This window comes from Microbacterium sp. CJ77 (assembly GCF_002911615.1).
Taxonomy (GTDB): Bacteria; Actinomycetota; Actinomycetes; order Actinomycetales; family Microbacteriaceae; genus Microbacterium.
On record NZ_PQBR01000007.1, the window covers coordinates 283,119 to 340,117 of the forward strand.

At 68.6% G+C, this 56,999-nt stretch carries 55 protein-coding genes and 4 tRNA genes (2 of these 59 cut by a window edge); 8 read left to right on the top strand and 51 right to left on the bottom strand.

Annotated elements, in window-relative coordinates:
- The 21 genes from carB to C2868_RS07360 all read right to left on the bottom strand — a co-directional run.
- Positions 1 to 3,190, bottom strand: the 5' portion of a protein-coding gene (gene carB / locus C2868_RS07260; protein WP_103663096.1) for a carbamoyl-phosphate synthase large subunit. It extends 98 nt beyond the left edge of the window; only the first 3,190 of its 3,288 coding nucleotides appear in the window; it begins with the start codon at positions 3,188 to 3,190; its stop codon lies off the left edge, out of view.
- Entirely contained in the window at positions 3,190 to 4,344 is a 1,155-nt protein-coding gene (carA, locus tag C2868_RS07265) for a glutamine-hydrolyzing carbamoyl-phosphate synthase small subunit (RefSeq protein WP_100810734.1), read from the bottom strand. Before carA ends, carB begins: the two co-directional genes overlap by 1 nt.
- Positions 4,341 to 4,886 (bottom strand): hypothetical protein, encoded by a 546-nt coding sequence (locus tag C2868_RS07270; RefSeq protein ID WP_100810733.1) that lies wholly within the window; start codon positions 4,884 to 4,886, stop codon positions 4,341 to 4,343. The genes carA and C2868_RS07270 overlap by 4 nt, the downstream gene beginning before the upstream one ends.
- Positions 4,883 to 6,199, bottom strand: coding sequence for a dihydroorotase (locus C2868_RS07275; RefSeq protein WP_100810732.1), 1,317 nt, complete (start codon positions 6,197 to 6,199; stop codon positions 4,883 to 4,885). Before C2868_RS07275 ends, C2868_RS07270 begins: the two co-directional genes overlap by 4 nt.
- Positions 6,196 to 7,188, bottom strand: a complete 993-nt coding sequence (locus tag C2868_RS07280) for an aspartate carbamoyltransferase catalytic subunit (RefSeq protein WP_100810731.1) — start codon at positions 7,186 to 7,188, stop codon at positions 6,196 to 6,198. The genes C2868_RS07275 and C2868_RS07280 overlap by 4 nt, the downstream gene beginning before the upstream one ends.
- The gene (gene pyrR / locus C2868_RS07285) at positions 7,185 to 7,715 is read right to left on the bottom strand and encodes a bifunctional pyr operon transcriptional regulator/uracil phosphoribosyltransferase PyrR (RefSeq protein WP_100810730.1); all 531 of its coding nucleotides are present in this window, start codon (positions 7,713 to 7,715) and stop codon (positions 7,185 to 7,187) included. Before pyrR ends, C2868_RS07280 begins: the two co-directional genes overlap by 4 nt.
- A gap of 187 nt (positions 7,716 to 7,902) precedes the next feature.
- Positions 7,903 to 9,507 (bottom strand): Rieske 2Fe-2S domain-containing protein, encoded by a 1,605-nt coding sequence (locus C2868_RS07290; protein WP_100810729.1) that lies wholly within the window; start codon positions 9,505 to 9,507, stop codon positions 7,903 to 7,905.
- Between the two features lie 134 nt (positions 9,508 to 9,641).
- Entirely contained in the window at positions 9,642 to 12,620 is a 2,979-nt protein-coding gene (locus C2868_RS07295) for a DEAD/DEAH box helicase (RefSeq protein ID WP_100810728.1), read from the bottom strand.
- Between the two features lie 18 nt (positions 12,621 to 12,638).
- Complete coding sequence (gene nusB, locus C2868_RS07300) at positions 12,639 to 13,049, bottom strand: transcription antitermination factor NusB (protein ID WP_100810727.1); 411 nt, start codon at positions 13,047 to 13,049, stop codon at positions 12,639 to 12,641.
- A 4-nt stretch (positions 13,050 to 13,053) separates the two neighbouring features.
- Complete coding sequence (gene efp / locus C2868_RS07305) at positions 13,054 to 13,614, bottom strand: elongation factor P (protein ID WP_100810726.1); 561 nt, start codon at positions 13,612 to 13,614, stop codon at positions 13,054 to 13,056.
- Positions 13,615 to 13,707: 93 nt separating this feature from the next.
- Complete coding sequence (gene aroQ, locus C2868_RS07310) at positions 13,708 to 14,166, bottom strand: type II 3-dehydroquinate dehydratase (RefSeq protein ID WP_100810725.1); 459 nt, start codon at positions 14,164 to 14,166, stop codon at positions 13,708 to 13,710.
- 51 nt (positions 14,167 to 14,217) lie between these two features.
- On the bottom strand, positions 14,218 to 15,303 hold the full coding sequence (gene aroB, locus C2868_RS07315) for a 3-dehydroquinate synthase (RefSeq protein WP_100810724.1): 1,086 nt from the start codon (positions 15,301 to 15,303) through the stop codon (positions 14,218 to 14,220).
- A complete protein-coding gene (locus C2868_RS07320; protein WP_100810723.1) occupies positions 15,300 to 15,818 on the bottom strand; it encodes a shikimate kinase in 519 nt (172 codons plus the stop codon). Before C2868_RS07320 ends, aroB begins: the two co-directional genes overlap by 4 nt.
- Positions 15,802 to 17,031 (bottom strand): chorismate synthase, encoded by a 1,230-nt coding sequence (gene aroC / locus C2868_RS07325; protein ID WP_100810722.1) that lies wholly within the window; start codon positions 17,029 to 17,031, stop codon positions 15,802 to 15,804. The genes C2868_RS07320 and aroC overlap by 17 nt, the downstream gene beginning before the upstream one ends.
- A 4-nt stretch (positions 17,032 to 17,035) precedes the next feature.
- Positions 17,036 to 17,884 carry a shikimate dehydrogenase gene (locus C2868_RS07330; protein ID WP_232711172.1) on the bottom strand — a complete coding sequence of 283 codons (849 nt, stop codon included), beginning with the start codon at positions 17,882 to 17,884 and terminating at the stop codon, positions 17,036 to 17,038.
- Between the two features lies 1 nt (position 17,885).
- Positions 17,886 to 19,556, bottom strand: coding sequence for an endolytic transglycosylase MltG (gene mltG / locus C2868_RS07335; RefSeq protein WP_100810720.1), 1,671 nt, complete (start codon positions 19,554 to 19,556; stop codon positions 17,886 to 17,888).
- Between the two features lie 3 nt (positions 19,557 to 19,559).
- The gene (gene ruvX / locus C2868_RS07340) at positions 19,560 to 20,027 is read right to left on the bottom strand and encodes a Holliday junction resolvase RuvX (protein ID WP_100810719.1); all 468 of its coding nucleotides are present in this window, start codon (positions 20,025 to 20,027) and stop codon (positions 19,560 to 19,562) included.
- A complete protein-coding gene (alaS, locus tag C2868_RS07345; RefSeq protein WP_100810718.1) occupies positions 20,024 to 22,690 on the bottom strand; it encodes an alanine--tRNA ligase in 2,667 nt (888 codons plus the stop codon). The genes ruvX and alaS overlap by 4 nt, the downstream gene beginning before the upstream one ends.
- A 76-nt stretch (positions 22,691 to 22,766) precedes the next feature.
- Complete coding sequence (locus C2868_RS17695) at positions 22,767 to 23,096, bottom strand: ATPase (protein WP_232711171.1); 330 nt, start codon at positions 23,094 to 23,096, stop codon at positions 22,767 to 22,769.
- Positions 23,097 to 23,231: 135 nt separating this feature from the next.
- Positions 23,232 to 23,861 (bottom strand): 30S ribosomal protein S4, encoded by a 630-nt coding sequence (gene rpsD, locus C2868_RS07355; RefSeq protein WP_100810717.1) that lies wholly within the window; start codon positions 23,859 to 23,861, stop codon positions 23,232 to 23,234.
- 170 nt (positions 23,862 to 24,031) lie between these two features.
- On the bottom strand, positions 24,032 to 25,399 hold the full coding sequence (locus C2868_RS07360) for a replication-associated recombination protein A (protein ID WP_100810716.1): 1,368 nt from the start codon (positions 25,397 to 25,399) through the stop codon (positions 24,032 to 24,034).
- A 242-nt stretch (positions 25,400 to 25,641) separates the two neighbouring features.
- Here C2868_RS07360 and C2868_RS07365 point away from each other — a divergent pair, with 242 nt between their 5' ends.
- The 3 genes from C2868_RS07365 (at position 25,642) to C2868_RS07375 (ending at position 27,884) form a co-directional block, all read left to right on the top strand.
- Positions 25,642 to 25,920, top strand: a complete 279-nt coding sequence (locus C2868_RS07365) for a dioxygenase (protein WP_100810715.1) — start codon at positions 25,642 to 25,644, stop codon at positions 25,918 to 25,920.
- A 61-nt stretch (positions 25,921 to 25,981) separates the two neighbouring features.
- Positions 25,982 to 27,250 carry a DUF349 domain-containing protein gene (locus C2868_RS07370; protein ID WP_100810714.1) on the top strand — a complete coding sequence of 423 codons (1,269 nt, stop codon included), beginning with the start codon at positions 25,982 to 25,984 and terminating at the stop codon, positions 27,248 to 27,250.
- 64 nt (positions 27,251 to 27,314) lie between these two features.
- Entirely contained in the window at positions 27,315 to 27,884 is a 570-nt protein-coding gene (locus tag C2868_RS07375) for a type IV toxin-antitoxin system AbiEi family antitoxin (RefSeq protein WP_100810713.1), read from the top strand.
- Positions 27,885 to 27,922: 38 nt separating this feature from the next.
- Here the strand turns inward: C2868_RS07375 and C2868_RS07380 are convergent, their stop codons facing one another.
- The 11 genes from C2868_RS07380 to pdxS form a co-directional block, all read right to left on the bottom strand.
- The gene (locus C2868_RS07380) at positions 27,923 to 30,178 is read right to left on the bottom strand and encodes a bifunctional (p)ppGpp synthetase/guanosine-3',5'-bis(diphosphate) 3'-pyrophosphohydrolase (RefSeq protein WP_100810712.1); all 2,256 of its coding nucleotides are present in this window, start codon (positions 30,176 to 30,178) and stop codon (positions 27,923 to 27,925) included.
- 103 nt (positions 30,179 to 30,281) lie between these two features.
- Entirely contained in the window at positions 30,282 to 31,271 is a 990-nt protein-coding gene (secF, locus tag C2868_RS07385; RefSeq protein ID WP_100810711.1) for a protein translocase subunit SecF, read from the bottom strand.
- Positions 31,271 to 32,992 carry a protein translocase subunit SecD gene (gene secD / locus C2868_RS07390; protein ID WP_100810710.1) on the bottom strand — a complete coding sequence of 574 codons (1,722 nt, stop codon included), beginning with the start codon at positions 32,990 to 32,992 and terminating at the stop codon, positions 31,271 to 31,273. The genes secF and secD overlap by 1 nt, the downstream gene beginning before the upstream one ends.
- A 47-nt stretch (positions 32,993 to 33,039) precedes the next feature.
- Positions 33,040 to 33,486, bottom strand: a complete 447-nt coding sequence (gene yajC / locus C2868_RS07395; protein ID WP_100810709.1) for a preprotein translocase subunit YajC — start codon at positions 33,484 to 33,486, stop codon at positions 33,040 to 33,042.
- A 76-nt stretch (positions 33,487 to 33,562) separates the two neighbouring features.
- Entirely contained in the window at positions 33,563 to 34,606 is a 1,044-nt protein-coding gene (ruvB, locus tag C2868_RS07400) for a Holliday junction branch migration DNA helicase RuvB (protein WP_100811317.1), read from the bottom strand.
- Positions 34,599 to 35,219 (bottom strand): Holliday junction branch migration protein RuvA, encoded by a 621-nt coding sequence (gene ruvA / locus C2868_RS07405; protein ID WP_100810708.1) that lies wholly within the window; start codon positions 35,217 to 35,219, stop codon positions 34,599 to 34,601. The genes ruvB and ruvA overlap by 8 nt, the downstream gene beginning before the upstream one ends.
- A gap of 65 nt (positions 35,220 to 35,284) precedes the next feature.
- Positions 35,285 to 35,860, bottom strand: a complete 576-nt coding sequence (gene ruvC, locus C2868_RS07410) for a crossover junction endodeoxyribonuclease RuvC (RefSeq protein ID WP_103663097.1) — start codon at positions 35,858 to 35,860, stop codon at positions 35,285 to 35,287.
- 46 nt (positions 35,861 to 35,906) lie between these two features.
- Positions 35,907 to 36,665, bottom strand: a complete 759-nt coding sequence (locus C2868_RS07415) for a YebC/PmpR family DNA-binding transcriptional regulator (protein WP_100810706.1) — start codon at positions 36,663 to 36,665, stop codon at positions 35,907 to 35,909.
- Positions 36,666 to 36,674: 9 nt separating this feature from the next.
- Entirely contained in the window at positions 36,675 to 37,232 is a 558-nt protein-coding gene (locus C2868_RS07420) for a DUF1697 domain-containing protein (RefSeq protein ID WP_100810705.1), read from the bottom strand.
- A 130-nt stretch (positions 37,233 to 37,362) separates the two neighbouring features.
- Positions 37,363 to 37,959: a pyridoxal 5'-phosphate synthase glutaminase subunit PdxT gene (pdxT, locus tag C2868_RS07425; RefSeq protein ID WP_100810704.1), complete on the bottom strand. Its 597-nt coding sequence runs from the start codon at positions 37,957 to 37,959 to the stop codon at positions 37,363 to 37,365.
- Positions 37,960 to 37,969: 10 nt separating this feature from the next.
- Entirely contained in the window at positions 37,970 to 38,860 is an 891-nt protein-coding gene (gene pdxS / locus C2868_RS07430) for a pyridoxal 5'-phosphate synthase lyase subunit PdxS (RefSeq protein WP_100810703.1), read from the bottom strand.
- A 104-nt stretch (positions 38,861 to 38,964) separates the two neighbouring features.
- Between pdxS and C2868_RS07435 the strand changes: the two genes are divergently transcribed.
- Both C2868_RS07435 and pdxY read left to right on the top strand, forming a co-directional pair.
- Positions 38,965 to 40,302: an aminotransferase class I/II-fold pyridoxal phosphate-dependent enzyme gene (locus tag C2868_RS07435; protein ID WP_100810702.1), complete on the top strand. Its 1,338-nt coding sequence runs from the start codon at positions 38,965 to 38,967 to the stop codon at positions 40,300 to 40,302.
- Between the two features lie 7 nt (positions 40,303 to 40,309).
- Complete coding sequence (gene pdxY, locus C2868_RS07440) at positions 40,310 to 41,161, top strand: pyridoxal kinase PdxY (RefSeq protein ID WP_103663098.1); 852 nt, start codon at positions 40,310 to 40,312, stop codon at positions 41,159 to 41,161.
- A 52-nt stretch (positions 41,162 to 41,213) separates the two neighbouring features.
- On the opposite strand, the gene C2868_RS07445 is transcribed toward pdxY, so the two are convergent.
- The 3 genes from C2868_RS07445 to C2868_RS07455 form a co-directional block, all read right to left on the bottom strand.
- Entirely contained in the window at positions 41,214 to 41,780 is a 567-nt protein-coding gene (locus C2868_RS07445) for an HIT domain-containing protein (protein WP_232711170.1), read from the bottom strand.
- On the bottom strand, positions 41,777 to 43,783 hold the full coding sequence (gene thrS / locus C2868_RS07450; RefSeq protein WP_100810700.1) for a threonine--tRNA ligase: 2,007 nt from the start codon (positions 43,781 to 43,783) through the stop codon (positions 41,777 to 41,779). Before thrS ends, C2868_RS07445 begins: the two co-directional genes overlap by 4 nt.
- Positions 43,784 to 43,998: 215 nt before the next feature.
- Positions 43,999 to 45,084, bottom strand: a complete 1,086-nt coding sequence (locus tag C2868_RS07455) for a hypothetical protein (protein ID WP_100810699.1) — start codon at positions 45,082 to 45,084, stop codon at positions 43,999 to 44,001.
- Between the two features lie 202 nt (positions 45,085 to 45,286).
- Between C2868_RS07455 and C2868_RS07460 the strand changes: the two genes are divergently transcribed.
- Positions 45,287 to 46,447, top strand: a complete 1,161-nt coding sequence (locus C2868_RS07460) for an SLC13 family permease (RefSeq protein ID WP_100810698.1) — start codon at positions 45,287 to 45,289, stop codon at positions 46,445 to 46,447.
- A 590-nt stretch (positions 46,448 to 47,037) separates the two neighbouring features.
- On the top strand, positions 47,038 to 48,222 hold the full coding sequence (locus C2868_RS07465; protein WP_103663099.1) for a tyrosine-type recombinase/integrase: 1,185 nt from the start codon (positions 47,038 to 47,040) through the stop codon (positions 48,220 to 48,222).
- A 124-nt stretch (positions 48,223 to 48,346) separates the two neighbouring features.
- On the opposite strand, the gene C2868_RS07470 is transcribed toward C2868_RS07465, so the two are convergent.
- From C2868_RS07470 to C2868_RS07535, 14 genes are all read right to left on the bottom strand, one after another.
- Positions 48,347 to 48,766, bottom strand: a complete 420-nt coding sequence (locus tag C2868_RS07470) for a hypothetical protein (protein ID WP_103663100.1) — start codon at positions 48,764 to 48,766, stop codon at positions 48,347 to 48,349.
- Positions 48,759 to 48,896, bottom strand: coding sequence for a hypothetical protein (locus tag C2868_RS17400; protein ID WP_181003382.1), 138 nt, complete (start codon positions 48,894 to 48,896; stop codon positions 48,759 to 48,761). Before C2868_RS17400 ends, C2868_RS07470 begins: the two co-directional genes overlap by 8 nt.
- Positions 48,893 to 49,135 carry a hypothetical protein gene (locus C2868_RS07475; protein ID WP_103663101.1) on the bottom strand — a complete coding sequence of 81 codons (243 nt, stop codon included), beginning with the start codon at positions 49,133 to 49,135 and terminating at the stop codon, positions 48,893 to 48,895. Before C2868_RS07475 ends, C2868_RS17400 begins: the two co-directional genes overlap by 4 nt.
- Positions 49,132 to 49,485 carry a hypothetical protein gene (locus tag C2868_RS07480; protein WP_103663102.1) on the bottom strand — a complete coding sequence of 118 codons (354 nt, stop codon included), beginning with the start codon at positions 49,483 to 49,485 and terminating at the stop codon, positions 49,132 to 49,134. The genes C2868_RS07475 and C2868_RS07480 overlap by 4 nt, the downstream gene beginning before the upstream one ends.
- A complete protein-coding gene (locus C2868_RS07485; RefSeq protein ID WP_146048019.1) occupies positions 49,482 to 50,060 on the bottom strand; it encodes a hypothetical protein in 579 nt (192 codons plus the stop codon). The genes C2868_RS07480 and C2868_RS07485 overlap by 4 nt, the downstream gene beginning before the upstream one ends.
- Positions 50,053 to 50,442, bottom strand: a complete 390-nt coding sequence (locus tag C2868_RS07490; protein WP_103663104.1) for a hypothetical protein — start codon at positions 50,440 to 50,442, stop codon at positions 50,053 to 50,055. The genes C2868_RS07485 and C2868_RS07490 overlap by 8 nt, the downstream gene beginning before the upstream one ends.
- The gene (locus C2868_RS07495) at positions 50,439 to 50,780 is read right to left on the bottom strand and encodes a hypothetical protein (protein ID WP_103663105.1); all 342 of its coding nucleotides are present in this window, start codon (positions 50,778 to 50,780) and stop codon (positions 50,439 to 50,441) included. Before C2868_RS07495 ends, C2868_RS07490 begins: the two co-directional genes overlap by 4 nt.
- Positions 50,777 to 51,535 carry a hypothetical protein gene (locus C2868_RS07500; RefSeq protein ID WP_103663106.1) on the bottom strand — a complete coding sequence of 253 codons (759 nt, stop codon included), beginning with the start codon at positions 51,533 to 51,535 and terminating at the stop codon, positions 50,777 to 50,779. Before C2868_RS07500 ends, C2868_RS07495 begins: the two co-directional genes overlap by 4 nt.
- A 9-nt stretch (positions 51,536 to 51,544) precedes the next feature.
- Entirely contained in the window at positions 51,545 to 53,911 is a 2,367-nt protein-coding gene (locus C2868_RS07505; RefSeq protein ID WP_103663107.1) for a phage/plasmid primase, P4 family, read from the bottom strand.
- On the bottom strand, positions 53,908 to 54,324 hold the full coding sequence (locus tag C2868_RS07510; RefSeq protein ID WP_103663108.1) for a hypothetical protein: 417 nt from the start codon (positions 54,322 to 54,324) through the stop codon (positions 53,908 to 53,910). The genes C2868_RS07505 and C2868_RS07510 overlap by 4 nt, the downstream gene beginning before the upstream one ends.
- Positions 54,325 to 54,617: 293 nt before the next feature.
- A complete protein-coding gene (locus C2868_RS07520) occupies positions 54,618 to 54,887 on the bottom strand; it encodes a hypothetical protein (protein ID WP_103663110.1) in 270 nt (89 codons plus the stop codon).
- Positions 54,888 to 55,413: 526 nt separating this feature from the next.
- Positions 55,414 to 55,485 (bottom strand) — tRNA-Val (locus C2868_RS07525).
- A gap of 32 nt (positions 55,486 to 55,517) precedes the next feature.
- A tRNA-Cys gene (locus C2868_RS07530) sits at positions 55,518 to 55,591 on the bottom strand.
- 64 nt (positions 55,592 to 55,655) lie between these two features.
- Positions 55,656 to 55,728, bottom strand: a tRNA-Gly gene (locus tag C2868_RS07535).
- 148 nt (positions 55,729 to 55,876) lie between these two features.
- Here C2868_RS07535 and C2868_RS07540 point away from each other — a divergent pair.
- Positions 55,877 to 55,949: transfer RNA gene (locus C2868_RS07540), tRNA-Val, on the top strand.
- 61 nt (positions 55,950 to 56,010) lie between these two features.
- On the opposite strand, the gene C2868_RS07545 is transcribed toward C2868_RS07540, so the two are convergent.
- Complete coding sequence (locus tag C2868_RS07545) at positions 56,011 to 56,532, bottom strand: type II toxin-antitoxin system PemK/MazF family toxin (RefSeq protein ID WP_100810697.1); 522 nt, start codon at positions 56,530 to 56,532, stop codon at positions 56,011 to 56,013.
- Between the two features lie 89 nt (positions 56,533 to 56,621).
- Positions 56,622 to 56,999, bottom strand: the 3' portion of a protein-coding gene (locus tag C2868_RS07550; protein WP_100810696.1) for an ammonium transporter. 891 nt of this gene lie beyond the right edge of the window; 378 of the gene's 1,269 nt are visible here — the last part of the coding sequence; its start codon lies beyond the right edge, outside the window; its stop codon occupies positions 56,622 to 56,624.

Below are 56,999 nucleotides of genomic sequence, written 5' to 3' on the forward strand. Positions count from 1 at the left end.
CGGCGATCGTCGTGAACAGGGCCTTGTCCGCGGCCACGGCGGCGGCGCGGATCTCGTACCCGTCCGCGCGTGCGGAACGCCCGCTCGGCGTGTTCACGATGATGTCGATCTCTCCATCGTTGATCAGGTCGACGATGTTCCGCTCACCCGACGTCTGCGTGTCGCTGAACTTGTTCACGACCCGCACGGTGATGCCGTTGCGCGCGAGGATCTCGGCCGTGCCCTCGGTCGCCACGAGCGAGAAGCCGAGTTCCTGCAGCCGGTGGGCTGGGAGGATCACCGCGCGCTTGTCGGAGTCGGCGACCGAGATGAACACGGTGCCCGACAGCGGCATGCCTCCGTAGGCCGCGGCCTGGCTCTTGGCGAACGCGGTGGGAAAGTCCTTGTCGATTCCCATGACCTCGCCGGTCGAACGCATCTCGGGCCCGAGCACGGAGTCGACGATCTGCCCGTCCTTCGTCCGGAACCGTTTGAAGGGCAGCACCGCCTCCTTGACCGAGACGGGCGAATCGAGTGGCACCCGCGAGCCGTCGGAGGCGGGCAGCAGGCCCTCGGTCTTCAGCTCGTCGATCGTCGTGCCCGTCATGATGCGGGCCGCGGCCTTCGCGAGCGGGATGCCCAGGGCCTTCGAGACGAACGGCACCGTGCGACTCGCGCGCGGGTTCGCCTCGATGACGTAGAGGATTCCGGCGCTGATCGCGAACTGCACGTTCAGCAGACCCCGCACGCCCACGCCCTCGGCGATCGCGAGCGTCGCGGTGCGCACCCGATCGATCTCGGAGCGGCCGAGCGAGATCGGCGGCAGTGTGCACGCTGAGTCGCCGGAGTGGATACCCGCCTCTTCGATGTGTTCCATGACGCCGCCGATGTACAGCTCGGTGCCGTCGTAGAGGGCGTCCACGTCGATCTCGACCGCGTCGTCCAGGAACCGGTCGACGAGCAGCGGCATACCGGGCCCGATGATGACTTCCCCGGCGGTCCGCACGAAGTAGTCGTACAGGCTCGGGGTGTCGTAGACGATCTCCATGCCGCGGCCGCCGAGCACGAAGCTCGGGCGGACGAGCACGGGATACCCGATGTCTTCCGCGACCGCGACGGCGCCCTCGGCATCCGTCGCCGTGCCGTGCCGCGGAGCCACGAGACCCGCCGTGTCGAGGATCTCGCTGAACAGCTGGCGCTCCTCGGCCAGGTCGATGGCCGCGGGGCTCGTGCCGAGGATCCGGTAGCCGGCCTCTTCGATGCCCTTGGCGAGCCCGAGCGGCGTCTGCCCGCCGAGCTGGCAGACGACGCCGAAGATCTCACCCGACGCGGCCTCGGCGTGCAGGACTTCGAGCACGTCCTCGAGCGTGAGCGGCTCGAAGTAGAGCCGGTCGGAGGTGTCATAATCCGTCGAGACCGTCTCGGGGTTGCAGTTGACCATGACGGTCTCGTAGCCCGCATCCGAGAGCGCGAACGAGGCGTGCACGCACGAGTAGTCGAACTCGACGCCCTGACCGATGCGGTTCGGTCCGGATCCGATGATCACGACCTTCTGCCGGTCGGACGGCATCACCTCGGTCTCGAAGTCGTAGCTGGAGTAGTGATACGGCGTGAGGGCCGGGAACTCCCCCGCGCACGTGTCGACCGTCTTGTAGACCGGGCGGATCGAGAGCGCGTGACGGATGCCCCGGACCTCGATCTCGGGGATGCCCCGGAGCTGCCCCAGCTGCACGTCCGAGAAGCCGTGGTCCTTCGCGAGCATGAGCGTCGCCGCGTCGAGCTCGGGAGCGTCGCGGACGAGGTCGGCGACCTCGTCGATCAGCACGATCTGGTCGAGGAACCACGGGTCGATCCCCGTCGCTTCGAACATCTCGGGGACGGTGGCCCCGGCACGCAGCGCCTGCTGCACGACGACGATCCGGCCATCCGTCGGCGTCTTCGACACCTCGACGAGCTCGTCCTTCGTGCGCGCCTCGTCGCCCCAGTGGAAGCTCGAGCCGCGCTTCTCGAGCGAGCGCAGGGCCTTCTGCAGCGCGGTCGTGTAGTTTCGGCCGATCGCCATCGCCTCGCCGACCGACTTCATGGTCGTGGTGAGGGTCGTGTCGGCGGCCGGGAACTTCTCGAACGCGAACCGGGGAACTTTCACCACGACGTAGTCGAGCGTCGGCTCGAAACTCGCCGGGGTGACCTTGGTGATGTCGTTCGGGATCTCGTCGAGGCGGTACCCGATCGCGAGCTTCGCGGCGATCTTGGCGATCGGGAATCCCGTGGCCTTGGACGCCAGCGCGGACGAACGCGACACGCGCGGGTTCATCTCGATCACGATGATGCGGCCCGTCGCGGGGTCGACCGCGAACTGGATGTTGCACCCACCGGTGTCGACGCCGACGGCGCGGATGATGTCGATCCCGATGTCGCGCAGCTTCTGGTACTCGCGGTCCGTCAGGGTGAGCGCCGGGGCGACCGTGATCGAGTCGCCCGTGTGCACACCGACCGGGTCGACGTTCTCGATCGAGCAGACGACGACCGTGTTGTCGGCCGTGTCGCGCATGAGCTCGAGCTCGTACTCCTTCCACCCGAGGATGGACTCCTCGAGCAGCACCTCGGTCGTCGGCGAATCGCGCAGACCCGCACCGGCGATCCGGCGCAGATCCCGCTCGTCGTAGGCGAAGCCGGAGCCGAGTCCGCCCATCGTGAAGCTCGGCCGCACGACCAGCGGATAGCCGAGCTCCGCGGCGCCCGCGAGCACCTCGTCCATCGTGTGGCAGATGCGACTGTCGGCGACGTCCGCGCCCGAGTCCAGCACGAGCTGCTTGAAGATCTGGCGGTCCTCGCCCTTGTTGATCGCCTCGAAGTTCGCGCCGATCAGTTCGACGTCGTACTTCTCGAGGATGCCGTGTTTGTGCAGATCGATCGCGGCGTTCAGCGCGGTCTGACCGCCGAGGGTCGGCAGGATCGCGTCCGGCTTCTCCTTCGCGATGATCGTCTCGATGACCTGCCACGTGATCGGCTCGACGTAGGTCGCGTCGGCGAAGTCGGGGTCTGTCATGATCGTCGCCGGGTTGGAGTTGACCAGGATGACGCGCACGCCCTCCTCGCGCAGCACGCGGCAGGCCTGCGTGCCGGAATAGTCGAATTCACAGGCCTGGCCGATGACGATCGGGCCGGACCCGATGACCAGGACGCTCTTGATGTCGTCACGCTTGGGCATCAGTTCTTTTCCTTGCTCTGCTCGGCGAGCACCATGTCGCGGAAGCGGTCGAAGAGGTAGTTGGCGTCGTGCGGGCCGGCCGCCGCTTCGGGGTGGTACTGCACGCTGAAGGCGGGGATGTCGAGGGCCCGCAGACCCTCGACCACCTGGTCGTTCAGGCCGACGTGGCTGACCTCGACGCGCCCGTAGCCCTGGGGGCTGTCGAAAACACCGTCGAGGGGTGCCTCGACCGCGAAGCCGTGGTTGTGCGCCGTGATCTCGACGCGGCCGGTCTGCTTGTCGAGGACGGGCTGGTTGATCCCGCGGTGACCGAACGGCAGCTTGTAGGTGCCGAGACCGAGCGCGCGGCCGAGCAGCTGGTTGCCGAAGCAGATGCCGAAGAACGGCAGCCGGTCATCGAGCACGGCGCGCAGCAACTCGATGTGGTCGCCGGATGCGGCGGGGTCGCCGGGCCCGTTGGAGTAGAAGACCGCGACCGGCTCGATCGCGCGCAGCTGCTCGATAGTGACGTCCTGCGGCAGCACGTGCACCTCGAACCCGCGGTCGGCGAGGTTCTGGATCGTGGCCTGTTTGACGCCGAGGTCGAGCACCGCGAGGGCGCCGATCCGCTCTCCCGTGGCCGGGGTGACCTCTGCGGCCGAGACCGAGACCTCGGCCGAGAGGTTGAGACCGGCCATCGCGGGCGCCTCGCGCACGAGGCGGAGCTGCTCGTCGGGCTCGATCGCGGCGGCGGGGCCCGAGAAGATCCCGCCGCGCATGCTGCCCGCCGAACGGATGTGGCGGGTGACGGCACGGGTGTCGATGCCGCTGATGCCCACCACGTCGTCGTTCACGAGCGCGTCGTCGAGCGACTCGTCCGCGCGCCAGTTCGACACGACGCGCGAAGGATCGCGCACGATGTATCCCGACACCCAGATGCGGCGGGACTCGGGGTCCTCGTCGTTCATCCCGGTGTTGCCGATGTGCGGCGCCGTCTGCAGCACGATCTGTCCCGCGTACGAGGGGTCGGTGAGCGTCTCCTGGTATCCGGTCATGCCGGTGGCGAAGACGACCTCGCCCAGCGTCGTTCCGCGCGCGCCGTAGGCGCGTCCGGTGTGGCGGGTGCCGTCTTCGAGGACGAGGACGGCGGGGTCTGTCGTGAGGTGCGAGATCATTCGGCTTTCCCTGTCGGGGTGGGCATGGGAAGGATGCGGGTGACGGCGGCGACGAGTTCACCAGGGGTTTCGCCGGGTCCGTCACCCGTCATTCGGACGTACGAGTCGGCGATCGTCTCGGGATCGTTTTCCGGATCGCTGCCGGGTTCGACACGCCACGCCAGGCGAACGAGTCCATCGCGTTCGACGACCCGGTCGATCGTCCAGGTCGCGCGGTCGACGCCGACGATTCGGGATGCCGCCAGGAAGACCGGCGGCTCGCCCGTGATCGCCAGCAGGATGCCGGCGGGCGATATCTCGATCCCGACGCGTCCGCGATACCGCAGGTGGCGGATGGCGAGACGATCGAGCGGCTTCTCGTGCCGTGTCGTCGCGACGTACAGGCCCGAGAAGGATGCCTCGGCGACGAAGCGGGCCGGAACGTCCGTGGGGGCCGCGAGGCCCCTGTCTCGCCGGATCCGACGTGACCATCCCCACGCGATGCCGGCGAGCACGAGCACACCGAACCCGATCATGATCGCGAGAGCGGCACCGAGGGTCATGCCGACACCCCCGGGGCCAGGTCGGCGACGAGCGCGCCGTCGGCGAGCGTCGGGCGACCGCGGTGGATCGTCCAGAGCACCCGTCCCGGCAGCGCCCGACCGAGGTACGGCGAGTTCGCGCTCAGACCGTGCAGATCGGATGCGCCGAACACCTCGCGCGCGTGGGGGTCGTAGAGCGTCAGCTCGGCGGGCTGGCCGGCGGCGAGGGGCGTTCCATGTCCCTCGAGCATTCCGATGCGCGCCGGTGTGTACGACATGACGCGGGCGACATCGGCCCAGTCCAACAGGCCGGTCTCGACCATGGCGGTGTGCACGACCCGCAGTGCGCTCTCGAGCCCCACCATCCCGTTTGCGGCGGCCGCCCATTCGCAGCTCTTGTTCTCGGCCGGATGCGGGGCGTGGTCGGTCGCGACGATGTCGATCGTGCCGTCGGCCAGTCCCTCGCGGACGGCGAGCACGTCCTCTTCGCGGCGCAGGGGCGGATTGACCTTGTAGCGCGCGTCGTAGCCCCGGACGAGCTCGTCGGTCAGCAGCAGGTGGTGCGGCGTGACCTCCGCCGTCACGTCTATACCCCGCTTCTTGGCCCAGCGGATGATGTCGACCGATCCGGCCGTGGACAGGTGGCACACGTGCAGGCGCGAGCCGACGTGCTCGGCCAGCAGGACGTCGCGAGCGATGATCGACTCTTCCGCGACGGCCGGCCATCCGGTCAGTCCGAGTTCGGCCGAGACCGAGCCCTCGTTCATCTGAGCGCCCTCGGTGAGCCGCGGGTCCTGCGCGTGCTGCGCGATGACCCCGCCGAACGCCTTCACGTACTCGAGCGCCCGGCGCATGATCAGCGGGTCCCAGACGCAGAAGCCGTCGTCGCTGAAGACGCGGACGCGGGCGCGGGAATCGGCCATGGCGCCGAGCTCGGCCAGGCGCTCGCCCTTCTGCCCGACCGTGACGGCGCCGATCGGCTGCACGGTCGCGTAGCCGGCAGCCTCGCCGAGCGCAAGCTCCTGCTCGACGACTCCGGCCGTATCGGCGACGGGCGAGGTGTTCGGCATCGCGAAGACGGCGGTGAAGCCGCCCGCGGCAGCCGCCCGCGTGCCGGTGAGGATGGTCTCGGATGCCTCGTACCCGGGCTCGCGCAGGTGCGTGTGCAGGTCGACCAGGCCCGGCAGGGCGATGAGGCCGTCCGCGTCGATGCGCGTCGCGCCCGCGCGGCTGAGGCCCGCGCCGACATCCGTGATCCGTCCGTCTTCGACGATCAGGTCCGTGGCGTCGCCGCCCTCGATGCGGGCACCGGCGATGAGGAGGACTTCGCTCATCTCTCCTCCTTCGTCGTCATGGCAGTCGTCGTGCGTTCGTCCAAGCCGGGGCGCTCCCCCGCGAGCAGCAGGTACAGCACCGCCATCCGCACGGACACGCCGTTCGATACCTGTTCGAGAACGGTCGAGCGGGGCGAGTCGGCGGCGGCCGCCGAGATCTCGAGGCCGCGATTCATCGGCCCGGGATGCATGACCATCGTATCCGCGGGCAGGGACGCCAGGCGCCGCGGGTCGAGGCCCCAGCGGCGCGAATACTCCCGCTCGGTGGGGAAAAACGCTGCCCCCATCCGCTCGAGTTGAATGCGCAGCATCATGAGCGCATCCGGCCCGGCCGCGATGGCCTCGTCAAGGTCGTACACGATGCGCGCCGGCCAGGCCGAGACATCCTGCGGCACGAGCGTCGGCGGGGCGACCAGCGTGACGTCGGCGCCGAGGGTCGACAGCAGCCACACGTTCGAGCGGGCGACGCGCGAGTGCAGCACGTCGCCGACGATCGTGACCTTCAGACCCGCCAGATCGCGCCCGCGGCTGTCGTCGCCGAACGTGCGCTTGCGGATCGTGAACGCGTCGAGAAGAGCCTGTGTCGGGTGCTCGTGGGTGCCGTCGCCGGCGTTGACGACGCCCGCGGTGATCCAGCCGCTCGAGGCGAGTGTGCGCGGAGCGCCGGATGCTCCGTGCCGGATCACGACCGCGTCGGCTCCCATCGCCTGCAGGGTCTGGGCGGTGTCCTGCAGGCTCTCGCCCTTCGACACGCTCGAGCCCTTGGCGGCGAAGTTGATCACATCGGAGCTCAGGCGCTTCGCGGCGGCCTCGAACGAGATGCGCGTGCGCGTCGAATCCTCGAAGAAGAGGTTGACGATCGTCTTGCCGCGCAGCGTCGGCAGCTTCTTGATCTCACGCCGCTGTGTATCGGCCATGTCCTCGGCGACGTCGAGGATCTCGAGGGCGAGCGCGCGGTCCAGTGTCTGGGTGTCGAGAAGGTGCCTCATGAGCCGACCGTCACCTCTTCGATGCCGTCCGTCTCGGCGAGGCGCACGTTCACGCGTTCCTCGCGGGCGCTCGGGAGGTTCTTGCCGACGAAGTCGGGGCGGATGGGCAGCTCGCGGTGCCCCCGATCGATCAGGGTTGCGAGGCGAACCGCCGCGGGTCGTCCGATGTCCTGGAGTGCGTCGAGGGCGGCGCGGATGCTCCGCCCCGAGAACAGTACGTCGTCCACCAGCACGACCGTCTTGCCGTCGATGCCGCCCGCCGGGATCGACGTGGGCTGCGGCGTGCGTGTCGGGTTGCGGGAGAGGTCGTCGCGGTACATCGTCACGTCGAGCGCGCCGACCGGGACGGTCGTGCCGCTGAACTCCGAGACGAGCGTCCCGATGCGATGGGCGAGAGTCACACCGCGAGTGGGGATCCCGAGAAGGATCAACCCGTCCGCTCCCCTGTTGGACTCGAGGATCTCGTGAGAGATCCGGGTCAGGGCTCGTGCGATGTCGGCCTCGTGCAGCACGGTTCGCGTGCTCATGTGCCGCTCCCTTCTCCGCCTCACGGGACGGTGTTAAAGGTTGCTGTGCCTGTCTACCCTACCGGACCTCGCGCGTCCGTTGTCTCGCTCACGGCCCCACCGACGCCGAAACACCCATCGTGCGGCGAAACACCCTGTGTCGTGTGGTGTTTCGCCGCAGAAAGGGTGTTTCGCCGAGATGAGAGGGTCAGACGGCGGCGGGAGCGGATGCTCCGGGCCCAGAAACAGCGTCCGCGTCCAGCACATCGGTCGCGTCGGGGGTCGCGTGCGCCCGGATCGGGTGACCCTGCGACGTCAGGCAGCGACCCGACGTCAGGTCCCACTTCCAGTCGTGGAGGCTGCACGTGAGCACGCCGTCCTCGATCTTGCCCGTCTTGGTCAGGTCGGCGCGCAGGTGCGGGCAGCGGCGCTGCACGACCCAGTCGCCGAGCTGAACGTCCTCGGTCTGGTCCGACTGCTCGGCGTACCAGTTCTCGACGTACTCGATCCGGTCGCGCGAGAGGCACTTGAGGAACGTCGTGAGGAACTCGTTGAACTTGCCGCTGCGGCCGACCTCGAACTCCATCGACAGGAAGATCGAGTTCGACCAGTCGATCTCGTGATCGCGGATGTTCGTCGACACCAGGTCCGCCGGGATCGTGTACCAGTAGATGCACTCCTCGCCGGCGTACTCGCGCACCTTCGCCTTGGGGAAGTCCACGACCATGTCGAGGTCCCCGATGCGGAACCGGACGTTGCCGCCGACCCCGTCCCGGATCGTGCGGGCCCGGCGCAGCAGCGGTTCCCACCAGGACTTGATCGCTGCGAGCATCTCCTCGGGCGGCAAAACGGGGGCGCGGGACGCCTCCTCCGCGCGCACCTCGTCCTGGCGGGAGTCGCGCTGCTCGGCGAGGTAGTCCCACTTCTCGCCGTAGATGTGCTCGATCTCGGCCTCGCTGTAGAGCGTCTGCGTGACCTCGAGCTCGCCGTGGTTGAGGTCGACCTGCGTCCCGGGGATGAAGAGATGGCCCTTCTGCTCCGGACGGACCTCCGCCATGTGCTCGAGGAACTGGCGCGAGTCGGTGAAGATCGAGTCGTCCTGCTCGCCGTAGCCGTTGTAGCGGAACAGCTCCTCGCGCAGGAACATGGGCGGCCCCGCCATCGGGAACACGTGCGGGGCGTCGACCTTCTCGATGTAGTACATCGCGCGCTTGTTCTGCGCGTCGCGCTTGAGCTGCGCGAAGTGCTGCTTCGAGTCCTGCGGCAGGTCGTAGACCATGGGCCACCAGATCGCCCCCGACACCTGCGTGAAGTACGCCTCGGGCTTCGAGAACGACAGCAGCTTCTCGAGGTCGAGCGGGTGCGAGTCGTTCTGGTTCAGGATGCTGGCGGTGCCGTCGTCGACGCTGAGGGACGAGTCCCCGATGGGACCGTCGCTGGGGGCGCGCAGGGGCGTCACCATGATCTTCAGCTCACCGAACTTCAGTGTCTCCCCGTTCGGGGTGTAGACGATGTTCTCGTACCCGAGCGCGCGCAGATCGTTCTCGAGGTCGTCGGTCGGGTAGTCGGGCAGCAGGACCGCGATGTCCTTGCGGACGTAACGTTCGAGCATCCGCGGGTCGAAGTGGTCACGGTGCCGGTGCGAGATGTACAGGAAGTCGGCGGCGCCGAAGCGTTCCCAGTCCAGCGCCCGGTTGTCGGGGAACGGGAACCACGAGCCGAAGAAGCTCGGGCCGATCACCGGGTCGCAGAGGATGGATCCGCCGAGCGTCTCGATGAACATTCCCGCATGGCCGAGGCCCGTGATGCGCATGTCTGCCCTTCCTGTCCGACAGCCCTCGAGTCTACGCGCGGGGTCCTGAGACCCCGGTGAACGGCACCGTGACAAAACGACGCCGCGACAAAACGATGCCGTGACAAAACGACGCCGCGAGCAGGGCGGCACGATCACCCGTCGAGCAGAGAGCGGATGTCGTCTGCCGTCAGGTCCTGCGCGAAGAGCGCACCGTCATCGACCACGGCGTCGAAGAGCCGGGCTTTGCGCCGTTGGAGTGCGAGCACCTTCTCTTCGATCGTATCCGCGGCGATCAGGCGATAGACGATCACGTGCCGGTCCTGTCCGATGCGATGCGCGCGGTCGACAGCTTGCGCTTCCGCCGCGGGGTTCCACCACGGGTCGAGGACGAACACGTAGTCGGCCTCCGTGAGCGTGAGGCCGAACCCTCCGGCCTTCAGGCTGATCAGGAACGCGGGGGCGTCGCCCTCGCGGAACCGCTCGATGACGTCAGTGCGGTTCCGGGTCGATCCATCGAGGTAGGCATGGCCGATGCCGGCGGCGTCCAGCCGGTCCGCCGCGAGCCGCAGGAACGACGTGAACTGGCTGAACACCAGAGCCCGATGCCCCTCGGCGGCGACCTCGACGAGTCGGTCGAGCAGCGCATCGAGCTTGCTGGCCGGGATGTCGGCGTGACGGGCGTCGATCAGCGCGGGCGAGAGACTCAGCATTCGCAGCAGGGTCAGCGACCGGAAGACGATGACGCGGTTGCGGTCGAGGTCCTGCAGCAGCCCCATCACCTTCTGACGCTCGCGCTGCAGGGTCAGGTCGTACAGCTCGCGATGCTGCGGATCGAGCGTCACCCGCAGCTCGAGCTCCTGCTTCTCGGGGAGTTCGGGCGCGACCAGCGCCTTTGTGCGCCGCAGCAGCAGAGGACGGATGCGTCGGCGCAACCGCGCGAGCCGCGCGGCGCGGAACTGCCCTCCCTCCTCGTTCTCCGGGACCTTGCCCTGCTCGATGGGTTTGACGTACGCCTCGGCGAACCGCGGGGCCGACGGGAACAGGCCCGGGGCGGTGAGCGCCAACAGGGCCCACAGGTCCGACAGCCCGTTCTCGAGCGGAGTCCCGGTGGCGGCGAAGACGGAGTCGGCGCGCAGTTCGGCCACAGCTCGGTGGAGCTGGGTGCGCGGGTTCTTGACGAACTGCGCCTCGTCCAGGATCACGACCGACCACACGATGCCCTCGAACTCTTCGCGGTCGAGGCGGACCAGGGCGTACGAGGTCAGCACGATGTCGGCATCCGTCACCGCTTCGGCCAGAGACGAGCCGCGCTTCGCGCTCGTGGCATCGACGACCCGCACGCGCAGATCCGGGGTGAACCGTGCGGCTTCCGCGGCCCACGACCCGACCACCGAGGTCGGAGCCACGACCAGCAGGGGACGCCGCTCGCCCCGCTCGCGGGTGTGGGCGGCGAGAGCGAGCAGTTGCACGGTCTTGCCGAGGCCCATGTCATCGCCGAGGATCCCGCCCAGACGGTTGCGCCAGAGGAACACGAGCCAGTCGAAGCCCGCCTGCTGGTAAGGGCGCAGCGTCGCTTCGAGCCCGATCGGCGGCGGGGTGTGCGGCACGGTCTCGGTGCCGCGAAGTCCCGCGGCGAGCTCGCGCCAGGTGATGGCGGGCACGGACTGGTCCGCGAGGTCTTCGAACTCGCTCCACAGATCGGTCTGGTGCCGGTTGATGCGCGGCGCGGTCTCCCACTCCGCCAGTTCGCCGGCCTCGTCGATGAGGTCGCGCAGCCGCTGCAGCGCCGGGTGCGCGAGCGAGAAGTATGCCCCGTCCGAGAGCAGCATCTTCTTGCGTCCCCGCACGAGCGCGCGAAACAGCGGGCCGAAGGGCACCGCGCGCCCGTCGATCGTCACGAGTACCCCGAGTTCGAACCAGTCCGGATCGGTCGTCTCGAGCGTGCTGACACTGATCGCGGGATCCCCGGTCAGTTCTGTGTAGACGCGACGGGGCGCGTTCCCCTCGACCCGGACCCGGTCGAGCGCCGACCAGACAGGCAGGATGCTGGTCGCGAACTCGGCGGCGTCGACGCCCCGCAGGCGCCCGGTCGGTGCGAAGGGCGCATCGGATGCGCCGCGCCAGACGGCCTCCAGATCAGACCCGATGTCGACCTCCGCGTCGAGCTCGCGGTCGGGGTGCGGCGCGGGCGCGTACGTAAGGCGCGTGAGCCCGGGGTAGGACCATTCGATCCGGTACTCGACGTCATCGTCACCGAAGTCCGTCGTGATCACCGCGGTCGGTTTCGGCGGGGTCGGGACCGTGATGCCTCGGCCCGCGGTCACCCGCGCGCGCCGCACCAGGCGCGGCAGTCCGTCCGCGAGGAACTCCTCGCGCTCCTCACCGGGGATCAGCAGGCCCTCGTCCTGGCCGAGGAGGGCGCGCGTCGCCTCCGGCAGCCGGCAGGGGGCGAGCACGAGCGGCAGCGGGTCGCGATCGAGCCCGGCGACGTAGACGCCGATGTGCCCGATCGGGCGGATGACCGAGTCCTCGGCAGGAACGCCGTCGACGACGACCCGAGCGCGGATCCGCAGCGCCTCGCCGGCATTCGTCACGTCGATCGCCGCCGAGGCCTCGTGTGCAAGGAGCACGGTCTGCTGCTCGCTCGTCGAGACGAGGGGGATCCCGACCGCGCGTGCGGCCCGCAGGTGCGGCCAGAACAGGCTGGATTCGACAGGGTCGAGTGTCAGCCACTCCCCCGGGTCGGCGAAGGGCCCGACCGTTCGCACGCCGAGCAGGAGCGTCGCGAGCTCGGCGAACCAGCGGACGTGAGCGGCGTCGAAGTCCTGTCCGGGGCGCCGCACCGAATCCCACGAAACCCGTCCTTTGATCCAGGCACCCGTGTTCGCGCTGCGCATGAGCGGACGCACACCCAATGACAGATCGTCACGGCGGCCCATCAGGCCGCGCGGGTGGACGGTGTCGATGCGTCGTGGCGCCCAGTCGTCCGAACGATAGGGCGTGCGCTGGCGCAACTCGATACCGAGCGCGAGCGGAATACCGCCGGCGGCATCTCCCACCTCGACGAGACTGCGCCACGTGGACGCCGACGGCGCGTCGAATCTGGGACGATCGACGGAGGGAGAGGTCACGTCGTCGGATCTACCCGATCAGGCCGAGCGCGAAACTCGCGCGAGCACACCGTGCACGAACGAGCCCGAGTCGTCGGTCGAGAACTCCTTCGCGAGCTCCACGGCCTCGTCGATCACGACGGCCGTCGGAACCTCGTCGTTGTGCAGCAGCTCCCACACGCCCATCCGCAGCAGTGCACGATCGACCGCGGGCATCCGCTCGATCTTCCAGTCCTTGCTGTGCGTCGCGATCAGTTCATCGATCTCTTCGCTGTGGTCGATGACGCCGTCCACGATCTCGCGGGCGTAGAGCCAGGATGCCTCGCGGGCGGGCTCGCTCGCGGCTCGTTGAGCCTCGGCAGCCAGGATCACTCCGGGCGCGTCGCCGCGCACATCCGCCTGGAAGAGGATGTCGAGGGCGCGCTTGCGCGCCTTGGTCCGAGCGCTCACCCGGTCAGCTCACGCGGCCGAGGTAGTCACCCGTGCGGGTGTCGACCTTGACCTTGGTGCCGGTCTCGAGGAACAGGGGAACCTGGATCTCGTAGCCGGTCTCTACCGTGGCGGGCTTGGTGCCGGCCGATGAGCGGTCACCCTGCAGGCCCGGCTCGGTGTAGGTGATCTCGAGCACGACGGATGCGGGCAGTTCGACGTACAGCGGGTTGCCGTTGTTCAGCGCGATCTGCACCTGCTGGTTCTCGAGCAGGAAGTTCTTCGCCTCGCCGACGGTCGCTGCCGCGACCGTGAGCTGGTCGTAGTCGGCCGTGTCCATGAAGACGAAGTTGTCGCCGTCGCTGTACAGGTAGGTGAAGTCACGGCGGTCGACGTTCTCGATCTCGATCTTCGCGCCGGCGTTGTACGTGCGGTCGACGGTCTTGCCCGAGACGACGTTCTTCAGCTTGGTGCGCACGAAAGCGCCACCCTTGCCGGGCTTGACGTGCTGGAACTCGATGACGTTCCACAGCTGTCCATCGATGCTGAGGACGACGCCGTTCTTGATGTCTGCGGTGGATGCCATGAGAGAGGGATTCCGTTCGTATGTGGGGCGCGCTTCGTGCACGCTGAGCCCGCGACAGGCGAGCCGACATTCGATTCTACGGGATGAGGCTGCTCAGCCGTCCGCCGCGCCCGTGATGACGGCGATCAGCAGCCACACGGCCCTCGAGTACCCCTCGGCGCCCTCGCCGATCACGTGCACCGCGGCGACATCGCGCACATAGGAGTGATGACGGAATTCTTCGCGCTCGTACACGTTCGAGATGTGCACCTCGGCGACGGGCAGACCGACACCCGAGAGTGCGTCGCGAAGCACGACAGAGGTGTGCGTGAGCCCGCCCGGGTTGATGACGATGCCCGCACAGTCGTCGCGCGCCGCGTGGATGGCGTCGATCAGCACACCCTCGTGGTTGCTCTGGAGCGCGCGTACCTCGAAGCCGAACGCGGCCGCGGCGTCCGCGGTGATCCGCTCGACGTCCGCGAGTGTGGAGCTGCCGTAGATCTCCGGCTCACGCGTGCCGAGCAGGTTGAGGTTCGGGCCGTTCACGAGCAGGATGCGGCGGGGCACGGTCATGCTCACCAAACTAGCGGGCGCATCGCTTCCGCAGACTCATCGACCGGCCGCTCAGCCGCCCGCGACCTCCTGGTACGCGGCGAACAGGAGCGAGTCATCCGGAGCCTGCAGCACCGTCGGGCGCGCGATATCGTCCAGCACGATGAAGCGCAGCAGACCCCCGCGGCTCTTCTTGTCGCGCTGCATCGACGCGAGCAGCGTCGGCCAGGCGCCCGCCCGGTAGGTCGTGGGCAGACCCAACAGGTTCAGGATGTCCCGGTGACGTGCCGCCGCCGCATCCGGCAACCGTCCCGCCAGACGTGACAGTTCGGCCGCGAACACCATCCCCACCGAGATCGCCGCGCCGTGACGCCAGCGGTAGCGCTCGGCGTGCTCGATCGCGTGTCCGAGGGTGTGTCCGTAGTTGAGGATCTCGCGCAGACCCGACTCGTGGAAGTCCTCGCTCACGACCTTCGCCTTCATGCCGATGGCGAGTTCGACGCACTCACGGAAGACGGGGCTCGAGACATCCGTCGCCGCAGCGGGGTCGGCCTCGATCGCATCGAGAATCTGCGGATGCCAGATGAAGCCGGCCTTGACGACCTCGGCGAACCCGGCGACGGCCTCGTTCTTCGGCAGCGAGGCGAGCAGATCGAGATCGCAGATCACCGCGCGCGGAGCCCAGAACGCCCCCACGAGGTTCTTGCCCTCGGCCGTGTTGATGCCGGTCTTGCCTCCGACGGCCGCGTCGACCATCCCGAGCACCGTCGTCGGTACCTGCACCAGGTCGACGCCGCGCAGCCACGTCGCCGCGACGAACCCCGCGAGGTCGGTCACCGCACCCCCGCCGAATCCGATGACGGCATCGGTGCGCGTGAAGTCGGCCTGGCCCATGATCTGCCAGCAGAACGCGGCGACCTCGACGCGCTTCCCCTGTTCGGCATCCGGGATCTCGGCCAGCAGCACCTCGCGCGCGCCGTCGTCCATCAGGCGCTCACGGAGTTCGGCGGCACGGGCCCCCAGCGTCGGCGGGTGCACGACCAGTACCTTGCGCACGGTCGGGGCGAGGGCCGCACCGACGCGATCGAGGATCCCTCGACCCACCGTGATGTCGTAGCCGGGTTCGCCCGTGACGGTGATGGTGGTGACGTCGTTCATTCGTCTGCTTTCAGCCAGTCCAGAACGGCCGTCGCGACGTGCGCGATCGGGCCGGAGGATGTGTCGAAGGTCACGTCGGCGACCTCCTCGTACAGGGGACGCCGCTCGGCGTAGATGCGCTCCCAGGCGCCCACGGGGTCGTCTCCCGCGACCAGCGGCCGGTTGGCGTCACCGATGCGTGAGACCACCGTCTCCGGTGACACCGTCAGGTACACCACCCGGTGTTGCTTCAGCGCCGCTCGTGTGTCCGGGTCGAGCACAGCTCCCCCGCCGACCGAGACCACGGCGCCGCTCGCCAGGGCATCGGCGACCGCCTCCCGCTCGATCGCGCGGAAGTGCGCCTCGCCGAACTCCGCGAAAATCTTCGGGATCGGGCCGTGGTCGCGCACGATCACACGATCCGTGTCGACGAAGGGCACGTGCAGGCCGCGCGCGACGCGTCTTCCGATGCTCGTCTTGCCCGCGCCCATCGGACCGATGAAGACGATGGCTCGGTTGTCAGCCGAAGAGTTCATGCTCGACGAGAGCCGCCTCGGACGCGGGGGTCGTGCGGAGCGTCTCGGGAATCGCGGCCAGGTAGCCCTCGAGGTTGCGGCGCGTCTCGCCGACGCTGTCGCCGCCGAACTTCTCGAGCACGGCGTCCGCGAGAACGATGGCGACCATGGCCTCGGCGACGACGCCCGCGGCGGGAACCGCGCAGACATCCGAGCGCTGGTGATGCGCCGCGGCCGTGTCGCCCGTGGCCACATCGACCGTGCGGAGCGCGTGCGGGACCGTGGCGATCGGCTTCATGCCGGCGCGGACGCGCAGCACGGTTCCGGTCGACATGCCGCCCTCGGTGCCGCCCGCGCGGTCACTCGCGCGCGAGATGCCGGCCTCGGTGGCGAAGAGTTCGTCGTGCGCCGCCGAACCGCGGCGGGTCGTCGTCAGGAAGCCGTCGCCCACCTCCACGCCCTTGATCGCCTGGATGCTCATCAGCGCCTGGGCGAGCTTGCCGTCGAGACGCCGGTCCCAGTGCACGTGCGATCCGAGCCCCGGGGGCAGACCGTACGCCAGCACTTCGACGATCCCGCCGAGCGTGTCGCCGTCCTTGCGCGCGGCATCCACCTCGGCGACCATCCGAGCGGAGGTCTCGGGGTCGAAGCAGCGCAGGTCGTCGGCATCCAGGGTGTCGACGTCATCGGGACCGGGCAGGGCGGACCCCTCGGGAACCCGCACCGGGCCGATCGAGAGCGTGTGGCTCACGAGACGGATGCCCAGCTCGGCGAGGAATGCGCGGGCGACGGCACCGAGCGCGACACGGGCGGCGGTCTCACGCGCGCTCGCGCGTTCGAGAATGGGACGTGCCTCGTCGAAGTCGTACTTCTGCATGCCGACCAGGTCGGCATGTCCGGGCCGTGGACGCGTCAGCGCCGCACCGCGCCCGCGCGACATCTCGGTCAGGTCGACAGGTTCGGCGCTCATGACCTCGACCCACTTCGGCCACTCGGTGTTGCCGATGCGCAGAGCGATCGGGCTGCCGAGGCTCAGGCCGTGGCGCACTCCGGCCGAAATCGTCAGCTCGTCCTGCTCGAACTTCATGCGCGAGCCGCGGCCGTGCCCGAGCTTGCGGCGTTGAAGATCGGCCTGGATCGCGGCGGTCGAAACGGGGACGCCGGAGGGCAGACCCTCCATCATGGCGATCAGTTCGGGGCCGTGCGATTCGCCGGCGGTGAGAACGCGGAGCATCCTCCTAGTCTCCCATGAGCGCGGAGCGCATAGCGGCGAACACCGCGTGCTCGTCGGGCAGCACGGCCTCGACATCCCCCGCGACGAAGAACCGGACCTGCAGCAGGGCTTGGTGCAGCAGCATCGACAGTCCCGACATCACGCGCGCATCCGTCGCCGACCACGCCTCCGCCAGTGCGGAGGGCCAGGGGCTGTAGGCGACATCGAGCAGTGCTCCACCGCCATCCACGAGCGACGAGACGATCTCGGGAGAGAGCACGGTCCCGCCCGGCAGCGTGCTGATCGAGACGTCCGCGGTGCCGTGCGGTGTCGTGCCGAGTGGATAGGGATGCACGTCGACGCCGATGCGATCGCCCAGGTCGACGAGCGGCGCGATCGCCGCGAGGCGACGGGCGCACACGTCCACGCGGCGCGTGCCGCGTTCGCCCAGCGCGACGATGGCCGACGATGCGGTGGCGCCCGCGCCGACCAGACGTGCGACCTCGGGCGACGAGACGCCGAGTTCACCCAACGCGCCGACGAGTCCGCCGACATCGGTGTTGACCCCGTGCGGTCCGGCGTCCGGGCTCAGCCGCAGTGTGTTCACGGCTCCCGTGAGTTCGGCACGACGATCGCGACGAGCGGCGGCCGCGAAAGCGCGCTCCTTGAGGGGCATGGTCAGTGACAGACCACGCCACTCGGGACCGAGACCCGCCAGGGCCGCGTCGAATCCGTCGGCGTCCACCTCTCGTCGCGTGTAGCTCCAGGGCAGTCCCAGCACGGCGTACGCGGCCGAGTGCAGCTCGGGCGAGCGACTGTGCGCGACGGGGCTGCCCCACACGGCGAGCGTCGCGGGGCCGGCGGCATCCGTCACGTCAGCAACCGCCGTCGGGGTTGTCGGCACACCATTGCTGCCACTGCTCGACAGCCTTCTGATGCTGGGCATACGTGTCGGTGAACACCGTCTCGCCCGTCTCGAGGTTCACCGTCACGAAGTAGAGCCACGTGCCGTCGACCGGGTGCATCGCCGCGTCGATGGCGACATCGCCCGGGTTCGCGATGGGCCCGACGGGCAGCCCCTCGACCACGTACGTGTTCCAGGCGTTGTCGTCCGCCAGAGCCTCGGCAGATGTGCTGACGGTGCCGTCGTGCATCTCCTTGTAGCCGTACTGCGCCGTCGAGTCCATCTGCAGCTTGCCGTACGTCTCGGGGTTTCCCGGCTGCAGACGGTTCTGGATGACGCGCGAGACCTTGTAGAAGTCCTCGGTCTCGCGCGCCTCGCGCTGGATGATCGAAGCGATCGTGAGAATCCGCTGGCGATCGTCGACGGGCACCCCTGCCGCGTCCAACGAGCGGACGGCCTGATCCACCATCGCCTGGATGACCTGCGGCGCCGTGATGCCGGGGTCGAAGGTGTAGGTGGCCGGGAACAACCAGCCCTCGAGGCTCGCCGCGCTCACGCCGTAAGCGGCGGGGTCCGCGACCGCGGCCTGGAAGTCTTCGATGGGCAGGCCGATGCCCTCCGCAAGGTACGGGAGAGTCTGCTCTACCGTCAGCCCTTCACGGACGAGAGCCGAGTTCTCGAGCTTGTTCTCCGGGTTCTCCAGCGCCGCCAGCGCGGCGGCGGAGGTCATCTTCTGCTGCAGCTTGTACACGCCCGGGTAGAACGTCGGAACCGCGTCGAGGTCGAGTAACCACGAATAGAAAGCACCGGGAGTCTTGGTCACACCGGCGTCGAAGAGGGTCTGCGAGATCGCCTGTCCCCCGTCGCCCGACGCGATCGTGACGAGCGCCTCGCCCGTTGCCTCGCCGTCGGCGTAATCGCGCGGCTCTTCCCACCCCATCAGGGCCCGGATCGGGCCCTCGTAGTTGCTCCACGCCCAGGCGGCTCCCAGACCGATACCGCCGAACAGCAGGACGACGACGCCCAGTGCGATCCAGCCGCCGATGCGACGGTTGCGGCGCTTCTCTTTCTTCGACGGGACGATGCGCTTCTCCTCGGCGAACAGTTCGTCGAGGGTCATCGTCGAAGCGGCGTGACCGCCGGTCGCGACCTGCTCGAGTGTGGGAGTGCCCGAGCGGCTCGTGTGCCGGCGCGAAGCAGCCGCGGCATCCGTGGCGATGCCGCCCGGAATGCCCTCGGAAGCACGTGCGGCGCGCGACGTCGCCATCGGCTCGGGCGTGGCCTCGGACGCGGGCACCGGGTCGGGCGTGACGGGCGCACCGGAAGCCGGCGCAGAAACCGGCGCAGAAACGGGGTCCGCGCCAGCCTGCGCACGACGGGTGGGCGGTACGACGGTCGGGCTCTCGCCCGTGGCGGCGCGCTGACGCATCTCGCGGCGCGAAAGGGGAACCTGGCGCGCCGCGGCATCCTCCGCGGAGGACGAGGGCAGCGGCGGGGTTGCGGTTCCGCGCTCGGCCGCATCACGGGAAGCGGATTCCGTGGGCTCCTCGACCGCGCGCCGGCGCGGATCGGGCAGGCGCCCGAACAGGGCGGCGAGGTCGTCGTCGCCCGGATTATCGTCGGGACGCTTGTCGTCGGACATCAACTACTCCTCGGGCAGGACGGGTTGACCGGCCGGAAGCCCCGTTCGCTTCTCGACATCGAGGGCTTGCTGCAGGAGCACGACGGCGGCGACCTGGTCCACAATGCTACGTGAACCACGCTGTGAGCGCCCGGAGCGGCGCAGGGCGTCGTTTGCCGTCACGGTCGTCAGGCGTTCGTCGAGCAATCTGACGGGCAGAGCGGATGCCTCGGCCACCGCGCGCGCGAAGTCGCGGGCATCGATGGTCGATGCCGTCTCGCGCCCGGCGAGGCTGATCGGTAGCCCGACGACGATCTCGACCGCGTCGAGTTCGACCGCGATCGCGGCCACCCGGGCGACGGGATCACCGCTCGCGCGCGGGACCGTCTCGACCGGCGTCGCCAGCAGCCCGTCACGGTCGCAGCGCGCGACACCGACACGGGCAGTGCCGACATCGACTCCGAGTCGTACGCCCGGCCGGAAACCGCTCACGCGGGGCGAGTCTCGAGGGCGGAGCGAACCGCGGCAAGACCCGCGGGGATCGCCGAGGGATCCGTTCCGCCGCCCTGGGCAACGTCGTCGCGACCGCCGCCTCCCCCGCCGAGGGCCGCCGCAGCGCCCTTCGCGAGGGCACCCGCTTTGGCTCCCGCTGTGCGCGCGGCCTCGTTCGTGGCGACGATGACGACGGCCCGGCCGTCGACGTCTCCCCCGAGCGCGACGACCGCGGGCTCGGTCCCCAGGCGGTCGCGCACGGCCGTGACGAGCTGGCGCAGATCGTCCTGTGACGCGACGGAACCGACCGATTCGGCCACCAGGGCCGTGCCGGAAACAGTCGAGACGGTCTGGGCGAGCGCGGGAACCCGGTCGCGCAGGGCGCGGGTTTCGAAAGCCGCGATCTTCTTCTCGGCGGCCTTCAGACTTGCGGCCAGCTCGGCGATGCGCGTGGGCAGCTGGTCACGCGGGGTCTTGAGTGTCGATGTGAGCTGTGCGACGATCGCGCGCTCCGCGGCGAGTTCGCGGAACGCGTCGAGGCCGACCAGCGCCTCCACACGACGGTTGGATGCCCCGACCGACTGCTCGCCGACGAGGTTGATGAGGCCGATCTGAGCGCTCGTCGACACGTGGGTACCACCACACAGCTCGCGCGACCACGGGCCGCCGATGTCGACCATGCGCACGACGTCGCCGTACTTCTCTCCGAAGAGCGCCTGGGCGCCAGCGGCCTTGGCCTCGTCGAGCGAGAGCACCCGGGTGGTCACTTCGAGGTTGTCGCGCACCGCGTTGTTGGCGATCTCTTCGATCTCGGACTTCGTGGCGTCGGACAGGGCCTGTCCCCACGCGAAGTCGAACCGGAGGTAACCCGCACGGTTGAGGGATCCGGTCTGCGACGCGGACGACCCGAGGGTGTCGCGGAGCGCCGCGTGGATCAGGTGTGTAGCGGAGTGCGCCTGCTGGGCCGCGCGCCGGTTCACGGCGTCGACGACGGTCGTCGCGGCCTGGCCGACGCCGACCTCACCCGTCGTCACCTCGACCGTGTGGCTGATGAGCCCCGGCACCGGACGCTGGACATCGAGGACCTCGAGCTCGTAGCCGGGGCCGACGATCACCCCCTTGTCGGCGACCTGTCCGCCCGACTCGGCGTAGAGCGCGGTCTCGGCGAGGATCACCTCGGCGATCTGACCCGCGCCGGCTCGATCGGCGGGCATGCCGTCGATGAGGATGCCGAGCACGCGAGTCTCGGTCTCGAGATCGGTGTACCCCGTGAACGACGTCTCACCGAGCGCACGCAGTTCGCGGTAGATGCTCGTGTCGGCGAGCTGCCGCTTGCGCGACTTCGCGTCCGTCTTCGCGCGGGTGCGCTGTTCGAGCATGAGCGCATCGAACGCGGCGCGGTCGACCGACAATCCGGCCTCCTCCGCGATCTCGAGCGTGAGATCGATGGGGAACCCGTATGTGTCATGCAGCAGGAACGCCTCTGTTCCGGAGATCATCGTGCCCCCGGCATCCTTCATCTGAAGGACCGAGTCGTCGAGCAGGCTCGACCCCGCCGCGAGCGTCCGCAGGAACGTGGCCTCTTCCGCGAGGGCGTACTGCTCGATGCGCGGGTAATCGGTCGCGACGATCGGATACGACTCCTTCATCGCGTCGCGCGATGCGGCGAACAGCTCCGCGAACGTCGGGCCGTCGACGCCGAGCAGCCGCATGGAGCGGATGGCACGACGCATCAGGCGGCGCAGGATGTAACCCCGGCCCTCGTTCGAGGGCGTCACCCCGTCCGAGAGCAGCATGAGCGATGAACGGACGTGGTCGGCGACCACGCGGAAGCGGATGTCGTCCCGGTGATCCGCACCGTACGTGCGACCGGAGAGCTCGACGGCACGGTCCAGCACGGGACGCACCTGGTCCGTCTCGTACATGTTGTCGACACCCTGCTTGATGAACGCGACGCGCTCGAGTCCCATGCCGGTATCGATGTTCTTGTTCGGCAGTTCGCCCACGATGTCGAAGTCGTACTTCGAGCGCACGTTGGTGATCTCGTACTGCATGAAGACGAGGTTCCAGATCTCCACGTACCGGTCGTCGTCGGTCGCGGGCCCACCCTCGATGCCGTATGCGGGACCGCGGTCGAAGAAGATCTCGGAGCACGGGCCCGCCGGGCCCGGCAGGCCCGTCGACCAGTAGTTCGTGTCCTTGCCGAGGCGCTGAATGCGCTCCTCCGGCAGATCCGTCAGGGAGAGCCAGAGGTCGTAGGCCTCGTCGTCCTCTTCATAGACCGTGACCCACAGGTCCTTCGGGTCGAAACCCAGGCCACCCTCGGCGTCGGGGGTCGTCAGCAGCTCCCACGCGTATCGGATCGCGCCTTCCTTGAAGTAGTCGCCGAACGACCAGTTGCCGAGCATCTGGAAGAAGGTGCCGTGACGGGGTGTGTGACCGACCTCTTCGATGTCGAGGGTGCGGATGCACTTCTGCAGGTCCGCCGCGCGCCGGAAAGGCGCCGGGACGTCACCGCTCAGATACGGGATGAACGGCACCATGCCTGCCACGGTGAAGAGCAGCGCCGGGTCGTCGGTCACGAGCGAGGCACTCGGCACGATCACGTGACCGTTCTTCTCGAAATAGTCGAGGTAACGCTGAGCGATCTCGGCGGTCTTCATGAGCGGGATTCCTCGCAGGGGTGAGCGCGTGAATGATCGGCCACCGGGTCAGAGTGGCCGTGACACGGAACGGGGGTCAGTCTTTGGGCGTGTCGGCGACGTCTTCGGCCGCGTCGGAGACGGCCGCCGACGCACCGGACACGACATCGGATGCGGCGGCTTTCGCCGCGTCCACGGCATCCGAGGCGGCGGACACGGCAGTCGCCGCGGCATCCTTCGCGCCGCTCACGAACTCGTCGAACTTCGCCTCTTGGCCGCGGTAGGCCTCGCCGATGCGGTCGGTGAACTCACCGATGCGTGCGTCGACCTCGGCGAGAAGCTCGTGACCGGTCGGATTCTTGTTGATCACGTGGGCAGCGGCGAAACCGCCGGCGATACCGATCAGGAACCAGAGCAGGCTCTTCATGTCACCACTTCCTCGCGCTCGTGGGCCGCACGCGCGGCCCTGATACATCGTAGTGTCCGACGACGAAGGGCGCCCGGATCCTCGCGGATCGGACGCCCTTCGGTGATTTCGCTGTGCTGCGCGAAGTCGCGGTGCTCAGCGCGCCGCGTAGTACTCGACGACGAGCTGGACGTCACACGTCACGGGAACCTCGGCGCGCTTCGGGCGACGGACCAGGCGGGCCTGGAGTGTCGACAGGTCGACCTCGAGGTACCCCGGAACCGGGGGCAGAACGTCGGCGTGACCACCGGCGGCGGCGACCTGGAACGGCTCGGTGCCCTCGCTCTTGGGCTTGACGTGGATCATCTGTCCCGGCTTGACGCGGAACGACGGGCGGTCGACGAGCTGGCCGTCGACGAGGATGTGGCGGTGCACGACCAGCTGACGGGCCTGCGCCGTGGTGCGGGCGAAGCCCGAGCGCACGACGAGAGCGTCGAGACGCTGCTCGAGCAGCTCGACCAGGTTCTCACCGGTCAGGCCGGACTGGCGACGCGCCTCGTTGAACGTGTTGCGCATCTGCGCCTCACGGATGCCGTACTGGGCGCGAAGACGCTGCTTCTCGCGCAGTCGGACGGCGTAGTCGCTGTCCTGCTTGCGCTTGGAGCGGCCGTGCTCGCCGGGAGCGTAGGGGCGCTTCTCGAGGAACTTGGCGGCCTTCGGGGTGAGGGCGATGCCGAGCGCGCGCGAGAGACGGGTCTTGCTGCGGGTCCGTGACTTAGTGGACACGTTTACCTTTCGTGACGTACGAACGTGGAGTACCCCGGCTCGCGCGCAGCGGACCGAGGGAAGTGAAGAGGGGTGTGCCAGGGGCGTCCGGCTACAGGACGACACCCGTCGCTTCTTCTCGCGCAGCCGCACGCTCGACAGAAACTTAGGCCAGCGAGAATCCTAGCACGTCAGTCCTGGGAGCCCAGGATCCGGCGGATCTTGTCCAGTCGTGTCCGGATGTCGCGTTCCGCACCCCGCGGGGTCGGTTCGTAGTATCGGACGCCGCGCAGGGGGTCGGGCAGGTACTGCTGCGTCGCAACGCCCACCTCGGTGTCGTGCGGGTAGATGTAGCCCTTGCCGTGGCCGAGCTTCTTGGCTCCCGCGTAGTGCGCGTCGCGCAGGTGCAGGGGAACCGTGCCTGCCCGACCGCCGCGGACGTCGGCGATCGCCTTGTCGATCGCGAGGTACGCCGCGTTCGACTTGGCGGCGGTGGCGAGATAGGCGGTGGCTTCCGCCAGCGGAATACGCCCCTCGGGCATCCCGATGAATTGCACCGCGTCCGCCGCGGCGACCGCGATCGGAAGCGCCTGCGGGTCGGCCAGGCCGATGTCTTCGGCCGCCGAGATGATCAGGCGCCGCGCGATGAACCGCGGGTCCTCGCCCGCCTCGATCATGCGGGCGAGATAGTGCAGCGAGGCATCCACATCCGAACCGCGGATGGACTTGATGAACGCGCTGATGACGTCGTAGTGCTCGTCGCCCTGCCGGTCGTATCGGAGCAGGGCTCGGTCGACGGCTTGGGCCACGACGTCGTCCGTGATGACCGGCTTCTCTCGATCCGCCTCGTCGTCATCGCCATCATCGTCTTCGGCCGTGGCCTCCGCGCCGACCATCGAGGCCGCCGCTTCGAGCGCGGTCAGGGCACGCCGTGCGTCACCCGAAGACAGACGCACGAGTGCCGCCCGGGCGGCGGGATCGACGGTCACCGCCCCCGCGAGACCCCGGGCATCCGCGACCGCCCTGTCGAGCAGAGACCCGAGCTCGTCGTCCGAGAGCGGACGGAGCGTGAGCAGGAGCGAGCGAGAGAGCAGCGGCGACACGACCGAGAACGACGGGTTCTCGGTCGTCGCGGCGATCAGCACGACCCAGCCGTTCTCGACGCCCGGCAGCAGCGCGTCCTGCTGCGCCTTGGTGAAGCGGTGGATCTCGTCGAGGAACAGGATCGTGGATGTCCCGTACAGGTCTCGCTGCGTCAGCGCCTCTTGCATGACCTCGCGGACGTCCTTCACGCCCGCGGTCACCGCCGACAGCTCGACGAAGCGACGACCCGACGATCGTGCGATCGCCTGCGCGAGGGTCGTCTTGCCGGTGCCGGGGGGTCCCCACAGGATGACCGATACGGCACCGGTCGAGGCGCGATTCGGGTCGGCCAGCGCCACGAGGGGCGAACCGGGACGCAGCAGGTGTTCCTGCCCCGCGATCTCGTCGAGCGACGACGGGCGCATGCGGACGGCGAGGGGCGTCGACCCCTGGAACAGCGCTTGCGTACCCGTCACCGTCCCAGGCTAGTCGGGGCCTCCCCCACGCGTTCCGCCCGACCAGCCCGATCCCCTCCAGCGCCCATTCCGCCCGCCTCCGCCTGGCGACCCCGACCCCACACGAGCCGACACACTGCCGCGAGCGGTCGCGACATGCCGTTCGACGCTCCGACCACACGGCATGTTGCGTCCGTTCACGAGTTTGGTCGCCCGCCTCGCCCGTGCGTAGAGTTCAGGCGATCGACCTCGGGAGCATACGGATGGCGAAGCCAGACAAAGAGCGCGCAGAGCGCGAGCGAGCACGCGTCTACCAGGCACGCCTGCAGCTGCGCGAGTCACAGGTGCGTCGCCGCCGACGCGACACGGTCGTCGCATCCGTCGTCGGGGGAATCGTCATCCTGGCCGCGATCGGTGGCCAGTTCGCGTTCTACTCGGCGGGCCCTGGCGCCCTGCTCCCCGCGGACTCCCCCTCCCCGGCCCCGTCGTCGACGCCGGGCGTCTCGTCCGATCCGGTTCCCGGGCCGACGACCACCCCCTGACCCGTTCGGACCGTCGTACTAGGCTGGGGGAGTTTCCGCTCCCCACAGCAAGAGGTGCACCGTGTCCCCCGAGTCTGCTTCCACCCCTGACCTGGCGTGGGGCCGCGTCGACGACGACGGCACCGTCTCTGTCCGCGAGGTCTCTGCCGAGGACGGCACCGACACGTGGCGTGTCGTCGGTCAGTATCCCGACGGAACCCCTGACGAGGCACTCGCATACTTCGCGCGGAAGTTCAGCGACCTGGCCGACAAGGTGCGACTGCTCGAACAGCGCCAGCGCGGCGGCGGTGCTTCGGCATCCGATCTGACCACAGCGGCGAAGCACCTGCGCTCCGAGATCGACGGAGCTTCGGCTGTCGGAAACCTCGCGAACCTGACGGGTCGCGTCGACGCGCTGCTCGAGGCGCTGAGCGCCGCGACCGCCACCGAGGCCGCCGCGGCGAAGGAGGCCGTGAATGCGGCCGTCGTCGAACGCACCGAACTCGTCATCAAGGCCGAAGCGCTCGCGGCCCGCGACCCCAAGTCGGTGCAGTGGAAGCAGGCCACGCAAGAACTGAACGACCTGTTCGAGGCATGGCAGGCACACCAGCAGAACGGGCCGCGACTTCCCAAGCGCGAATCGCAGGACCTCTGGAAGCGATTCCGCGACGCGCGCGCCACGGTCGAGAAGCACCGCCGCGAGTTCTTCGCGGAGCTCGACGAGACGCACAAGGGCGCCCGCGACCGCAAGGCGCGTCTCGTCGAGCGCGCCGAGGCACTCCTCCCGAAGGGCGAGGACGGCATCCCGCTGTATCGTGCCCTGCTGGACGAGTGGAAGGCCGCCGGTCGCGCGGGCAAGAAGGTCGACGACTCGCTGTGGGCCAAGTTCAAGGCCGCGGGCGATGCGCTGTACGCCACGCGCGCGGAGAAGGAAGCCGCCGAGGTCGCCGAGTCCGCACCGAAGATCGAGGCCAAGCAGGCCCTGCTCACCGAGGCGGCCGCGGTCGCCGACGAGCGCGACCTGACGGCGGCCCGTTCGCTGCTCGCGTCGATTCAGCGACGTTGGGACGAGATCGGGCGCGTGTCGCCGCGCGAGCGGGACCGCTCGCTCGATGACGGGATGCGCAAGATCGAGCAGGCGCTCAAGGCACGTGAAGAGGTCGACTGGAAGCGCAACAACCCCGAGACCAAGGCCCGCGCCGGCGACATGGCGCGCCAGCTCGCGGATGCGATCGCCAAACTCGAGGCCGAACTCGCCGCCGCGACCGCCCAGGGCGATAACGCGGCCGTCAAGCGGATCTCAGCGGATCTCGACACCCGCCGCGCCTGGCTCCAGGTCGTCGACGGCTAGACCTTCTCCACAGATGTGCCCGCGGCATCCGTCGGCACACCGCGCGTGCGATTCAATCGGTGCCATGCATTGGCCCCTGGTCTACCTGCCCGACGAGCGCCTGTCGACTGCCGAGCTGTCGGCCGCGCGCCTGGATGGCGATCTCGTCGAGATCGGTGACGGGTACATGCCGGCGGATGCCGTCGAGAGCACCGCTATGCGAGCCGCGTCCCTGCGGTCGATCTGCGGAGGCCGACTCATCGTATGTTCGTGGAGCGCCGCGTGGGTCTACGGGGCACTGAGCGACCCGCCATCGCGCCACACGGTGATGCGCGGGGCTGCGCATCGCGTCGGCAATCTGATCGATCGCCGGGCGATCTTCCACGATGTCGGCGTCGAGGATGACGACGTGAAGGATGTCGCGGGTGTGCTCATCACGTCTCCACTACGAACCCTGATCGACGTGGCGCGGCGCATTCGCGAGCCCCAGCATCGCGAAAGCGCGAAGTTCGTCGTCGGGGCGCTGATCGAGTCCGGGCTGGTCGATCCCCGGGACGGGCTCGCCCGGATCGACGCCCACATCCGGCTCACCGGCTCGAAGGATGCGCGTCGCGAACTGGTCCACCACGTCGAGAAGAGGCTCTCGACCGCATGAACAGTTGAGCAGCCGCGCGAATGCGAATGTGCGGGCGTTCAGCCGGTCGTGACGCGGTAGACGTCGTAGACGGCGTCGATCCGTCGAACCGCATTCAGCACGCGGTCGAGATGGACGATGTCCCCCATCTCGAACACGAACTTGCTGAGCGCCAGGCGCTCGTGGGTGGTCGCGACGGTCGCCGACAGGATGTTGACGTGGTGCTCGGTGAGCACCCGCGTGACGTCCGAGAGCAGACCCGAGCGATCCAGAGCCTCGACCTGGATCTGCACCAGGAAGATTCCCTTGGTCGTGGGAGCCCACGACACTTCGATCATGCGATCCGGATCGGCCGTCAGGGAATCGACGTTGGGGCAGTCGGTGCGGTGCACCGACACACCGCTCCCCCGCGTCACGAAGCCGACGATCTCGTCCCCGGGGACGGGCGTGCAGCACTTCGCGAGTTTCACCAGGATGTCGGCGGCACCCCGCACGAGCACGCCCGTGTCGTTCGCGCGCGGCGTGCGGGGACGACCGAGGTGAGGCAGCTCGACCGGCCCGGTCGACGTGTCCTCTTCCGTCGCGACGAGCGCGGTGACCTTCTCGATGACCGACTGGGTGGAAACGTGGCCCTCGCCGACGGCGGCGTAGAGCGCCGAGACATCCTCGTAGCGCAGCTGATGGGCGACCTCGCCGAACGAGTCCTGATTCATCAGACGCTGCAGGGGCAGGTTCTGCCGACGCATGGCGCGGGCGATGGCTTCCTTGCCCTGCTCCACGGCCTCTTCGCGCCGCTCTTTGGTGAACCAACCGCGGATCTTGTTGCGCGCGCGGGTGCTCTTGACGAAGCTCAGCCAGTCCTGGCTGGGGCCGGCGTCGGGGTTCTTCGAGGTGAAGACCTCGACCACGTCACCTGACGACAGCGAGGAGTCGAGCGGAACGAGGCGTCCGTTGACCTTCGCTCCCATCGTGCGGTGTCCGACCTCGGTGTGCACCGCGTAGGCGAAGTCGACGGGCGTGGCCTCGGCGGGCAGCCCGATGACGCGACCCTTCGGCGTGAAGACGTAGACCTCTTTCGCGCCGATCTCGTAACGCAGAGAGTCGAGGAACTCGCCCGGATCGGCGGTCTCGGCCTGCCAGTCCGAGATGTGCGCGAGCCACGCCATATCGGCGTCCGGAGCCTTGGGGTCGGCCTTGCCGCCGTTGACGCGCTCCTTGTACTTCCAGTGGGCCGCGACGCCGTACTCGGCCTGCTGATGCATCTCGTTCGTGCGGATCTGGATCTCGACCGTGCGGCCGCCGGGGCCGATGACGGTCGTGTGCAGCGACTGGTAGAGGTTGAACTTGGGCGTCGCGATGTAGTCCTTGAAACGGCCCGGAATGGGGGTCCAGCGCGCATGGATCGCGCCGAGCACGGCGTAACAGTCGCGCACGGTCGACACCAGCACCCGGATGCCGATCAGGTCGTAGATGTCGTCGAACTCACGGCCGCGCACGACCATCTTCTGGTACACCGAGTACAACTGCTTCGGCCGCCCGGCGACACGGCCGCGGATTCGCAGCTCGCGCAGGTCTTCCTCGACCGAGCCGATGACATTGTCGACGTACTCCTCGCGCTGCGGGGTGCGCTGTTTGACGAGGCTCTCGATCTCGGCGTAGAGCTTGGGGTGCAGGACGGCGAAGGACAGGTCTTCGAGTTCGGCTTTGATGGCCTGGATGCCGAGGCGGTGCGCGAGCGGCGCGTAGATCTCGAGCGTCTCGGTGGCCTTCTTGCGGGCCTTCTCGGGAGGAACGAAGCCCCACGTGCGCGCGTTGTGCAGGCGATCCGCCAGTTTGATGACGAGCACGCGGATGTCCTTGGACATCGCGACGATCATCTTGCGCACGGTCTCGGCCTGAGCCGCGTCACCGTACTTGACCTTGTCGAGCTTGGTGACGCCGTCGACGAGCATCGAGACTTCATCGCCGAAGTCGGCGGACAGCTGGTCGAGGCCGTACGCGGTGTCTTCGACGGTGTCGTGCAACAGTGCAGCGGCAATCGCCTTCGGACCGAGCCCGAGTTCGGCGAGGATCTGCGCGACGGCGACCGGGTGCGTGATGTACGGCTCGCCGCTCTGGCGCAGTTGGCCCTGGTGCGCACGTTCGGCCACGACGTATGCGCGCTCGATCAGCGCGAAGTCACCCTTCGGATGATTCGCCCGCACCGTGCGAATCAGGTGCTCGACCCCGCCGCGGCGGGTGGAGCGCGAGAAGATCCGCGGGACGAGCCGACGAAGGCTCGATGCCTGCGGGGCGGGCGGCAGGATTTCGGTCATGCCGATACCCCCTCCGCCTCGATAGCGCGGTGTGGCACCACCCCGCCGGATCGGACCATCCTACGCCCGTGCACGGGCGCGATCGCCGGCATGGGCGCCGTGCTCAGCTCTCCACCGCGGCGAGTTCGCGGGCGGCGCGGACTCGCGCGTCGCGCTCGCGCAGCTGGGGCTCGCCCTCGCGGAACAACGAGTACAGCGGCGCCGCGACGAACAGCGTCGAATACGCCGCGACGATGATGCCGACGGTGATCGACAGCGAGATGTCGCTGAGCGTGTCGGCACCGAGCCAGAGCGCGCCGATGAACAGGATCGCCGCCACCGGCAGCACCGCGACGATAGAGGTGTTGATGGAGCGCACGAGGGTCTGGTTGACCGCCAGGTTGACGGACTCGCCGAAGGTCCGGCCCGTTGTGAGCCCGTCCTCACTCGTGTTCTCGCGAATCTTGTCGAACACGACCGTGGTGTCGTACAGCGAATAACCGAGGATCGTCAGGAAGCCGATCACGGCCGCCGGTGAGATCTCGAATCCCGCCAGCGCGTAGATGCCGACCGTGATCACGAGCACGTCGACCAGGCCGAGGATCGCGGCCGCCGACATCTTCCAGGTACGGAAGTAGATCGCGAGGATCAGGAAGGTCAGCGCGAGGAAGATCGCGAGCCCCCACAGCGACTGGCGTGTGACGTCCTGGCCCCAGGTCGGGCCGATGAACGAGGTCGTGACCTCTTCGGGTGCGACGTCATACGCGGTCGCGAGCGCCGCGCTCACCGCGAGAGTGTCGTCAGCGCTCATCTGATCGGTCTGCACACGGATCGCCGTCCCCCCGATCGTCGTGACCTTGGTCGTCGCATCGGGCACGACCGTGTGCACGGCGTCGGTCGCCACGAGCTGGTCGGGCTGTTCGAGACCCGAAACGGTGAACTGCGAACCGCCCGTGAACTCGATCGAGAACTGCGGCGGCTTCGCGAGCAGGCTCACCGCGGACCCGAGCACCAGCACGATGGCCAGGATGAACCACAGGCGGCGACGCGCGACGAAGGGGACGGACAGCTTGCCCGTGTAGAGGTCATTGCCGAACTGGCTCATCGAGCGCATCAGTCGTTCTCTCCCGGGTTCTTCGGCGCGGCTTTCGACGAGCCCGTGAGCTCGGCCCGCTTGCGTTCCGCGATCGTCTGTCGACGCTCGGCCTCGCCGCGCGAGCGGGCGACGCGCTTGGAAGCCTTCGCCCCCTCGGAGCTCGTCGGCGCCTTGAACTCCGACCTGTTGCGATAGACCGCACCGAGCGCCATCGGATCGAGACCCGAGAGCGGATGACCCTGACCGAAGAACCGTGTGCGCGCGAGCAACTGCATGACCGGATGCGTGAAGATCACGAAGATCAGGATGTCGATCAGGGTCGTGAGGCCGAGCGTGAAGGCGAAGCCCTTCACCGTGGCGTCGGCCAGGATGTACAGCACGACAGCGGCGAGGATGTTGATCGACTTCGAGATGTAGATGGTGCGCTTCGCCCGAGCCCAGCCATCCTCCACCGCGCCCGTGATGCTCTTGCCGTCACGCAGCTCGTCTCGGATCCGCTCGAAGTAGACGATGAACGAGTCCGCCGTGAACCCGATGGTCACGATCAAACCCGCGACACCGGCGAGCGAGAGGCGGAAGCCCATACGCCACGACAGGATGCAGAGCATCACGTAGGTCAGCACGCCCATGACGATGAGCGAGGCGATGATGACGAAGCCGAGCGCCCGGTACGAGATGAGCGAGTACAGGGCGACGAGCGCGAGGCCGATGAGCCCCGCGATCAGGCCGATCTGCAGCTGTTGCGAGCCGAGCGTCGCGGAGATCGTGTCGGAGCTGACGACCGTGAAGCTCAGCGGCAGGGCGCCGTACTTGAGCTGATCCGCGAGCGACTTCGAGCTCTCCTGGGTGAAGTTCCCGGTGATGCTCGGTCGACCGTCGAGGATCAGACCGTTCATCGACGGTGCCGAGATGACCTTGCCGTCGAGCACGAACGCGAACTGGTTGAGCGGCGCCGTGGCGCCGAAGAGCCGCTGGCTAACCTCGCCGAAGACCTTCGTGCCGTCCGCGTCGAGCGTGAGCTGCACCGACCACTGGTTGTTGGTCGTGTCGAGCCCGAAGGTGGCGTCGTCGATCGCGGTGCCGTCGATCTCGACGGGTCCGAGGATGTATTTCGCGCTCCCGTCGGCCTCGCAGGTGATCAGGGGCTGATCGGCCGGGGCGTTGGCCGGGTCGTTGTTGGGATCGGCACAGTTGTAGGCCAAGAACTGGGCCTGCAGCGCATCCGTGATCCAGGCCGGGTCGCTCGCGTTGGAGGGCTGCGTCGCCGGAGTGGACGGCAGAGCCGGGTCGGGCGTCGGGTAGGGCGTCGTCGCGCCGTCCTCGCCGACGAACTCCGTCGCGGGACTGCCGCTGAAGATCACGGGGCGCAACTGCAGCTGCGCGCTGGCCTGGATCCGCTCGCGTGTCTCTTCGTCGGCCGTGCCCGGAATCTGCACCACGATGTTGCGACCACCCTCGGTGGCGACATCCGCTTCGCCGACACCCGACGCGTCGACACGCTGACGCATGATCGTGACGGCCTGTTCGAGCTGCTCGGAGGTCGGCGCCGCGCCGTCCTCGGTCTGCGCCGCGAGGATGATCTGGGTGCCGCCCTGCAGGTCCAGCGCGAGCTCGGGGGCCCAGGTGCTCTGCTGGAACACGTACACGCCGAGCGCGTTGATTCCGAACAGGACGCCGATGATCGCCAGCAGGCCGATCAGGGCCCGCCAGGCGTGGCGGACAGGGGAAGAAGTCGCCACCGGGGCTCAGCTTTCTCGAAGAAGAACGGGGGTCCGCGCGGTGGGAGTCAGGCCTCGGGGTTGTTCTTTCGTTCGGCGGCACGCTGGTCGGCTTCGGCCTGCGCGCGCAACTCGGCCTTGTGGTCGTCGCTGAGCGACGAGATCTCACCATCCGCGACACCCGCGACGTACTCCGCCTCGGACGCCTCGGCCTCGATGAACTCGTCCTCCGACACGACACCCTCTGCGGGGTCGACGACGCGGAGGATCGCCTGGCTGTGCACCTTGATCTCGACGCCCGGGGCGATCTCGATCAGGGCGGGCTGGTCGAGGTTCTCGGGGTCGAACTCCACGATGGTTCCGTACAGACCGCCCTGCAGCAGCACCTCGGCGCCGGGCACGGTCTGGCGGGCCTTCTCGGCCTGCTCGACCTTGGCGCGCTGCATCCGTCGACGCGAGTTCCAGAACATGAAGCCGAGCAAGCCGACCAGGACGACGATGAGCAGGATGTCCATGAAGAGTGGTGCCTTTCGGGGGCGCGCGAGCACGCGAAGGGGGGCCGGGCGACAGGTGGCCGGAAGCCTTCAGCGATTATAGGTCATCGAGTCTGAGCGCGTCCTGCGCCTGAGGGGCGCCCACGTGCGCGTAGGCCGCGGGCGTCGCCACCCGGCCACGCGGGGTGCGGCCGAGGAATCCGATCCGCACGAGGTAGGGCTCGACGACGCTTTCGACGGTCTCGGACTCTTCGCCCACCGCGATGGCCAGCGTGCTGAGACCGACCGGCCCGCCGCCGAAACGGAAGACGAGGGCGTCGAGCACCGCGCGGTCGAGGCGGTCGAGGCCGATCGAGTCGACGTCGTACAGCTCGAGCGCGGCACGGACGGCAGCGAGGTCGCCGGCCTCGGCGTGCACGAGCATGAAGTCCCGGACGCGTCGCAGCAGACGGTTCGCGATGCGTGGGGTTCCGCGTGAGCGTCTGGCGATCTCGCCGCGCGCTTCGGGGCTGAGGTCCACCCCGAGCATCCCCGATGACCGTTCGATGACGCGTTCGAGATCGGATGCCTCGTAGAACTCGAGGTGCCCGGTGAAACCGAACCGGTCGCGCAACGGGTTCGGCAGCAGCCCCGAACGGGTCGTCGCGCCTACCAGCGTGAACGGAGCCAGGTCGAGCGGGATGCTCGTGGCCCCGGCGCCCTTGCCCACCATGATGTCGATCCGGAAGTCTTCCATCGCCAGGTAGAGCATCTCTTCCGCGGAGCGCGCCATCCGGTGCACCTCGTCGATGAAGAGCACCTCGCCGGGCGTCAGGCTCGACAGCAGCGCCGCGAGGTCACCGGCATGCTGGATCGCGGGTCCGCTCGAGAGCCGCAACGGACGCTCGCTCTCGTGCGCCACGATCATCGCGAGAGTGGTCTTGCCCAGTCCCGGAGGACCGGACAGCAGGATGTGGTCGGCCGGTCGTTGCTGAATCCGCGCGGCATCGAGCAACAACTGCAGTTGCCCGCGCACCTTCGGCTGACCGACGAAATCCGCGAGCGAACCGGGGCGCAGCGCACCCTCGATGGCCAACTCGGACTCTTCAGCGACCGGATCGACCTCGCGGAACGCGCCATCCTCCGCTCCGGGATCAGCCACGGACGCCACCCTGTCGTGCGGGTCCGAGCGCCGCGAGCGTGACCCGCAAGAGCGCCGAAACACTCGCCCGGTCGGCCTCGCTTGCCTCTTCCGCCGCCGTCGTGACGGCCTCGGCGGCAACCCGCTCGGGCCAGCCGAGCCCCACGAGCGCCTGCGCGACCTGTGTCACGATGTCGGTGCTGGGAGTCGCGGACGTAGCCGACCGGGGCGCGACCGGGGCGATCTTGCCCGAGAGCTGCAGGACGATGAGCTTGGCGGTCTTCGGGCCGATGCCCGATACCTTGCGGAACGGTGCGTCGTCTTCGGCATGCACGGCCTCGGCGATGCGCTCGACCGTGAGCTGAGACAGAACACCGAGAGCCGACTTCGGGCCGACACCCGTGACCTGCAGGAGCAGCGAGAACACCTCAAGCTCTTCACGCGTCGTGAATCCGAAGAGGGAGAGCGAATCCTCGCGCACGATCAGGCTGGTGTGGAGCGCCAGGGTCTGACCGGCGTGCGCGGTTCGAGCGATATCGACGGGCACCGCGACGCTCAGGCCGACTCCCCCGACCTCGATCACGACCGAGTCCGCACCGGCATGCAGCACGACGCCGCGCAGTGACGAGATCATGTGTCGATCCTAGATCGATAGTCGTAGGTATGTTCGAGCGACACGCAGAGGCGATGGCGGATGCGTCAGCGCGAGCTGCGGACCAGGCGCTCGGCGTGGGCCCACGCGCGTTGCGCCGGGGTCAGCGGCGTCGAGCCCTGACCCCCTGTGGACCCCCCGGATCGCCACGCGTGACAGAGCGCCAGGGCCAGGGCATCCGCCGCGTCCGCGGGCTGGGGCAGCGCATCGAGCCGCAGGACCCGCGCGACCATCGTCTGAACCTGCCGCTTGTCCGCCGCGCCGTAGCCCGTGATCGCGGCCTTGACCTCGCTCGGGGTGTGGGTCTCGGCGGGCAGACCGTGCTCGGCCGCGAGCAGCAGGGCGACCCCGCTCGCCTGCGCCGTGCCCATGACCGTCCGCACGTTGTGCTGCGCGAAGACACGCTCGACCGCGACGACGTCGGGCCGATGCTCGGTCAGCACCGCCCGGATCCCCGCCGCGATCGTCGCGAGGCGCTCCGGAAGGGGCATGTCGGAGCCGGAACGGATGACGCCGACGTGCACGAGTCGACCCGACCGATCGGGTTCCACGTCCACGACGCCCACGCCGCAGCGAGTCAGCCCGGGGTCGATACCGAGCACGCGAAGGGAACGGGTGCGCACTCCCCCACGCTAGGCGCGCTGGATGCAACGCGCGTCGAGGCGCGCCCTACTCGTCGTTCTCGAGCTCTGCCTGGACCTCGGGGGTCAGGTCGAAGTTCGAGTACACGTTCTGCACGTCGTCGCTGTCTTCGAGCGCGTCGATCAGCCGGAAGACCTTGCGTGCGGTCTCGGCGTCGACCTCGACCTTGAGACTCGGCACGAACTCCACGTCGGCGGATTCGTAGTCGATGCCCGCGTCCTGCAGAGCGGTGCGGACCTTGACCAGGTCCGTGGCCTCGGTGATGACACCGAATCCATCACCGTGCGGCTCGATCTCTTCGGCACCGGCGTCGAGCACCGCGAGCATCACGTCATCCTCGCTCGCGCTGTCGGCCGAAACGACGATGACGCCCTTGCGGTGGAAGTTGTAGGCGACGCTGCCGGGGTCGGCCATCGTGCCGCCGTTGCGCGTCATCGCCGTGCGCACCTCGGCGGCGGCGCGGTTCTTGTTGTCGGTCAGACACTCGATCAAGAGAGCGACGCCGTTCGGGGCATAGCCCTCGTACATGATCGTCGTGTACTCGATCGACTCGCCGGTCAGGCCGGCGCCGCGCTTGATGGCGCGATCGATGTTGTCGTTCGGAACAGAAGTCTTCTTCGCCTTCTGGACCGCGTCGACCAGCGTCGGGTTGCCCGACATGTCGGCGCCGCCCATCTTGGCGGCGACTTCGATGTTCTTGATGAGTTTGGCGAACGACTTGGCACGGCGCGAATCGATGATCGCCTTCTTGTGCTTGGTCGTGGCCCACTTGGAATGGCCGGACATTCCTCCAGTTTACGACGCGGACGGATCCTGCACCGAACCCCGCGAGGCGACGATCTTCTGGAGGGTGCGCAGGTTGCGGTTCGTGGTGCGGGTCTTGTACGTCGTCTTCGCGAGGAGCTTCGCGAACGGGGTGTCGGTCGAGCTGCCCTTCGGCGGGTTCCAGTACACGACACCCGGGCCCGCTGAAACCGGGTCGATCGCGGAATCGAGGGACGCCGCGGCAACCGTCAACTCATTCCGCGTCACGGAGTCGACGCAGAACACGACCCAGGGCTGCCGCGTGTCGTCGGTCGCATCGAAGGGGAAGGATGCGATGGCCGCTTCGATCTCCGCACGCGCCACCAGCACGATCCAGGCGTCGTAGCCGAACCGATCACCGAGAGCCGCCTCGATCGCCGGCTTGAGATCGTCGCGCGAGCGTTCCGATGCGAACGCGGCGTTTCCGCTCGCGAGGACGGTGCGCACCTCGGCCAGCCCGAGACCGGAGAGCACGTCACGCAGCTCGGCGCTGCGGATCGTGATCCCGCCGACGTTCACTCCGCGCAGCAGCGCCACCCATTCGGTCACGTCGTCACCCTAGCCTCGGGCCACGACATCCGTCCGTTCGGAAGGTCTTGTCACGACGGAGGGCCGGATGCCAGGCTTCGGCCCTCCCGAATGACCACGACCTCCCGGCCGAACGCACACCGCACCCCGATCACGCGGATCCGCGCACAGCCTCCAGGAACAGCTGGTGGAATCGGCGCTCGCCCGTCACCTCGGGGTGGAACGCGGTGCCCATCAGGGCCCCCTGGCGGACAGCGACGACGCGACCGTCGTGCAGCGCGGCCAGCTCTTCCACGGCCGGACCGTGCTGCTCGACGAGTGGCGCACGGATGAAGACGGCGTGGACGGGTGGCGCACCCAGCACGGGCACCTCGAGCTCCGTTTCGAACGACTCGGTCTGCCCGCCGAAGGCATTCCGGCGCACCGTCACGTCGAGCCCGCCGAACGTCTCCTGCCCGACGATCCCGTCGGTGATGCGATCGGCGAGCAGGATGAGTCCGGCACACGTGCCGTACATCGGCATCCCGGCCGCGATCGCATCCCGGATGGGCTGCTGCATCCCGAACGCCCGCGACAGCTTGTCGATCGCGCTCGACTCGCCGCCGGGCAGCACGAGTCCGTCGACGGCCGCGAGTTCGGCGGGGCGGCGGACGAGCGAGACCTCGGCACCCAGCTCGGTCAGGACGCGCGCGTGTTCGCGCACGTCGCCCTGGATCGCGAGCACACCGACGCGAGGACGGTCGTTCATGCCGCGGCGACTACCAGCCGCGCTCGGCGAGACGGTGCGGTGCGGGCAGATCGGCGACGTTGATGCCGACCATGGCCTCGCCGAGCCCGCGCGAGACATCCGCGACGACCTGAGCGTCGTCGTAGAAGGTCGTGGCCTTGACGATCGCCGCGGCTCGCTCGGCCGGGTTGCCCGACTTGAAGATGCCCGAGCCGACGAACACGCCGTCCGCGCCGAGCTGCATCATCATGGCGGCGTCCGCGGGAGTCGCGACACCGCCGGCGACGAACAGGACGACCGGAAGCTTGCCGGTCTCGGCAACCTCGGCAACGAGGTCGTAGGGCGCCTGCAGTTCTTTGGCGGCGACGTAGAGTTCGTCCTTCGTCATCGAACGCAGACGATTGATCTCGCCCGAGATCGTCCGGATGTGCTTGGTGGCCTCGGAGACATCCCCCGTGCCCGCTTCGCCCTTCGAACGGATCATCGCGGCGCCCTCGGTGATGCGACGCAGCGCCTCGCCCAGGTTCGTCGCACCGCAGACGAACGGAACCGTGTAGCCCCACTTGTCGATGTGATTGACGTAATCGGCCGGTGAAAGAACCTCGGACTCGTCGATGTAGTCGACGCCGAGTTGCTGGAGCACCTGCGCCTCGACGAAGTGTCCGATGCGGGCCTTCGCCATGACGGGGATCGACACCGCGGCGATGATGCTGTCGATCATGTCGGGGTCGCTCATGCGCGAAACGCCCCCCTGGGCGCGGATGTCGGCCGGCACGCGCTCGAGGGCCATGACGGCGACGGCTCCCGCGTCTTCGGCGATCTTGGCCTGCTCGACGTTGACGACGTCCATGATGACGCCGCCCTTCAGCATCTCGGCGAGGCCGCGCTTGACGCGGGCCGTTCCGGTGGTGGCAGAGGTCACAGTCGGGGTCCTTTCGCGGTGCAGCCGGCCGGAGCGGGTGCCGGCCGGTTTGGCATAGGCCAAAAGATAGCATGAGGTTGATACGGTCGACGCGCGAGCAGAGGATGCAGGTGGCACAACGGATCAGTGGCGGCACGGCGGCGGAGATCGCCGACAGCGTTCGCGCCCTGCTCGAGCGCGCGGACCTCGCGCCGGGCGACCTCCTCCCGCCCGTGCGCACTCTCGCCGACGAGCTCGGCGTCAATCGCAATACGGTCATGGCGGCCTACCGGCAGCTGGCCGGCGCCGGTTTGGTCATCACGCGCGGGCGGGCGGGCACGCGCGTCGTCGAACGCTCCCCCGTCGCGCAGGAGGGCTTCGCCGAACGCGGCTCGTTGCGCGATGTGGGCACGGGCAACCCCGACCCGCGCTTCATCCCCGATCCGTCCGCCGCGCTGGCCGCGATGGCCGGGCGTCCGATCCTGTACGGCGAGCCCGTCATCGACCCCGGCCTCGCCGCGTGGGCCGAGGAGTGGATGCGCGCCGACCTCGGCGATCGTCCGCATCGGCTCACCGTCACGAGCGGCGCGGTCGACGCGGTCGAGCGGATCCTGGCGCAGGCGCTCACGCGCGATGACGCGGTGGCGCTCGAGGACCCGTGCTTTCTCGCCAGCATCCAGACGGTGCGCCTGGGCGGCTACCGCGCCGTGCCGGTGCCCGTAGACGACGAGGGGATGACCGTGGACGGCCTCCGCGCGGCGCTCGAGCAGGGCGTGCGGGCCGTCGTCTGCACGCCGCGCGCGCAGAATCCGACCGGCACGAGCCTGAGCGCCACGCGAGCGGAGCAGCTGCGCGCGGTGCTCGCCGAGCATCCGTACGTTCTGATCATCGAGGACGACCATTTCTCGCTGCTCTCGCGCGAGCCCTTCCACTCGCTCGTCGGGCCGGACCATCGACGGTTCGCGCTGGTCCGCTCGGTCTCGAAATTCCTCGGGCCGGACATGTGCCTGGCGATCGTCGCCTCCGACCCGCGCACCGCCGATCGTCTCGCGCTTCGGCTCAGTCCCGGCACCACGTGGGTCAGTCATCTGCTGCAGCGGCTCGTCCTGGCCCTCGTCACGGACGACGGGGCGCGCGAAACGGTCTCGGCCGCCGCCGCGCACTACGCGGAGCGCAACGCCGCGTTCGCCCGCCTGCTGCGCGACGTCGGTCTGACCTCCGTCGGCACGGACGGCCTGAACCTGTGGGTGCCGTTGCCGGTACCCGCGTCATCCGTCGCGGCGGGGATGCAGGAGCGCGGATGGCTCGTCCGCACGGGCGATGAGTTCGTGCTGGGCGATCCCGCTGCGGCCCGGCACCTGCGTCTCACCGTGCACGATCTGTCCGATACGGACGCCGAGAGGCTCGCCGCCGACCTCGACGAGACGGTCTGCGCGGCTTCACGCACCGACGGAATGCGATGATCGTTCGATGAAGGTGCTCTCCATCCAGTCCGCCGTCGCCTACGGTCATGTCGGCAACTCCGCCGCCGTCTTCCCGCTCCAGCGCATCGGCGTCGAGGTGCTTCCGGTCTACACGGTGAACTTCTCCAACCACACCGGGTACGGCGCGTGGCGCGGGCCCCTCATCTCTCCCGATGACGTGCGCGACGTGATTCTCGGCATCGAGGAGCGCGGCGTGCTGCCTCAGATCGACGTCGTCCTGTCGGGCTATCAGGGCGGCGAGGGCATCGGCGACGTGATCCTCGACGCCGTGGCGCGGGTGAAGGCCGCGAACCCCGCCGCGATCTACGCGTGCGATCCCGTGATGGGAAACGCGAAGTCCGGATGCTTCGTCGCCCCGGCGATCCCCATCCTCCTGCGCGACCGCGTCGTTCCCGCCGCGGACATCATCACCCCCAACCAGTTCGAACTGGGATTCCTCACCGGCACCGAGCCGAGCGACCTGGATTCGACGCTTACTTCCGTCGACGCGGCGCGTGCGATGGGTCCCTCGACCGTGCTCGTCACGAGCGTCGAGCGACCCGACCGACCCGAGGGCACGATCGAGATGCTGGCGGTCACGGACGACGGTGCCTGGATCGTGCGGACCCCGCGCATCCCCATGAAGGCCAACGGCTCGGGCGACGTCACCGCGGCACTCTTCACGGCCCACTTCACTCGCACGGGCGACGCCGCGGACGCACTCGCGCGAACGACCTCGAGCGTTTTCGACCTGCTCCAGCTCACGCACGACGCCGGAGAGCGCGAGCTGCAACTCGTCGAGGCCCAGGAGGCCTACGCGCACCCGCGGATGCAGTTCGAGGTCACCCGGGTGCGCTGAGTCCGCACGTTATCGCACGCGATGCGTGCGGCGCGGCGGTGGGAGCAGCGGCTCAGGACGCAGCGGGCCAGGCATCCGCGATGGCCCGGCGAACGTCGCCGAGCAACTGCGGAAGCGCTTTCGTGCGCGCGATGATCGGGAAGAAGTTCGCGTCGGTCGCCCAGCGCGGAACGATGTGCTGGTGCAGGTGCCCCTCGACCCCCGCGCCCGCGACCCGGCCCTGGTTCATGCCGATGTTGAAGCCGTCGCACTTCGAGACCTCGCGCAGCACCCGCATCGCGGTCTGTGTGAGCGCGGCGATCTCGTCGACCTCTTCGCGCGTCGCCTCGTCGTACAGGCCGACGTGACGGTACGGGCACACGAGCAGATGACCGGAGTTGTACGGGAACAGGTTGAGCAGAACGTAGGCGGTCTCGCCACGCGCGACGATCAACCCCTCTTGGTCGCTCATCTGCGGGGCGGCATCGAACGGGCAGTCCAGGCGCAGCGGCTCGGGACCCGCCTGGATGTAGGCCATCCGGTGCGGGGTCCAGAGACGCTGGAACTCGTCGGGAACCCCCGCGAGATCGGATGCCGCGATCAGGTCCGGGTCATCTGCGCCCGGGAAAGGATCCGTCACGCGAGGTCCTCGGCCGTCGACACCTGGGCGTGCGACGCGATGGCCGCGACGATCCGCTCGATCGCCTCGTCCACCGGCACACCGTTCGTCTGCGTGCCGTCGCGGAACCGGAACGAGACCGTTCCGCCGGCGCGGTCGGCCTCGCCGACGATCAGCTGCACCGGCACCTTGGCGGTCGTGTGCGTGCGGATCTTCTTCTGCATCCGATCGTCGGAGTTGTCGACCTCGGCGCGGACCTCGCGTTCGCGCAGACGCGCGATCACGTCCTCCAAGTACGGCGCATAGTCCTCGGCGACGGGGATCCCGACGACCTGAACGGGCGAGAGCCACATCGGGAACGCGCCGGCGTAGTGCTCGAGCAGGATGGCGAAGAAACGCTCGATCGACCCGAACAACGCCCGGTGGATCATGATCGGCCGGTGCTTCTCACCGTCCGGCCCGGTGTACTCCAAGTCGAAGCGGTCGGGCAGGTTGGGGTCGACCTGGACGGTCGACAGTTGCCAGGTGCGGCCGATCGCATCCTTCGTCTTCAGGTCGATCTTCGGGCCGTAGAACGCCGCCTCGCCCGGGACCTCGGTCAGTTTGAGCCCGCTCGCCAACGCCACGTTTCGCAGGGCGTTCGTGGAGTAGTCCCAGAATTCCTGGGTGCCGATCCACTTCGAGCTCTCGTCGTCGCGCATCGACAGCTCGAGCTCGAAGTCGTCGAGGCCGAAGTCGCGCAGCATCGAGATGACGAACTCGAGCACGCGGGTGGCCTCGGACTCGAGCTGCTCGGGGGTGACGAACAGGTGCGAGTCGTCCTGGGTGAATCCGCGCACGCGGGTCAGGCCGTGGAGGGCGCCCGAGAGCTCGTTGCGGTAGACGGTGCCGTTCTCGGCCAGGCGCATCGGTAGGTCACGATAGCTGCGCGCACGCTCCTTGTAGATCAGGATGTGCATCGGGCAGTTCATGGGCTTCAGGTAGTAGTCGGTGCCCTGCTTGGTCACCACACCCTCGGCATCGCGCTCCTCGTCCATGCGGATGGGCGGGTACATGCCCTCGCGATAGGTCACCAAGTGGTTCGACTGGAGGAAGAGGTCTTCTTTGGAGATGTGCGGGGTGTACACGTAGGTGTAGCCGCCCGCGATGTGGCGGCGGCGCGCATGCTGTTCCATCTCGCCACGGATGATGCCACCCTTCGGATGCCACACCGACAGACCCGAGCCGATCTCGTCCGGGAACGAGAACAGGTCGAGCTCTTTGCCGAGCTTTCGGTGGTCGCGCTTCGCGGCCTCGGCCAGGCGCTCCTGGTAGGCGCGCAGCTCGTCCTTCGTCGGCCACGCGGTGCCGTAGATGCGCTGCAGCTGCGGGTTCTTCTCACTGCCACGCCAGTAGGCGGCGGCGATGCGGGTCAGCTCCCACCCGTTGCCGAGCATGCGGGTTCCGGGCACGTGCGGGCCGCGGCAGAGGTCCTTCCAGACCGTTACGCCGTCGCGATCGACGTTGTCGTAGATCGTCAGCTCTCCGGCCCCGACCTCGACGCTCGCGCCGTCGGCGGCATTCGACGCGCTCTTCAGATCGATCAGCTCGAGCTTGAACGGCTCGGATGCGAGTTCTGCCCGAGCCTCGTCATCCGTCACCACACGACGCACGAAGCGCTGGCCTTCGCGGACGATGCGCTGCATCTCTTTCGTGATGGCCTTGATCTTCTCGGGCGTGAACGGTTCTGCAACACCGAAGTCGTAGTAGAAGCCGTCCTCGATCGGCGGACCGATGCCGAGGTTCGCCTGCGGGTCGATGCGCTGGACGGCCTGTGCCAGCACGTGGGCGGTGGAGTGTCGCAGGATCGACAGGCCCTCCGGGCTGTCGATCGTGACGGGCTCGATCGCATCCGTCTCGGATACCTGCGTCGCGAGATCCTTCAGCTCACCGTTGACGCGAAGCGCCACCACGGAGCGGTCGGGGAACAGCGCGAAGCCGTCGGCGGGATAGGACACGTCGGGCGATGGGGCGACGTCGGTCACGGGAACTCTCCAGGTGGCTCGGATTTCAGGCTACTCAGCTTCGGGCGCACCGCGCCCCGCCCGCTCAGGCGTTCCGCGTTCGCCCGTCGAGATGCACGCGAACGCAGGCAGCGGCGTGGAAATCCATGGCCCGATTCTAACCGGGGCGGACAGACGCCGGTCCGCGGAGGCATCCTCCCGCGAACCGGCGCCCCGTCATCCGAACTCGGCGTCGCTCAGCGGAACATCATCTTCTCGTACAGCGTCCGCCCCGTGACGTGGTCCTTCAGGTCGACCAGATCGATCTTCAGGTCGAGATCGGCGTTGAAGTCGTAGTACATCGGATGTGAGCCTGCGTGCAGCAGCGCCGACAGACCGTGGCGGGGAGTGGACATGTCGAGCGATTCGATGAGTGTCGGGTTCGTGACGGTCATCGCGATGCTGCCGCGATCGGTCTGCCACGTCCATTCGAGCCGCTCGGGGTACGACTGGTGTCCCGGGCCGCGGACATCCCCGCTCGTCACCAGGCGCAGCGGCAGCAGGTCGTCCGTGATCACGGTCTCGCCCTTGGCCAGGAAGAAGGTCGGGATGTTCATCTCGCCGAGCCCGAGCAGGCCCTTGGTCGTCATCCGCACGTAGACGATCGTGTAGTCGCCGACGTGGGCACGGCCCCAGAACCAATGGTCGAGGAACGACCCCATCAGGTGATTACCCCAGTTGTGATCGTGATACGCGCTGCCCGACGTCTCGGTCGTCGTGCCGCCCTCGGTGATCCGCGCGGTGACCGTGCCGTAAGGCACCGGCACGACCCACGCGAGGTAGTGGGTGCGCTTCGAGTCGAAGTAGGTGATACCGGCACCCGGACGCCAGGACGGTGCGGCGCGCGTGATCGTGACGTCGGCGACCAGGTCGTCGGCCTCGATATGCAGCTCGTAGGTATCGAGATCTCCCGTCACCGTGCTGTTGCCGATCCGCACATCGCAGCGATCCTTCGACGCGCTGAACTGGTCGGCCGGGAACGTCGGGGTCAGGTGGCGGCGCGTGCCATCCGGGAGCTGACGGATCACGAGCAGCGTCGGCGTGAGAGGACCGGATGGGTCTGTGTGGGGCTTGTTCGAGAAGGTCACGACGAGAGTGGACCCGTCGTCGAGCTGGCAGTCGAAGTACCACCACTCGAACGTGCTGTCGGCCGCGTCGGCGGCGCGGTAGCCGTCCTCCCAGACCGCGACGGTGTCGCCCAGGCCGAGCGCGGCGAGGTTCTCTTTCTGGGACACCGCGAGGCTGTCGCGGAAGGCGTCGGTGTCGGGAAGGTCATGGGCCATGGTCATCCTCTCGTCGGGTCCACGTCTGACCCTCGGGGGACAGCCGGGGTCCCGAGGCGACGTGGCGAGTGTCACGCGATCCGCGGCGTTGTGCAGTGGATCGGGGAGCGTGAACGACCACAAGCTATCGCCCGCCCGCGCGCGGGGGAGACACGACACGGCGCGTGGTCGCCAACATCGGGTGACATCTCGGGGCCGCAAGATGGACCATGTGAAACTCGCGATCATGGGCGCCGTCCTGCTCGCGGCGGGTGCCCTCGCGATCGTCACCGGGGTGCTGCCCGCGGGCGACGCGTTCGAGATCTTCGACCGTGTCTGGCCGATCCTGCTGTTCGTCGTGGCCGTCACAGTCGTTGCGGAGCTGGCGTCGATTGCGGGCGTCTTCGACATCGCGGCATCCGTCCTCGCGCGGCTCGGACGGGGCAGAACCTGGGCGCTCTGGTTTCTCGTCGTCGCGCTCGCCGCAGCGGCGACGGCCTTCCTCTCCCTCGACACGACGGCGGTCCTGCTGACGCCGGTCGTGATCTCGGTCGCTCGAGCGCGACGCCTCGACCCCTTGCCGTTCGCCTTCACGACCGTGTGGCTGGCGAACACCGCGTCGCTCGTGCTGCCGGTCTCGAACCTCACGAACCTGCTCGCGGCGCATCGCCTCGGCGATCTCGGCACCCCCGCCTTCGTGGCACTGCTCGGGCCGTCCGCGCTCGTCGCGATCGTGGCATCCGTCGTGCTGCTGGGGCTCTTCTTCCGCGGCGGGCTCGCTGGGCGCTACGGCACCGCTCCCCCGCCACGCGTGCACGATCGGTCACTGCTCATCGCCGCCGGGATGGTCGTCGCGGTTCTGCTTCCGCTGCTCGTCTCGGGATTGGAGCCGTGGGTTCCGGCGGTAGGCGCAGCCGTCGTGCTCGGCGCCGTCTTCCTCTGGCGCTCGCCGCGAACGCTGCGCGTCGGCCTCGTTCCGTGGCAGCTCGTGGTGTTCGCGTCGGGCCTGTTCTTGACGGTCGGCTCCGTCGAGGCCCTCGGGTCGGGCGCGATCGTCACGGCGCTCACGGGAACGGGCGACGATCTGTTCTCGTTATGGCAGGTCGCGGGCATCGGGATGCTGGGGGCCAACGTCACCAACAACCTGCCCGCGTATCTCGCCCTCGAGTCAGCTGCCGGATCACCCGTTCGTCTCGCCGCGCTGCTCATCGGAGTGAACGCGGGGCCCCTGATCACTCCCTGGGCCTCACTCGCGACGCTGCTCTGGCACCAGCGGCTGCACGCACTCGGCGTGGACGTTCCCTGGCGCCGCTACGTGCTGCTCGGCCTCGTGGGCGCGCCCGTGATCGTGGGGCTGGCAGTCATCCCGTTGACGCTCCGATGACGATCACGGCGCGGCCCGGCGAGCTGAGGTGGTCAGGCGAGATCGGGTCGGACCGCGCCAAAACTTCCCCGCGGCTCCGCGTCCTGCTCGATGGGGTCCGCAGTTGTTTCCGCCGTCGCTTCCCTGTTCCCCGGGTCCGTTTGGTGGGGTGCGGTCGGCTCGGGTGCTGATTCGCGCTTGTTCGGATCTGTCATTTCGGGCTCGTTCGGATCTGTCATGTTGTCAGCCGATCAGAAGCCGCACCGAAAGTCAGGGGCCTTGACACGGTCCGCACGCGTGCTCGGGATTCGCCTCGCGCCAGCGAACGGTCGCGAACGGCTTCATCCGCGCCACGGATCGAGCGACATGTGACAGTTCGAGGACAAGCAACACCCCGAATGCAGAAAACCCCCGGAATTCCGGGGGTTTCTCTGTGCGCGATACTGGGATCGAACCAGAATGCGGGAGGATCGCCACTACCCCGTCATTCCGGCGCGATGCCAGTCATAGAGCGGGATCGCGCCCCATCGTGTTAAGGTCAGTAGCGGACACTAAGGGACACGAATTGCCAGCCCTTAGGACACGTTAGGACACGACGTTAGGGGCACGGCATGGCGACGAAGCGCAAGGCCGCGGAGATCACAGACTCGCTCGGTCGCACACGCAAGGCCGAGCGCGCATCGTTCGGCAAGATCCGCGCGACGGCCGGCGGGAAGCGATTCCACGCGAGCTACGTCGGCCCCGACGGCGTGCGCCACAACGCCCCGATGACGTACGACACCCGCGGCGACGCCGAGACGTGGCTGGGCGGCGAGCGTGCGGCCATGGCGTCGGGCTCGTGGACGTCGCCGGGCGCGGGCGCTGCCGCTGCCACCGCGAAGGCGCAGACGCTCGGCCAGTACGCCGAGACGTGGATCGCCGAGCGCACAAACGCGAAGGGAGACAAGCTCAAGCCGCGCACGCGGGAAGAGTACACACGCCTAGCCGCCGGCCCCCTCGCGGATCTCGGCGCCCTCACGCTCTCGGCGCTCACGCCGGCGAAGGTGCGGACGTGGCGCACGGCGCAGATGGACACCGGCAAGAAGACGCAGACGTCGCGCGCGTACGGTCTGCTCAATGCGATCTGCGCGACGGCCGTACTCGACGGGCTGCTCGCGTCCAACCCGTGCGTCGGCATCCGCGGCGGCCAGTCCACCCACACCGGGCGGAAGGTTATCCCTCCCACCGACGAAGAGTTAGACGTGATCCTCGAGGCGATCACGCCCCGCTATCGGGCGCTCGTGATCGTCGCCGCTATCGGCGGCCTTCGCTACGGCGAAGCGACCGCCCTGCGCGCGAAGGACGTCGTCGTCGAGCCGGACGTCGTACGGATCAAGGTCGAGCGTGGTGTCGTGCGCACGTCCAGGGGCATCGTGTCCGGCGATACGAAGAGCGACGCCGGCGTGCGCCCGGTCGCGATCTTCGGGCCGGATGCCGCGATCATCGCCGAGCACGTGCGCGAGAAGATCGGCGATGCCCTGCTCTTCCCGGCGGCCGACGGCGAGGGGTTCCTCGCTCAGTCCGCGTTCTGGCGTCACTGGAATGAGGCGCGAACGGCCGCCGGGCGCGGCGACATGCCGTTTCACGCGCTGCGGCACTACGCCGGCACGAGATACGCCCAGACGGGCGCCACGCTCGCCGAGACGATGAAGCGGCTCGGACACTCGACGCCGGGCGCTGCGATGAGATATCAGCACGGCGGCAACCGCGACGACGAGCTCGCGGCGCGGATGAGTCGCCGGTCGACGACGGCTTAGCACGCCCCTCCGACACAGCAAGAGCCCCCTCGACGAGTGGAACGTCGAGGGGGCTCTCTCATCGCGCGAGGCGCGGAACCTGGGGCGGTGAAAGGATGCCGGAAAGGCGTGCCCCAGGGGTCTATCAGGTGTGGCCGAGGCGCGGGTCGGCCGGGCCGCCCTGCCAGACAACGATGCGGCTTCCGACCGCCGTGAGGTCGGTTGCGCGCACGCCGGGCGCGCGGATCGCGCCGTTGACTTGCGCGTCGGCGAGCACGTTGAGCGAGCCGCCGATCGTGACGTTCCCGGCGAGATACGAAGCGACGTAGGCCGCCACGGTCGAGTTGATCGCGTTCTGGATCTCGATATTCGTCCAGCGCGTCGCCGCCCAGGCGTCGATCTGCGCCTGGATATTCGCGATCAGCGCCTGCAACTTCGCGACCGTCGATCCGAGCGATTCCCCCGACGGGGCCTCGAGAGTGCGAAGCCGCTCCGACGTGCTGTCGAGTTCGTCGATCAGCCAGCCAAGCTCGGAGGGGATCGCGCCCTGTCGCGAGCTACGCATCGGCCGTGCTCATCTCGAGGTCACGGCGTAGCGTGTCAGAGAGTCGCACGAGCGACGCCTCCAGGCGCTCGAAGGCGGCCATGAGATCGGCGCGACTCGGCTCCGTGAGAAGCGCGGGCGCGGCGTTCACGAGTCACCCCGCCGCGTCACGAGCGAGGCCTGCCGGCGAGAGGCCGACGAGCCGCGGCCGGACCGCCCCTCGTCGTCGCCGTATGCCGGCTCGCGCTCGTCGTCGCGGTCCTCGGCGACCTCCTCCGCGCGGGTGACGAGCGCGGCCTGGCGCTCGCTATTCGACTTCTTCGCCTGTCGGCGGGTGAGCTCCCTCTCGAGGGCGTTCTTACGGTCTTCGAGTGCATCTCGCGTGGTCACGGTCGGATTCCTTTCGTAGGGGTGATCGGTGTTTCGGGGTTGAGGCGGCCGTGCTGAGTGAGCCAGACGACGGCCGCCGCCCGGTTCGCTGCGAGGGTGTGGCCGTGGTCGTAGAGGTCGCAGTAGCCGGCGGCCGCGCATTCGGGGAAGAGGCGCGAGTGGGCGTCCGGGAGATCGCGGCACTTCCCGCAGACGATCGCGCCGGTCGCCGCCTCGCGCTCTTCCGGCGACGAGACGGGCGGGAGCGCGGAGAGAGGCGTGAGGACCGTATGCCACGCCCTCGCCGGGATCTCGCGATCGCATAGGACGCACAAGAAGGGAGGGTGCGCGTAGGGGTTCGTGGAGGTCATTCGTCGTCTCCGTCCGTGATGTATGGGTAGAACACGCCGTCCTTCTGGTAGCCGGCGGGGCCGACGGCGGGGCCTCGGCGACGTCTGCGCGGCTTCTCCGGCTTCGGGGGCTCGATATCCGCGGGCGGCGCTTCGGGCGCGGGAGACGGGCGCGTGGCGCGCGGCTGGTCGTCTCCCATGCCGGCTGCTGCGCGGTGGAGGGCGTAGCGGTCGACGACCGGGCGCTTCGCCGCCTTCCTGCGGTCGCGTTCGGCGATTGTGATGATCGCGAAGAGAAGCGGGAGCTCGGCGACCGGTGCCGGCTTCGCATTCGGGCGCTGCCGTCGCGCCTCGAGGTAGTAGGCATCCGCCCACGCCTTGCGCTCGAGGACCGTCATCCGATCCCACTTCGCGAGCGCCTTCGCTTTGCGGCGATCCCACTTCGCGGCGCTCCGGGCCTTCTCGGCGTCGAGTTTCGCCTGCGTCATCCCCGGCTGCGCGAGGCGCGTCCGGTCGAGAAGGGCGATCGTCTCGAGCATCTGCTGGAGGGCCTCGTCCGGCTTCTCTTCCTCCCTCTTGCTACTCGGCTTACGCATCGTCCGCACCGGCCTTGATCGTGAGGCCGAGCATCCGCACCCGCGCGGCATCCGCGGCGAGAATCGTCCGGTAACAGGCGTTGCGCTCGGCGATCGTCTCCGCGCTCGCAAGGTCGATATTCGCCTGCCGGATGATCTGGTCCTGGCGATCCTCGACCTCTGCGCGGATGAGGTCGGGATCCTGCTGCCCCAGAAGGTGCTCGTATCCGACGCGCGCGAGTTCTTCGACCTCGACCTGGGTACGGCCGAGCGAGCGAGCGATCGTGCCCCATCCTGTCCCGGTGCGCCGGAGGGCGATCGCGCGGACCGCGTCTTCTACGTCGCGTTCGCGCATGCGCGCGGCGGCCTTCTCGATCTCGCCGGCCTTCTTCTTGCCGCTCACGAGGTCACCCCCAGCGCGACGACGGCGCCTAGGCCCGTGCACGTCCCCGAACACTTGCCGTGGGAGTGTGCGACGCGCTCGCGCTCGCGGCATTCCGTGGCCGCCTCGAGCGTCGGGAACAGGTCGACGTTGTTCCACACGGTGCCGTATGGATCGACGCAGACGTGGTGATACGCGAACCGCCCCGACGTGCCGCCCTCCCAGCCGAAGCGGACATGACGATCGGCGAGCGCGCATTTCACCCACGCCTCGATCGTCCGATGCTTTGACGCGCACCGGCACCGGCTGTAGCCGTTCGCGCGCAGAATGGCGAGCGCGCGCCGGCCGAGCGCACTCACGCTTCCACCTCGTCGTCCTCGTCCTCGTCGCCGAGATCATCGAGGCTGTCGTCGTCGCCCTCGGCTTCCGCCTTTGCGGCCTGCGCGGCGGCCTTCTCGTCCGCCTTGAGATCGTCCAGGATCTCCGTCGCGTAACCGATCGCCGTGTTGAGGTTCGACTGCGCCTCGGCGACGTACAGGCCGGGAGCGCCGCCCATGCCGCCCGACCGTGCCGTCGGCGGAACGGGAGCGAACTCACCCCCAGCGCGCACGTGGCCGAGTGCCGCGAGGATCGCGAGGGAGCCGCTGAGCTGCGTCTCGGCCTTCCGGGCGATGCCGGCGGCACTCGCGAGGGAGAGGACCGCGGCGTCGGCGGCCGTCCGGGCCTCGGCCGCGAGCGCCGGCGCGTGATGCTCGACGGCGCTCGCGTATGCGAACCGCTTCGCCTGTAGGTTCGCGATCGCGACCTCCCAGTCGAGATCGAGGTCGCCGAGGCGCTCTTCGGCTGCGCGCGCCTTCTTCTTGAGCTTCTTGGCCTCCCCTGCGTCGCCGCCCTTCTGGCCGGCTTCGGCCGCTGCGAGCCGAGCGTCCTCGGCGTAGCGCACGGGGTCACCCTGCGCGGCCGCGCGCTCGCGGTTGATCGCGACGAACGCGACGTGCGCCTCGAAGAGGGCCTCGCTCGCCGCGGTGACCGCCTTGACGTCGGCGCCGACGATGACGGGGACGCGGTTATGCATGCCGCCGTGGCTGGTGTAGGTCAGATCCTGAGTGTGCACTTCGTTCTCCTAGTTGGTGTGGTGGGTTGGTGTGACGAATGAATCGAGGACGGCCTCGTTCGGCCGCAATCCGACGCCGAGCCAGACGCGGGCGGACGTGCCGCCAATCGTGCGCTCGGCGTACTGCACGCGGTTTCGCGTGAAGATCTCGTGCGACTTGAGGCGCGACGTGATGAGCCGCTGCGACCATGCCGTGTGACCGTTGGACGAGAGCCAGGCGCGGAACCGCTCGGCGAGCCCTGTCGTCGATACGATCGCGTCGGGCCCGAAGACGAGGGAGTCGTTCGCGAAGGCCATGACGAGATCCGACGTCGCGCGTAGTGCGTCCGTGTCGTCGAGGACGCGCGCCGGCGGCTCAGGCGTGCGCATGCCGGCGTCATACCAGCGACGGGCACCCTCGATTACCCACGCGAGGACCGCGGCGTCACGGCCGCCCCTGCCGCTTTCGAGTCGCGAGCGCAGGCGACGGTCGGCTTTACGCTGCCCGTCGCCGACCGGCTCGTTCACGTAGCGATAGGGGAAGCGCACGAAGGCGAGCCGCCTCCACGTCCCGTGATCCGTCTCGGCGATCTCCGGCTCGTAATTCGTGCTCATCATGAGCGTGTGCGTCGGGATGAACTCGACGTAATCGCGATAGAGCCGCCGGCCCTTGAGCGTCGGCGTTCCGATCGTGTCTTTCAGCCGCTTGACGCTGAGCCGCCGCCCTTCGGGAAGCTCTTCCGAGATCGCGAGGCGTACGCCTTGGAGACTCATGATCTCGAGCGGGGTATCTCCCGGCGCTGCGAGCAGCAGACGCTCCGGGGCGACGATCGCGTAGTCGCCGAGTGCTCGGAGTAGCGCGGCGAAGTACGTCGACTTGCCGTTCTCGCCCGTGCCCTGGCCGATGATGAGACGGTCGTCGTCGGGCGTGTGCCCGGTCGCCGCCTGGCCGGCGCGGATCTGCATCCAGTCCCGCGTCTTCTTCGGTAGCGCCTCGAGCGCCGTCTCCCAGTCCTCATGCGCCGCTCCCGGCTTGTACGGGGCGCGCGTGACCTTCGTGAGAAGAAGGGCGGGGTCGTGCGGGCGGACCTCGCCCGTCGGCAGGTGAACGATGCCGCTCGGCGTGTTGAGGACGTCGGGATCGGCGTCGAAGGCGTCGGCGCTGCGCTCGAGAATGCCTCGGATGAGTTGCGCCGCGTTGACGATCGTTGTCTTCCGGCGAAGCCAGACGGCCACGCGGTCCTCGCGGCGCCGGTAGTGATCGGCGCCGAGGTCTTCCAGATACGCGCGCACGAGTTCGAGGACGTGCTCATGGCTCACGTCTGCCCAGCGCATCCCGTCGTACTTGAGCCAGCCGCCGGCGACGAACGAGAGCACGTCGCGGAAGTGATCGGCGACGACGACCGGAAGGTTCGCGTCGTCGAGGGAGCCGATCGGATCGGCCACACTCTCGCGCTCCGCTTTGCGCTTCTCGATCGCTTCGGGCTTGTTCCGTCGACGGATCGCCTTCCGCTCCGCCTTCGAGAGGGCGATCGTCCTCGGCGGGAGTCCGAGACGACGGATCGAGCCCTGCAGCGCGTTGTCCCAGTGCCGGCCGGCATCCGGCCAGCCGGCGGCGTACGTCTCGCGGCCAGCGTCGAGGGCGACTCCTACGCCGGGATGCCCCTTCACGCCGAGCCCGACGAGCTCCGTCACCGCCGCGAGCATGTCGGGGTGCTGCATGCCCTCGCTCGTGATCGTCTCGAGCGCGGCCTGCACTTCTGGCGACGGCATCCCATCGGCGAGGCGTTCGCGCAGCGCGTTCTCGTCGGCCGATGGTGCTCGATCGATGCCGTCGGCACCGGGCGCGCCGCCCTGTGCCTTCGTGACGAGCATCCAGTCGGGCGCCGCGGTGAGCTTCGGCGCCTTCTTGAGCGCGGGACCGTAGTAGACCATGAGGCCGCCGCCGGATCGAATGTCGATCCCTTCGAGCCTGTCGCCCTCGTAGACGAGTCCGGCCGTGATCGTGAGGTCGATGCCCTCGGGGGCGGCGTAGACGTGGTGACGGGCGCCCTCGCGTTGCGTGGGATAGGTGAACGTGTCCGGCGGGGTGAGTCCCTTCGCCGCGAGGCTGTCGTCGCCGCCGGGGTCTACGTCGAGCACGACAATGCGGGCCGCTCCGGCGTAGACGCCGATCCATTGTCCACGACGCCACTCCGCACGGATCTTCGTCTCATCGGTCGTCGCCCAGTCCTTCCACGAGGTGCCCTTCGGGACGGCGGGCACCTTCGAGCGCTTGCCGTCGGGGGCCTCGTAGATCGTCACGGGGAAGACAGGCCAGCCGACCTTCGCGAGGGAGACGGCTACGTCGATCGTGTTCGAGGGCGCGGCGACCTTCGCGCCGCGGTCGGCGGTCACTCGGCGCCCCGGTTCCGGAACGCGGCCTCGGCTGCGCGGGCGGCCGCCTCGCGTGCCAGACGCAGGGCGAGGCGCTTCTTCTGCATCCGATTGTCGTAGACACGGCCGGGGAATCGCTCGTCGACGACGGTCAGCCAGAAGGCCTCCTCCTCGTCGCTGAGCGGCTTCGGCGTCGACACACGAGGCGGCAGGCCCTGCTCGGCCCGGCGTGCGTCATCCTTCGCCGTGCGCGCTGCGCGGACGCGGCGCATCTGCTCCCGCATCTCGTCCTCAGTCAGACTCGCGGCGCGGGCGTATCCGCCGATCACGCCGAGGGCGCGCATCTCTTCGCGGGTCCGCTTCCGGCGCGGCTCGCAGACGGCGGGATCGACGGCGGCCTTCTCCGGATGCCGGCGCTCGGCGCGGGCGCTCATCGAGCGGCCCTCGCGACGCTGAGCGGACGCCCGGCGATTGAGTCGAGGTCAACGCGGATACGTCGCGGCGAGATCCGCTCGGCGTAGATAGCGCCGCGCGAGATCTCGCGTCTGATCGTCCGGGCGGAGACTGTCGCCTCGGCGGCGGCATCTTCGACGGTCCCCCATCGGGGACGCTGAGCGGGAGGTGTGTGTGACAAGGGAAAGCCCCTAGGCGTGAGGAATCTCTCCCCGCCTAAGGGCTTAGGTGGCCGAGCGTCTTATATCCCGGGCTCTGCCCCCCGGCTATTCGGTTATCGGATTACGAGACGTCCGCGCGACTCGCGTCGCGCTTCGAGCTCGGGATACAGGGACGCGCCGCGCACTCGATAGTCGGAGCCGCACGGGCACACGAAGCGGTGCCGATAGTTGACGCCCGACGGCTGCGCGAACAAGTCGCCCGTCGTCCAGGCCTCAGCCGTTGCATCCTGCCGAAGCCAAGGCAACCCCTGCGCTTCGGACGTGACGATGCCGACGCGGCGGGGCTTGTGCCCCTTGCCGCAGTACACCGTCACCTGATCCATGCTCACACCGTAGCACGATGCGGCCCGACATGTAACCAACGCGCCGAGAAAAGTACCCGGTCAGAGGGCCTATCGGCTAGTGGCCGAGAGACGATCGTTAGAGGTCGTCACGAGGGCCCCGAAATGACCTCACCACGCTTGCCACACTTCATCTGGTACTTCCTCACACGAAGGATTTATTTAGGAAAGTTACCTAGAGAAGTGTGGCAAGCGTGGTGAGCACCGTTAGAACCCCGGAAACACGCGGATTGTCGCTAAGAGCCGAGATCCGCCGAAACTAGCGCAGGGCGTTTCCGCCGGCTCGCGCGGCGCCGTGTGCACTGTCGCCCGTGGAGTGCTGCGGAGGGGAGCTCGAGCGGGGCTCGTCGTGGCGCCGCTGCTTCGTAACTATGCGTCGTGGCCACCCTAACGAGAGGGCGGAGGGAGAGGCCCTCTATCGAGTCCGATCGTCGCACCTAAGGGCACGCTTAGGACACACGCTCTCCCGTAAACGCGAAAACCCCCGAGTTACCAGGGGTTTTCTCAGTGCGCGATACTGGGATCGAACCAGTGACCTCTTCCGTGTCAGGGAAGCGCGCTACCGCTGCGCCAATCGCGCCCACAAGGGGATTCAGTTGTGAATGGAGTGCTTGGAGGTGGCGACGGGATTCGAACCCGTGTAAACGGCTTTGCAGGCCGGTGCCTAGCCGCTCGGCCACGCCACCGTGTGGTTTGACCCCACGTGCCGTACGCTCCCCTGGATTTCTCCGGGACAGAACACTGCACTCGAGCGGATGACGAGACTCGAACTCGCGACCCCAACCTTGGCAAGGTTGTGCGCTACCAACTGCGCTACATCCGCGTGGGCCCCATCGTGCGGGGCGCCTCAATGACTTTAGCTGATCGTCGACGCCTCGACAAACCAGACCGGCTACACGCGTGTCGCGGCGGCACGTTCGGTCGGGCGCACCGCGATCCGGTATCATCGTGAACCGGCCCCAAGAGTCCTGGGGCGATTGGCGCAGTTGGTAGCGCGCTTCCTTCACACGGAAGAGGTCGTCGGTTCGAGTCCGGCATCGCCCACGTCAAGCCCCCGATGAACTCGGGGGCTCTTTCGTTTGCCAGCACGCCCAGACCCGACGAACTACTGCGGCACCGTCCAGCCGTAACGCACGCGCAAGACGCCCGCGACCTTCGCGAAGCGCGCACGATCGAGCGCCGCGGCCTCGCGCCGCATTCCGTCCATGTGCACCGCGTACACCTTGCCCAGATCGAGCCACGACGGTCGCCCGCGCGCATCCCACGGTCCCGGCCCCAGCGCCAAGTAGCTCGCGTCACCGTCGCGCGGTGTGCCGGTCAGCCGAAGCGCGTAGAACCAGTCCCCCGCTGCCCGCGCGATGACGAGCACGGGCCGATCCTTGCCCCGCCCGTCGTTCTCGACGTACGGCACCCAGGTCCAGACGATCTCTCCCGCGTCGGGCGCGCCATCCGAATCCGGCGCATATTCCAGCACGAGCGTGCGGGGTGGCACGACTGCCCGTGTCGCGAACGCTCCTGCGCTCCCGGGGATCGCGTCTGGCGCCCCCACGCGGCCCGAGCCACTCCGCCCTGCCGGACGGTGAAAGAGACGCCTCAGCGCGCCCAGGATGCCTCTGCGCTCCGCCATCCGGGAACTCTACCGACACCGGGCACGCCGAAGGGGCGCCGCGATCGCTCGCGACGCCCCTCCGAATCGTGCTGTGTCAGACCGGAGTGTCAGGCCCTGGTGTCGGCGAGGACGTAGCCCTCTTCGCCGTGAACGATCGTGTCGACGCCCGCGATCTCGTCTTCGTTCTTGATCCGGAAGCCCATGGTCTTCTGGATCGCGAAGCCGATGATGTACGCGAGAACGAACGAGTAGATCATGACCGAGAACGCGGCGATCGCCTGAACCAGCAGCTGCGTCGCATCGCCCGTGAAGAACAGGCCCGTGCTCGTGGCGAAGAAGCCGATGTACAGCGTTCCGATGAGACCACCGACGAGGTGGATACCCACGACGTCGAGCGAGTCGTCGAAGCCGAGCTTGTACTTCAGCTCCACCGCGAGGGCGCAGACGGCACCGGCGATGACACCGAGCAGGATTGCCCAGATCGG

Excerpts from the sequence above, each read along its gene's own strand:
- carA (WP_100810734.1), bottom strand. The coding sequence starts at position 4,344 with ATGATCTCGCACCTCACGACAGACCCCGCCGTCCTCGTCCTCGAAGAC.
- C2868_RS07270 (WP_100810733.1), bottom strand. The coding sequence starts at position 4,886 with ATGACCCTCGGTGCCGCTCTCGCGATCATGATCGGGTTCGGTGTGCTC.
- C2868_RS07275 (WP_100810732.1), bottom strand. The coding sequence starts at position 6,199 with ATGAGCGAAGTCCTCCTCATCGCCGGTGCCCGCATCGAGGGCGGCGAC.
- C2868_RS07280 (WP_100810731.1), bottom strand. The coding sequence starts at position 7,188 with ATGAGGCACCTTCTCGACACCCAGACACTGGACCGCGCGCTCGCCCTC.
- pyrR (WP_100810730.1), bottom strand. The coding sequence starts at position 7,715 with ATGAGCACGCGAACCGTGCTGCACGAGGCCGACATCGCACGAGCCCTG.
- C2868_RS07290 (WP_100810729.1), bottom strand. The coding sequence starts at position 9,507 with ATGCGCATCACGGGCCTCGGCCATGCGGGAATGTTCATCGAGACGCTC.
- efp (WP_100810726.1), bottom strand. The coding sequence starts at position 13,614 with ATGGCATCCACCGCAGACATCAAGAACGGCGTCGTCCTCAGCATCGAT.
- aroQ (WP_100810725.1), bottom strand. The coding sequence starts at position 14,166 with ATGACCGTGCCCCGCCGCATCCTGCTCGTGAACGGCCCGAACCTCAAC.
- aroB (WP_100810724.1), bottom strand. The coding sequence starts at position 15,303 with ATGAACGACGTCACCACCATCACCGTCACGGGCGAACCCGGCTACGAC.
- C2868_RS07320 (WP_100810723.1), bottom strand. The coding sequence starts at position 15,818 with ATGAACTCTTCGGCTGACAACCGAGCCATCGTCTTCATCGGTCCGATG.
- aroC (WP_100810722.1), bottom strand. The coding sequence starts at position 17,031 with ATGCTCCGCGTTCTCACCGCCGGCGAATCGCACGGCCCCGAACTGATC.
- mltG (WP_100810720.1), bottom strand. The coding sequence starts at position 19,556 with ATGTCCGACGACAAGCGTCCCGACGATAATCCGGGCGACGACGACCTC.
- alaS (WP_100810718.1), bottom strand. The coding sequence starts at position 22,690 with ATGAAGACCGCCGAGATCGCTCAGCGTTACCTCGACTATTTCGAGAAG.
- C2868_RS17695 (WP_232711171.1), bottom strand. The coding sequence starts at position 23,096 with ATGAAGAGCCTGCTCTGGTTCCTGATCGGTATCGCCGGCGGTTTCGCC.
- C2868_RS07365 (WP_100810715.1), top strand. The coding sequence starts at position 25,642 with ATGGCGAAGCCAGACAAAGAGCGCGCAGAGCGCGAGCGAGCACGCGTC.
- C2868_RS07375 (WP_100810713.1), top strand. The coding sequence starts at position 27,315 with ATGCATTGGCCCCTGGTCTACCTGCCCGACGAGCGCCTGTCGACTGCC.
- C2868_RS07380 (WP_100810712.1), bottom strand. The coding sequence starts at position 30,178 with ATGACCGAAATCCTGCCGCCCGCCCCGCAGGCATCGAGCCTTCGTCGG.
- secF (WP_100810711.1), bottom strand. The coding sequence starts at position 31,271 with ATGCGCTCGATGAGCCAGTTCGGCAATGACCTCTACACGGGCAAGCTG.
- yajC (WP_100810709.1), bottom strand. The coding sequence starts at position 33,486 with ATGGACATCCTGCTCATCGTCGTCCTGGTCGGCTTGCTCGGCTTCATG.
- ruvA (WP_100810708.1), bottom strand. The coding sequence starts at position 35,219 with ATGATCTCGTCACTGCGCGGCGTCGTGCTGCATGCCGGTGCGGACTCG.
- C2868_RS07415 (WP_100810706.1), bottom strand. The coding sequence starts at position 36,665 with ATGTCCGGCCATTCCAAGTGGGCCACGACCAAGCACAAGAAGGCGATC.
- pdxT (WP_100810704.1), bottom strand. The coding sequence starts at position 37,959 with ATGAACGACCGTCCTCGCGTCGGTGTGCTCGCGATCCAGGGCGACGTG.
- C2868_RS07435 (WP_100810702.1), top strand. The coding sequence starts at position 38,965 with ATGCAGGTGGCACAACGGATCAGTGGCGGCACGGCGGCGGAGATCGCC.
- pdxY (WP_103663098.1), top strand. The coding sequence starts at position 40,310 with ATGAAGGTGCTCTCCATCCAGTCCGCCGTCGCCTACGGTCATGTCGGC.
- C2868_RS07455 (WP_100810699.1), bottom strand. The coding sequence starts at position 45,084 with ATGGCCCATGACCTTCCCGACACCGACGCCTTCCGCGACAGCCTCGCG.
- C2868_RS07460 (WP_100810698.1), top strand. The coding sequence starts at position 45,287 with ATGGACCATGTGAAACTCGCGATCATGGGCGCCGTCCTGCTCGCGGCG.
- C2868_RS07465 (WP_103663099.1), top strand. The coding sequence starts at position 47,038 with ATGGCGACGAAGCGCAAGGCCGCGGAGATCACAGACTCGCTCGGTCGC.
- C2868_RS07470 (WP_103663100.1), bottom strand. The coding sequence starts at position 48,766 with ATGCGTAGCTCGCGACAGGGCGCGATCCCCTCCGAGCTTGGCTGGCTG.
- C2868_RS07480 (WP_103663102.1), bottom strand. The coding sequence starts at position 49,485 with ATGACCTCCACGAACCCCTACGCGCACCCTCCCTTCTTGTGCGTCCTA.
- C2868_RS07485 (WP_146048019.1), bottom strand. The coding sequence starts at position 50,060 with ATGCGTAAGCCGAGTAGCAAGAGGGAGGAAGAGAAGCCGGACGAGGCC.
- C2868_RS07510 (WP_103663108.1), bottom strand. The coding sequence starts at position 54,324 with ATGAGCGCCCGCGCCGAGCGCCGGCATCCGGAGAAGGCCGCCGTCGAT.
- C2868_RS07520 (WP_103663110.1), bottom strand. The coding sequence starts at position 54,887 with ATGGATCAGGTGACGGTGTACTGCGGCAAGGGGCACAAGCCCCGCCGC.
- C2868_RS07545 (WP_100810697.1), bottom strand. The coding sequence starts at position 56,532 with ATGGCGGAGCGCAGAGGCATCCTGGGCGCGCTGAGGCGTCTCTTTCAC.